The 57,671-nt window shown below is 44.1% G+C and carries 46 protein-coding genes and 1 pseudogene (2 of these 47 cut by a window edge); 37 read left to right on the forward strand and 10 right to left on the reverse strand.

The features are described from left to right. From J2X05_RS02945 to J2X05_RS02975, 7 genes are all read left to right on the forward strand, one after another. On the forward strand, window positions 1-224 hold the 3' end of the coding sequence (locus J2X05_RS02945; RefSeq protein ID WP_310068431.1) for a hypothetical protein. Its footprint begins 307 nt before the window's first position; only the last 224 of its 531 coding nucleotides appear in the window; its start codon lies beyond the left edge, outside the window; the stop codon is at window positions 222-224. A gap of 89 nt (window positions 225-313) precedes the next feature. Then, window positions 314-880 carry a hypothetical protein gene (locus tag J2X05_RS02950; RefSeq protein ID WP_310068432.1) on the forward strand — a complete coding sequence of 189 codons (567 nt, stop codon included), beginning with the start codon at window positions 314-316 and terminating at the stop codon, window positions 878-880. Between the two features lie 112 nt (window positions 881-992). After that, entirely contained in the window at window positions 993-2,342 is a 1,350-nt protein-coding gene (locus J2X05_RS02955; RefSeq protein ID WP_310068433.1) for an AlbA family DNA-binding domain-containing protein, read from the forward strand. Window positions 2,343-2,640: 298 nt separating this feature from the next. Continuing rightward, complete coding sequence (locus tag J2X05_RS02960; protein ID WP_310068436.1) at window positions 2,641-3,630, forward strand: restriction endonuclease; 990 nt, start codon at window positions 2,641-2,643, stop codon at window positions 3,628-3,630. 197 nt (window positions 3,631-3,827) lie between these two features. Continuing rightward, a complete protein-coding gene (locus tag J2X05_RS02965) occupies window positions 3,828-4,949 on the forward strand; it encodes a DUF4238 domain-containing protein (RefSeq protein WP_310068439.1) in 1,122 nt (373 codons plus the stop codon). Window positions 4,950-5,030: 81 nt separating this feature from the next. Continuing rightward, entirely contained in the window at window positions 5,031-6,359 is a 1,329-nt protein-coding gene (locus tag J2X05_RS02970) for a hypothetical protein (protein WP_310068442.1), read from the forward strand. A gap of 236 nt (window positions 6,360-6,595) precedes the next feature. Beyond that, window positions 6,596-7,402 carry a hypothetical protein gene (locus J2X05_RS02975; RefSeq protein ID WP_310068445.1) on the forward strand — a complete coding sequence of 269 codons (807 nt, stop codon included), beginning with the start codon at window positions 6,596-6,598 and terminating at the stop codon, window positions 7,400-7,402. 505 nt (window positions 7,403-7,907) lie between these two features. Here the strand turns inward: J2X05_RS02975 and J2X05_RS21140 are convergent. Both J2X05_RS21140 and J2X05_RS02980 read right to left on the reverse strand, forming a co-directional pair. Then, window positions 7,908-8,138, reverse strand: coding sequence for a serine hydrolase (locus J2X05_RS21140; protein WP_374725243.1), 231 nt, complete (start codon window positions 8,136-8,138; stop codon window positions 7,908-7,910). 186 nt (window positions 8,139-8,324) lie between these two features. After that, complete coding sequence (locus J2X05_RS02980; RefSeq protein ID WP_310068447.1) at window positions 8,325-10,154, reverse strand: hypothetical protein; 1,830 nt, start codon at window positions 10,152-10,154, stop codon at window positions 8,325-8,327. A gap of 473 nt (window positions 10,155-10,627) precedes the next feature. On the opposite strand from J2X05_RS02980, the gene J2X05_RS02985 reads away from it, so the two are divergent. The 10 genes from J2X05_RS02985 to J2X05_RS03030 all read left to right on the forward strand — a co-directional run bounded on the left by J2X05_RS02985 (window position 10,628) and on the right by J2X05_RS03030 (window position 20,039). Beyond that, entirely contained in the window at window positions 10,628-11,461 is an 834-nt protein-coding gene (locus tag J2X05_RS02985; RefSeq protein ID WP_310068450.1) for a hypothetical protein, read from the forward strand. Between the two features lie 230 nt (window positions 11,462-11,691). Then, window positions 11,692-13,029 (forward strand): ApeA N-terminal domain 1-containing protein, encoded by a 1,338-nt coding sequence (locus tag J2X05_RS02990; RefSeq protein WP_310068453.1) that lies wholly within the window; start codon window positions 11,692-11,694, stop codon window positions 13,027-13,029. Between the two features lie 314 nt (window positions 13,030-13,343). Further along, the gene (locus J2X05_RS02995) at window positions 13,344-13,763 is read left to right on the forward strand and encodes a hypothetical protein (protein WP_310068455.1); all 420 of its coding nucleotides are present in this window, start codon (window positions 13,344-13,346) and stop codon (window positions 13,761-13,763) included. A 141-nt stretch (window positions 13,764-13,904) separates the two neighbouring features. Further along, complete coding sequence (locus tag J2X05_RS03000) at window positions 13,905-14,672, forward strand: hypothetical protein (RefSeq protein ID WP_310068457.1); 768 nt, start codon at window positions 13,905-13,907, stop codon at window positions 14,670-14,672. Window positions 14,673-14,823: 151 nt separating this feature from the next. Continuing rightward, the gene (locus J2X05_RS03005; protein WP_310068459.1) at window positions 14,824-15,612 is read left to right on the forward strand and encodes a hypothetical protein; all 789 of its coding nucleotides are present in this window, start codon (window positions 14,824-14,826) and stop codon (window positions 15,610-15,612) included. Between the two features lie 325 nt (window positions 15,613-15,937). Next, the gene (locus J2X05_RS03010) at window positions 15,938-16,468 is read left to right on the forward strand and encodes a hypothetical protein (protein WP_310068462.1); all 531 of its coding nucleotides are present in this window, start codon (window positions 15,938-15,940) and stop codon (window positions 16,466-16,468) included. A gap of 79 nt (window positions 16,469-16,547) precedes the next feature. After that, window positions 16,548-17,405 (forward strand): hypothetical protein, encoded by an 858-nt coding sequence (locus J2X05_RS03015; protein WP_310068464.1) that lies wholly within the window; start codon window positions 16,548-16,550, stop codon window positions 17,403-17,405. A gap of 113 nt (window positions 17,406-17,518) precedes the next feature. Then, window positions 17,519-18,064: a hypothetical protein gene (locus J2X05_RS03020; protein WP_310068467.1), complete on the forward strand. Its 546-nt coding sequence runs from the start codon at window positions 17,519-17,521 to the stop codon at window positions 18,062-18,064. Between the two features lie 248 nt (window positions 18,065-18,312). After that, on the forward strand, window positions 18,313-19,182 hold the full coding sequence (bla, locus tag J2X05_RS03025) for a class A beta-lactamase (RefSeq protein WP_374725250.1): 870 nt from the start codon (window positions 18,313-18,315) through the stop codon (window positions 19,180-19,182). 191 nt (window positions 19,183-19,373) lie between these two features. Further along, window positions 19,374-20,039, forward strand: a complete 666-nt coding sequence (locus tag J2X05_RS03030) for a hypothetical protein (RefSeq protein ID WP_310068469.1) — start codon at window positions 19,374-19,376, stop codon at window positions 20,037-20,039. 141 nt (window positions 20,040-20,180) lie between these two features. On the opposite strand, the gene J2X05_RS03035 is transcribed toward J2X05_RS03030, so the two are convergent. From J2X05_RS03035 to J2X05_RS03050, 4 genes are read right to left on the reverse strand one after another with little or no spacing between them, the layout of a single operon-like run. Next, on the reverse strand, window positions 20,181-21,326 hold the full coding sequence (locus tag J2X05_RS03035; protein ID WP_310068472.1) for a cysteine desulfurase family protein: 1,146 nt from the start codon (window positions 21,324-21,326) through the stop codon (window positions 20,181-20,183). 21 nt (window positions 21,327-21,347) lie between these two features. Next, complete coding sequence (locus tag J2X05_RS03040) at window positions 21,348-22,592, reverse strand: hypothetical protein (RefSeq protein WP_310068474.1); 1,245 nt, start codon at window positions 22,590-22,592, stop codon at window positions 21,348-21,350. Then, window positions 22,589-23,392: an outer membrane lipoprotein-sorting protein gene (locus J2X05_RS03045; RefSeq protein WP_310068477.1), complete on the reverse strand. Its 804-nt coding sequence runs from the start codon at window positions 23,390-23,392 to the stop codon at window positions 22,589-22,591. The genes J2X05_RS03040 and J2X05_RS03045 overlap by 4 nt, the downstream gene beginning before the upstream one ends. Next, window positions 23,389-25,749 (reverse strand): efflux RND transporter permease subunit, encoded by a 2,361-nt coding sequence (locus J2X05_RS03050; protein ID WP_310068480.1) that lies wholly within the window; start codon window positions 25,747-25,749, stop codon window positions 23,389-23,391. Before J2X05_RS03050 ends, J2X05_RS03045 begins: the two co-directional genes overlap by 4 nt. A 289-nt stretch (window positions 25,750-26,038) precedes the next feature. Here J2X05_RS03050 and J2X05_RS03055 point away from each other — a divergent pair, with 289 nt between their 5' ends. The 8 genes from J2X05_RS03055 to J2X05_RS03090 all read left to right on the forward strand — a co-directional run bounded on the left by J2X05_RS03055 (window position 26,039) and on the right by J2X05_RS03090 (window position 33,824). Next, entirely contained in the window at window positions 26,039-26,713 is a 675-nt protein-coding gene (locus tag J2X05_RS03055) for an ArsR/SmtB family transcription factor (protein WP_310068482.1), read from the forward strand. A gap of 80 nt (window positions 26,714-26,793) precedes the next feature. Then, window positions 26,794-27,147, forward strand: a complete 354-nt coding sequence (locus J2X05_RS03060; protein WP_062057814.1) for a DsrE/DsrF/TusD sulfur relay family protein — start codon at window positions 26,794-26,796, stop codon at window positions 27,145-27,147. Window positions 27,148-27,363: 216 nt separating this feature from the next. Then, on the forward strand, window positions 27,364-28,182 hold the full coding sequence (locus J2X05_RS03065; protein WP_310068485.1) for a phosphonate ABC transporter ATP-binding protein: 819 nt from the start codon (window positions 27,364-27,366) through the stop codon (window positions 28,180-28,182). Beyond that, window positions 28,169-30,283 (forward strand): PhnE/PtxC family ABC transporter permease, encoded by a 2,115-nt coding sequence (locus J2X05_RS03070; RefSeq protein WP_310068488.1) that lies wholly within the window; start codon window positions 28,169-28,171, stop codon window positions 30,281-30,283. The genes J2X05_RS03065 and J2X05_RS03070 overlap by 14 nt, the downstream gene beginning before the upstream one ends. A gap of 49 nt (window positions 30,284-30,332) precedes the next feature. Then, the gene (locus J2X05_RS03075; protein WP_310068491.1) at window positions 30,333-31,220 is read left to right on the forward strand and encodes a putative selenate ABC transporter substrate-binding protein; all 888 of its coding nucleotides are present in this window, start codon (window positions 30,333-30,335) and stop codon (window positions 31,218-31,220) included. A gap of 80 nt (window positions 31,221-31,300) precedes the next feature. Then, on the forward strand, window positions 31,301-32,221 hold the full coding sequence (locus J2X05_RS03080; protein WP_310068494.1) for a transglutaminase-like domain-containing protein: 921 nt from the start codon (window positions 31,301-31,303) through the stop codon (window positions 32,219-32,221). Window positions 32,222-32,254: 33 nt separating this feature from the next. Then, window positions 32,255-33,409, forward strand: coding sequence for an NAD(P)/FAD-dependent oxidoreductase (locus J2X05_RS03085; protein WP_310068496.1), 1,155 nt, complete (start codon window positions 32,255-32,257; stop codon window positions 33,407-33,409). A gap of 49 nt (window positions 33,410-33,458) precedes the next feature. Beyond that, a complete protein-coding gene (locus J2X05_RS03090; RefSeq protein ID WP_310068499.1) occupies window positions 33,459-33,824 on the forward strand; it encodes a rhodanese-like domain-containing protein in 366 nt (121 codons plus the stop codon). A gap of 513 nt (window positions 33,825-34,337) precedes the next feature. Here the strand turns inward: J2X05_RS03090 and J2X05_RS03095 are convergent. Beyond that, window positions 34,338-34,517, reverse strand: a complete 180-nt coding sequence (locus J2X05_RS03095; RefSeq protein ID WP_310068502.1) for a hypothetical protein — start codon at window positions 34,515-34,517, stop codon at window positions 34,338-34,340. Between the two features lie 469 nt (window positions 34,518-34,986). Between J2X05_RS03095 and J2X05_RS03100 the strand changes: the two genes are divergently transcribed. Further along, window positions 34,987-35,238: a hypothetical protein gene (locus J2X05_RS03100; protein WP_310068504.1), complete on the forward strand. Its 252-nt coding sequence runs from the start codon at window positions 34,987-34,989 to the stop codon at window positions 35,236-35,238. 7 nt (window positions 35,239-35,245) lie between these two features. Here the strand turns inward: J2X05_RS03100 and J2X05_RS03105 are convergent, their stop codons facing one another. Next, window positions 35,246-35,944: an SOS response-associated peptidase family protein gene (locus tag J2X05_RS03105; RefSeq protein WP_310068506.1), complete on the reverse strand. Its 699-nt coding sequence runs from the start codon at window positions 35,942-35,944 to the stop codon at window positions 35,246-35,248. Between the two features lie 105 nt (window positions 35,945-36,049). Between J2X05_RS03105 and J2X05_RS03110 the strand changes: the two genes are divergently transcribed. From J2X05_RS03110 to J2X05_RS03145, 8 genes are all read left to right on the forward strand, one after another. Further along, window positions 36,050-36,808 (forward strand): ImuA family protein, encoded by a 759-nt coding sequence (locus J2X05_RS03110; RefSeq protein WP_310068508.1) that lies wholly within the window; start codon window positions 36,050-36,052, stop codon window positions 36,806-36,808. An 89-nt stretch (window positions 36,809-36,897) separates the two neighbouring features. Continuing rightward, on the forward strand, window positions 36,898-38,322 hold the full coding sequence (locus J2X05_RS03115) for a Y-family DNA polymerase (protein ID WP_310068510.1): 1,425 nt from the start codon (window positions 36,898-36,900) through the stop codon (window positions 38,320-38,322). Next, window positions 38,322-41,411 (forward strand): error-prone DNA polymerase, encoded by a 3,090-nt coding sequence (locus J2X05_RS03120; RefSeq protein WP_310068513.1) that lies wholly within the window; start codon window positions 38,322-38,324, stop codon window positions 41,409-41,411. The genes J2X05_RS03115 and J2X05_RS03120 overlap by 1 nt, the downstream gene beginning before the upstream one ends. Window positions 41,412-41,821: 410 nt before the next feature. Next, window positions 41,822-44,512 carry a carboxypeptidase regulatory-like domain-containing protein gene (locus J2X05_RS03125; protein WP_310068516.1) on the forward strand — a complete coding sequence of 897 codons (2,691 nt, stop codon included), beginning with the start codon at window positions 41,822-41,824 and terminating at the stop codon, window positions 44,510-44,512. 281 nt (window positions 44,513-44,793) lie between these two features. Then, window positions 44,794-48,888, forward strand: a complete 4,095-nt coding sequence (locus J2X05_RS03130; protein WP_310069437.1) for a choice-of-anchor A family protein — start codon at window positions 44,794-44,796, stop codon at window positions 48,886-48,888. Between the two features lie 74 nt (window positions 48,889-48,962). After that, window positions 48,963-52,202 carry a transglutaminase-like domain-containing protein gene (locus J2X05_RS03135; protein WP_310068518.1) on the forward strand — a complete coding sequence of 1,080 codons (3,240 nt, stop codon included), beginning with the start codon at window positions 48,963-48,965 and terminating at the stop codon, window positions 52,200-52,202. A 1-nt stretch (window position 52,203) separates the two neighbouring features. Then, window positions 52,204-52,497, forward strand: a complete 294-nt coding sequence (locus J2X05_RS03140; protein ID WP_310068520.1) for a hypothetical protein — start codon at window positions 52,204-52,206, stop codon at window positions 52,495-52,497. Further along, window positions 52,481-52,624 (forward strand): hypothetical protein, encoded by a 144-nt coding sequence (locus J2X05_RS03145; RefSeq protein WP_310068523.1) that lies wholly within the window; start codon window positions 52,481-52,483, stop codon window positions 52,622-52,624. The genes J2X05_RS03140 and J2X05_RS03145 overlap by 17 nt, the downstream gene beginning before the upstream one ends. Before the next feature lie 10 nt (window positions 52,625-52,634). On the opposite strand, the pseudogene J2X05_RS03150 reads toward J2X05_RS03145, so the two are convergent. Then, window positions 52,635-53,745, reverse strand: a pseudogene (locus J2X05_RS03150) (IS3 family transposase). A 67-nt stretch (window positions 53,746-53,812) separates the two neighbouring features. On the opposite strand from J2X05_RS03150, the gene J2X05_RS03155 reads away from it, so the two are divergent. Then, window positions 53,813-54,346, forward strand: a complete 534-nt coding sequence (locus tag J2X05_RS03155; RefSeq protein WP_310068526.1) for a hypothetical protein — start codon at window positions 53,813-53,815, stop codon at window positions 54,344-54,346. Window positions 54,347-54,538: 192 nt separating this feature from the next. Then, window positions 54,539-54,895 carry a magnesium chelatase subunit ChlI family protein gene (locus J2X05_RS03160; protein ID WP_310068529.1) on the forward strand — a complete coding sequence of 119 codons (357 nt, stop codon included), beginning with the start codon at window positions 54,539-54,541 and terminating at the stop codon, window positions 54,893-54,895. 3 nt (window positions 54,896-54,898) lie between these two features. Here the strand turns inward: J2X05_RS03160 and J2X05_RS03165 are convergent, their stop codons facing one another. Further along, entirely contained in the window at window positions 54,899-56,614 is a 1,716-nt protein-coding gene (locus J2X05_RS03165; protein ID WP_310068531.1) for a putative bifunctional diguanylate cyclase/phosphodiesterase, read from the reverse strand. 232 nt (window positions 56,615-56,846) lie between these two features. Between J2X05_RS03165 and rep the strand changes: the two genes are divergently transcribed. Further along, window positions 56,847-57,671: the start of a DNA helicase Rep gene (gene rep / locus J2X05_RS03170; RefSeq protein WP_310069439.1), read on the forward strand. Its footprint extends 1,194 nt past the window's final position; the window shows 825 of its 2,019 coding nt (coding positions 1-825); the start codon lies at window positions 56,847-56,849; its stop codon lies off the right edge, out of view.

Here is a 57,671-nt window from a genome sequence, read left to right on the forward strand (position 1 = left end):
ATGCTCTTGCAAATTACTTCAAGCACCATGACGAATGGCCACAGTGGCCTAACAACGAAACAGTAAAAATTTTGAGAAGATTTGATATAACTGAGAAAACTGAGTTTCCATTAAAGGTCGGCTCTGAAAAGCTCATAGGCTATTATCCTGATCTTCGCGGCCTATGTCAGGTTTTAGAAACTTGGCGTATGCAGGTATTTCAGAAGTGGTGTGAAAATGCCTAACAAGCGACTGTGGTAAAAAGTGATTTCGCCAATGTTTGCTTGATGGCCGATAGCTGTATTAGGTTTGAGCAATGCTAGGAATTTCCAGTATGTTTAGAATTCTAGAATATTTTGATAACGTACTTTCTTGGCTTGGCCAAGAAAAAATTCCATCGATTGACGAACTGATAGTTGCTTGGTCTCGCAATCCTGATGGCCATTTTTTTGGCTATTATCAACAGCAATTAGTCTGGCACACGGTTTATGGGCTGGCACCAATGGAAGGATTATCTGATAGCCATGGTTATAGTATGCTTCCAAATATCCGGTGCTCCTATTCTGACGGCAAATACGGCATGAATATTGGTTGGATCGAAGATATTTCAATGCACTCGGGTGGCATGGTAAGAATTAGACATTTTGCTTTGGCTGTAAAATTTACTCGTTACGGTATTGGGAAAATATTCCTTAATGCAATGATGAATTTTTTTAAAAGCATCAATGCCGTGTCTATTGAATTTCACGAGACTCACGCATCCAAGATAGATCACTACCGGCGCTTTTTTGAAAAAAATGAAGTTAAAGAAGTTAGATGCGGCGTTTGGATGATTGATCTATATGAAAATAATGACACACCCAGCCATGTACTGGAATTTCAATCTAAATTGAAGAGGTAGTGTAGTCATGAAGCATGATTATTCATACTCCTGAAATTGCGCACCTAATTTTCTGAAACTTTTTGATCGTCTTTGACAAAAATAATTTTGAGTCCGTAAAGAGGAAATATCCATGATTGCCTCCAGCGATCGTCTTGAAGATCTGTTACTTGAACCACGGGAAGATCTCAATTGCGAAATAAAAAATTGGCTAAACCTACGTGAGTCAAATGAGGATAAAGCAACATTGGCAAAAGCAATTCTTGCTATCGCCAATCATGGAGGCGGATTTGTCATTCTAGGGCTTGTGGAAGTCGATTTAGGCATCATCGAAGCGGACGGGAGACCAGCATCTTTTAACGACTATAGCCAAGATTTGATTAACGGTATTGTGCAAAACTATTCTGATCCCCCATTTCACTGCGCTGTGCACTTCGTAGCAAACCCTGCCGGAGCATTGTTCCCGATTATACGAATCCCAGGGTCTCATCGAGTGCCGATTCGAGCACGTAGATCTGGCCCTAATGGAAATACAATTCAGAACCACGCAATCTACATTCGTAAACCTGGACCGCGTAGTGAATCACCACAAAGCGCGCAGGAGTGGGATGAGTTATTGGCAAGATGCCTCTTAAATAGACGTGACGAAATGTTAGCTCAAATCAGGGATTTGCTTAGTGGAGCTGTTCCCCAAGTCGAAACGCCCGAATCTCCTGATGCATTCACTAAGTGGATTGCAACCAATTTTGATCGATGGAAAGCTTTAGTTGAAACTCTTCCAGCAGATGTTGGACCTCGCATGAACCACGGATATTATTCTATTGCCTACGAAATAATTGGCGAGCGTAAACTTATTTCTCCCGCACAATTCCCAGGGCTACTTCAAGCTAGTGTTGTTAGGCAAACTGGATGGCCGCCATTCTTGTTTCCCACACGTGATGGTATTAAGCCATACCAAATTGATGGAGCGGTAGAATGCTGGTTGGGTGGTGATTCACAGACGCCCCCGCAAGATCGTGACGCCGCACATTCTGATTTCTGGCGTATACATCCAGACGGATTTGGGTTCCTGATTCGTGGGTTTCAAGAGGATGACATGGAAAGAGAACAGATAAAGCCAGCTACTGTTTTCGATGTAACCCTTCCTGTTTGGAGGATCGGGGAAACCTTAATGCAAGCTCGTCATTTGGCTTGCAATCTTTTTAACGGCCCAACATCAATTAGATTTTCTGTCACGTACGAAGGACTTGCTGGTAGGTCATTGGTGAGTATTAATAAAAACCGTAGTATTTGGGAGGGTAGAGTCGCTCGGCAAAACGCTATTGTGTTACCGACGCACATTGATACTCAGGCAATTGATTCAAACTTACCCGAGATAATTCACCCGCTTTTGTCACCCCTTTACCTTCTTTTTGATTTTTTTGAGCTGCCCATGCAATTAGTGGCAACTGAACTATCTAAAATGAAGGCGGGAAAATTTTGATTTAAAAGTAACATGTGGTGCATACGAAAGGAATTGCGATCCGAAATTTATCAATTTTGTATATTTTATAGTGCCCGCTTTTCGCCGTTATGCGATGTAATTGACCTGAAGTGATTTTCAATATATCCAGACCGACTCAGTTGTGCCCATGAGATTACAAAAATGATGAGGGTTATGCTAGAGGAGGAACGCTTGGCAAGATCATTCGTTAATTCGATTACGAATCAAAATCGAACTTAACTGTTAATTTAATCTTTACTCGCCCCTACGCTTAAGGTCAGGGCGGAAGGAGTAGGTATTGAGCTTTGAAATAGAAAAATTGTCCAGTGAATTCTTTGAATTGCTTTGCGCGAAACTACTTCAGGCAGAAGGTTACATAGTGCAAGAGTTGGAGCATCGTGGTCGGGATATTGGTATTGATCTTGAGTTGCGAGACCAAAACAATCAGAAAATAGCAGTAGAAGTAAAAATCTTTAGGCGTCCTAGAACGTCTACTCGCTATTTAAAAGATGTTGCTAGCCAATTAAAACGTGGGGCTGACCTTATCAAGGCAGACAGGATGCTCCTTATAATATCAATGGTTTTACCTGGTCATATATTGAAGGATATTCAATCTTTGGGCGTAGAAGTTAAGGATTCAAGATGGATTCGTAATGCTCTCGCTAATTCGCCAGATATTGAAAATGAGTTTGAAAACCTTGTTATGGCTCAAGAGTCTATTAAGTCATCCTTAAATCAGAGCGTTCAAGTTGACCAGAGGGCGAGAGAACTAATAGAAAGCCTGAAAAAATTGGATTGCGGAAGAGCTAAATGGAATGATTATGAGAACATTTGCATCGATATTTTGAATTACCTATTTTTTCCTTCATTCAAAGTTCCCAAGGTACAGAGTCGTTCTGAAGATGGGCTTGATAGAAGAGACGCCGTTTATCCGATTGGCAATGGCCATGCATTTTGGGATGAACTAAAAAGAGATTCACATTCCAGATTTGCCGTGGCGGAATTTAAAAACCTATGCGAAGCGCCTACGCAAAAAGAGGTGGAGTCCATTCAACAGTATTTGTTTGTGAAAGCAAAGCGAATGTTTGGAATTCTTTGCTGTAGGCATTCCCCAAGTCAATCTGCTTTAAAAGCTAAAAGAAGAGCTTGGATAGAGTTTGATAAGTTAATCGTGATTTTGTCGGACGATGACATGATTGACATGCTAAATATGAAGGGGGGCGGGGAAGACCCAGCGGAAGTAATAGATAGTCAACTGGAAGAGTTTTGGCTTGAGCTGACACCATAAATATTATTAAATCTCTGTGATAAAGAAGATTTTCCTGATGCTTCAGCATTTGGATGATCGCTCTGTAGCTGCCTAAGTCGGCATTCGCTTTTGGTCGGCATCGGACTGTCAGATTATATCGACGCCTGTCATCAAACATTTAAGATCAAGCTTCTATCTTATGATATATAGAAAAATTAACTGTAAGAGTGTTGCTAATGCCAGAAAAAAAGAAACAGCACTTGGTTCCGGCTTGCTATTTAAAGAATTTTATAGCAAATACAACAGAACAGCTAAAGGAAAATCCGAATTATGAAAGCGGAATATATGTAAATAACAATACTTTAACGTCCGGGTGGAAACTCAGATCAATTAGGCATGTGTCGCTCACAAAGCCCTATTTTTATAACCTTCCGGAAGATAATCCGGAACAGCCCATGGTGGAGAACTTTTTATCAAAGGTTGAAGGGGATTTTTCTAAATATTTCAAAGAAGTCAACGAGGGAACCATAACAAACGAAAATATGTCGTTTTTTTCTTACTTCGTCACATTGCAATACATGCGCGTTGATACATTCATAAATATGTTTCAAGGTGCTTGGGATAAAATAGCAGGGTTTATGGATAACTTCGAAGGAGGAGATAAATATAAAACTGCACTGAAAGATATTACAAAAAGACAATTGCCTATCATAGACTTAGGGTACTTATTACACCCGCATTCTACCATCATATACAATTCAACCCCTTTTAAATTCTTGACTTCCGATAATCCTGTGGTTCGACGTCAAATAAATATTTCTGATGCTGTCGAAATAATTCCAAGTCGAAGCCTAGTTGAGTTTGAAAACGAAAGTATTGAGTTCGTATTTTTCTTTTTCCCCTTAAGTCCTAGGGTGGCTTACGTTTCATGCGAACTTATAAGACCAGGTTGCAATGCAGTAATTTTTTCAAAAGATGACTTATCAAATATATTCTTTCTAAATTATTATTCAATTGTAAACTCTCACGAGAAGGTTTTTTCATCTGTTATCGAGCCAATGAAAGCTGAGAGCCAGTTGTCTCAGCTTTTAATGCAGGAAAACAAAACGACTATTAAGATATATACTCAAACAAAACGACTGATTTCTCCCGGCTCGATTGAAGGCAATGCCAAGTCTATCGTCTCGTTGAAGATTGAAGATATTGAGCAAGTCGGATTCATAAACAAGGAAGATGAGATCACTCTAGTAGAGGTCATAGAAAATGGAAGGAGCATAAGAGGGATGAGAAACTGTAAAGTCACTTTCATTGACTACGTTAACGGGATTGTTACAATCGAGTCAAATTTCCAGCCTTAGTTAAAGCCAGCCAAACTAGCTATATTCAAAAATCAAAGATCATGTTGTCAAGAGTAAAAATAAATAATTTGAGGTGTAGCTTTGAGTAAACTTGCCATAGATTTGCTTCTTGATGCAGGACTTATAACGAGTTCTGGAAGAGCTATAGATATCGCTAAGCATTCAAACCGGGAAATTTCGGAAAAATTATCGCAATATAATTCTGCGAGAATCAGTACATTTGAGTCGGAGATATCTGATTACGCAATAACTAAAAAATTGAACGCATTATTTAGTACGGGTTCAACAAGCAATACAAAATCGACTATTCTGTCTTCGACTCTGGTATACGACTCTATAATCTTGGATGACCCGTTAGTAACATCATCAACTGAAATTAGCCTTGATCAAGTATTGAAGGGTCTAAAATTCTTCGAATGGGCCTTTGAGCTCATAAACGCGGGATTTTTAATGGTATTACCGCTCTCGTTTTATAATAGGCCAAGCGATAAAATCCCTTTACTTTTATCCGAAGACGCATTTCGCTCTTGCATTCCAGATGAGATTCACGATTTCATTCATGAAAACTCCATTATAAAATCGGTTTCGAGATCCGACAAAGGAGAGATGCTCATTCTCAGTGAGAGTGCATTTCAAAAAAGAAGAACGGCACTACATGTAGAATTTAGAAACGACTATTGGAAGTCTGGTGTCAGCCTGTATTTATATCAATCATTGGAGGATTGCGAAAAAAATGAAGCCGGTGAATTAATCTGTAAACAGACCTGGGATTCAAATGGAACTCTTGAAGAGGAGCAATTTAAGTATTGGGCGTATCAGTCGGTGAATCAAGCAATGCGAAGTCGATTGAGTAATATTTATAACGAAACATATCTAGCTGATCGGCTTGGTCATACCTATATCACGGAATCTGAGTTCGAGGCAAAGTTTTTGGCGATGTCAGGCATTAAAGAATCAGGGAAAAAACATCCATCCGCTCGGTTTTTAGAGGCGAACAAAGGATTCATTTCGATTGAAAGCCCAGAAAAGATTATTGATCTTAGGAACCGTCACTATCACGCATTTGAAAGATTCAATTACTCACTACTCCATGTGGCGGAATGCCTGTCAGATGTTTCTCCGGAAGAATTTGAAAAAAAGGCGAAGAAACTTTTTCATTCGGAAATAATGCCGCAAATCGACGAAATTCGTATCAACGTTGGCTCCTTATATAAGGCGGGAGTTAAAGGCGGGCTTGTGACTCTGAGTGGTCTTGCCGCAGCTATTGCAACGGGGTCTGCGGTGCCTTTGATTCCCGCGCTAATGCTGACCTCAGTTGGTGCGTTGACGGAGGTTTATCCGATGATTGACGGCGCCCGTCAGCTCAAAAAGAAGCCAGCATTTATTTGGCATAAGTTAATAAAATCTTAGGCGCATTAAATAATTTGGCACTGGATGATTTCACGCTAAGTGTTCGCAATTGGCCGACAAAGGTAACACCTATTCGTATGTTCCTACTAGATCCAGCAGGAACATAAACTTGGATTTTATTTGTAAGCAACGATAGGGTATGTAACCTGTAGCCTGTGTTTGGCGTGTCGATTGTTCAGTCTTAATTCAGGTGAAGGAAGTTATCCATTATGCATTGACGGACATGAGATCTTAGGATGAAAAAATTTGATTTGAGAAAAAAGCGCACGTTGGTGCTTGAACTGGACCCACGCAACTACTATGAGCTTGATGGGGTGTTGTTCAATCTAAATACTCAAACTATTCATGGAGTTCGAAACGGTAACATTCATCCGTTGGTCGGTAAGACCAAACTTCTGTATCAGCGAGAGCGAGAAAAGGGAATTCCAAAAGCACTTCATCGAAGTACTAGTTCTACTAACGATACTTTTATTGACTCCAACCACCAATTATTTTCTTACGATCATTTAATAGCTATCGACACGAATACACACCGCTTAAACGGATCGGACGTCTCAATAACAGTCGCGTTTCATTTGAAACCAGAAAGTCGGGGATCGAACAATATTTCGTGTAGTGCAGCAATACTTGCTGTGCTTGAGATGTGGAACGTAAAAGAAAAACCGGAAAATTTAGGCTGGTGGCAGTTACTTAAATCATTGGAGTATCGTCCAGATTTTTTCGGTACGATTGGGTTGGTTGTTGATTCTGACCTCGGGAACCACGATTTATTCAATAGTCGTCAAAAACCCATTTATGACAATTGTTATCTTCCCGAGAATGTAACTCTCATCTATGCAAGCGACAAAGGTGGTCCTGAACACCTATCTACGCGATTGATAAAATATTGCCACGATTTAGCTTCGGACTTCTATATCCCACATAAGTTAATTATGCATGCAAAAGGGATTTTTCCAGGAATACCAGGCTCGTTCTCACACTTTAGGCAATGGCAAATTGAAAATGAAGAGGTCAGGCAATTTGTGGATTCTCATTGTTTTTAAGGGTACCCGTTTAGAGTTTCGTGGAATAGCTTGTGAACCAGCCGTCGTTTTATATAGGGCTTAGTTCAACGTCCGTTCTTGGGCGTCTGTGATGCAACTAAGCTGATACAGTTTTCAGTGTATCCAGACAACTCAGTTGTACCCGAAGAGTACAATCAGTTTTTACAGGAAATTGCAAATCAAACGAAACATTTACTATCGAGAAATATCAATGGCCTTATTCAGTAAAAGTATTGAAATGGAGTATGGTGCCATATCGCTAGATACAAGTGTGTATGAGCAAGGAAGTTTCAAGTTTGAAAGTGGAATTCTCCAGCAGCTGACTCAGTTTAAAAAAGGTCCAGTTAAGTTTCTTCAGACCGAAATCGTGCATAGAGAATCAATCGCTCATATTGCTAGATGTTGATTTGTGTTTAGAATTGATCCACTTTTGCGTTGAATTTTGACCCACAGGAAATAACTTTAAAGCTATATGCGTGTTCAGTTGTCCTGTTTTTATTCTGGGTCAATTTTGGATGCGAATGTGGTTCAAAGAACGGTGCAAATCAACATTCTCTGTAATTGGCGAATAAGTAACTAGCTCGTCACTCTTAACCAATATAGTACGACTCAATATCGATTTATCACTGTCTGCGTCATGAAGCAATTTAGCACAGGCGATAGTTTTAAAAGTACTTGTCAAAGGAACTCGCTCATTCCCCTTATAATGCCAATGTTCCCCAGTTTTGGTTCCCATAAAGGCAAGCTAGCGCAATAGTTACTATAGGATGCTGAGCGCTGATAGTTAAGGACTTCGCCTCTAAAATTATCTCCTTGGCCTTGCCGAGCCTTTGCTTGGGAGATAGGGTGGCAGGATTCTAATCCATAGGGAGAGGCACGGGAAATACAGGGGATTACAAAGGCTAATGCTAACCCAGTCCTATTATCGGTGTTTGCCTCCTCGACCTTGGTTTCTACCCCCTCCCCTAGGGCGACCTCTACCACGCTTGAGGTTGGTAGCAATAGATTTCTCTTCCTCCATTGGGGCTTCATCTAGATCAATTAAAATCATTTCTTCTTGATTTGTTTCTTGAGAGGGAACCTCAGCTTCATCTCCTGAACTTTTATCGGAGCTAACCTCGAGCACTCGTTTTTTTGCTGTTCCAGTTTTTTTGGGCACTTTCGCGGGTATCAATTTCTCCTTCGATGAAGAGCGTTTTCTTTTGTTTTTCTTCTTGGGTTTGGTGGGCTCGTCTTCGCTCAAATCACCAGCGGTGATTTCTATTAAATGCTCCTTTGCAGACGCATTTATTGCTTTTGCCTTATTTAGCTTGGGTAGACTTGCAGTACCACTTCGAGTTTTGTGAGTAACCTCTCCCGCAGAAAGAGCATGAGTAAATTTGAACATATCCGAACCGGACGCCCCAGTATTTTGATTTGGCAATCCACCTGGTTTATCTGTAAATGATGGATTTGAGAATAAATTTTTGGCGTCTTGAGTGGAACCAACTTTCGAAAATAAAAACCCAGATACTAATTCTGAACTAATTTCTTCATGGGCATCACTGAACATGCCTATTGCACGTAGCTCCACACCCAACTTAAAAGCGCCAAGCACATTTTGATCATTTTTGTGCGCTTCTTTTTCATCATCACTTAATTCATTACCGGTCAATCCTCGAAGAAACCATTCTTCGTGCTGACTGCCTTCCAGCTTGGAAATAACTTTAGATATTCTATCTGTGGACATATCAGATCCACCGGCCTCCAGTCGAGGATGAATTGAATCTTCTGTATAGTCCTCTCTTATTTTAATAGGCACACCTTTATAAGTAGATGTTACTTCGTCGCCAACATAGAAATATTTCTTTACCTTCGCGTTTTTGGTTTTTGGCGTGACTCTTAACCGGCTTTCCTTGCTTTCTCCTGAACCTATTATTTCAGCAATATCTGTGGGTGTTTTCTTCTTTTTCTTCAAATCCATGGATATATCATAACCGTCATCCGACCTCTCGCCATCAAGATAATCGTCCGATGTAAGAAAATTCTTTCCCGCTTTTTTAGGGGCGGTAGAATATAGTTTTTGACCGTTTTCACTTAGATTAAATTTGTGGGTTTCACTTGGAGCTAACGACTTTAGAAAGCTTTTTGTTGAAATGCTGTCAAAAATAGAAGGTCGAGCGATAATTTCCTCGGCATCTGAATCATGATCTGAACTTGAACTTGAACTTGAACTTGAACTTGAACTTGAACTTGAACTTGAACTTGAACTTGAACTTGAACTTGAACTTGAACTTGAACTTGAACTGGACGGATTAATGTATTCCCCAGTCGCATCATCAAAACATTGTCCTTCATAATCCCCGGGTTTTTCCGGTATTTCATAACTCCCTCTATTTCCAGATCCTCTAATTCGACTCCACTTTTCTCCATCCCATTTATATTTTGCTAATTGTATAGTCGATTCTTTATTTTCAGATGTAACTATCTCGTTTACACCATAGCTATTTACTAGTTTACCTTCCTTTAAATCTAGCTTGTCATTATCCTGGAGCTGCATTGTCTTTTGTTGTACGACAGGAGAATTATGAATTATATTTTGCAGCATTCTTTGCGCAGTATTTTGATGACCATTTGCCATCATTCTTTGGACCGCAAGCTGAGAAGTTGTCGCACTTCGGTTATCAACAAATTCAGATGTGGCTTCAAGATTGGTTTTAGAGCTATTTTGCTCCTTACCACTTTCGACTTTGGGGACATGGGTATAAGACATGAGCAATCGTTCCGTGAATTCCTATTCGGTTGAAAGATAACAGAATTTGAATTTTTGCGTTCATTTTGAAGCAAAAAATGACATTTAAAATATTGCACCGTTTAAGCAGCTCTTCATATCCTTTCAAGTCCATTTTATTCAGATATTAAAGCTTTATTAAAGTCTAAGCGCTAGTACGAACTCCCGCGTATCAATTAATGCAACTCTTCGACCAGCTCATCTGCGAACAACGCGTGAGATGCCCATAGGCTATTCCAAGCTGTAAGATGGCGTAATTGACGCCGCTATCTGCTGCATGATAAGACTGCTATATGAGGTAGATTGGGACAAGTCGCTTAAACTGAGTCTGCGAGCCGCATCAGGTTGAAGGACAGCAGCGTGCCCAAAGCGGAACTTCATGCGAGAGCTGTTAATAGATATCTTAATAAATAAAGTAAGCCTTCGAAAAACATTACCTAAAAAAGAAGAAAAATATGGCCGGAGTAAAAGATAGCATGATTCAGTCCGCTGAATCTCTCGCTGACGCTTTGGGAATCACTCCCGAGGAGCTAGATATACTGCACTATGAGATAGATACTGAAGAGTCCTCCGATGGCCTTATATACTGCTATCGCTTGGAGTTTTCAGAAGAATGTCCACTACATATTTTGGATAAAATATTAGGACTAGAAGATGGGAGAGTTGTTCGAGTAAATCCAGCTGTATTTGACTATGAGCGCTACGACTATGAAGAACGATTCAATGCGGTAACTGACAACGATTCACCTATTGATCATTTTTCCAATGAGTTAGCCTGCCTTAAAAAGCTACTCGAACTTCCTGTCAGTCCTGATATTGAACCAATTCTCTACAGGCAAATATTTATTAGCACAATTGGGTTGATGGAGACATTTTTATCAGACACCTTTATTAACCAAACAATGGATGAAGACATCTATTTTAGAAACTTTATATCAACTCATCCCGAGTTTGGAAAAAGAAAATTTGAGCTGAGAGATATTTTCAAAGAATCTGAGAAGTTAAAGGATTCCGCAAAAATAGTGATGCTTGATATGATCTATCATAAATTGCCCGAGGTCCGTGAGATGTATCGCTCGACATTTGAAATGGACTTTCCGTCTATTAAAACGATGTTTGGATATGTAAGGGATCGACATGATTTGGTTCATCGAAGCGGTAAAAGAAAAGATGGTTCACTACTGGTAATCGAAAAATCATCTTTGTTAATAATGATCAGTGATACGGAGTCTTTTATCGATAGCGTCGCAAAAAACATGTCCGACTCCTACATTAACCTAATATTTTGATTTTTTGAATTGGCGATTCAATTTAACTGCTAGTTGAGCAACGATTACAAAAAAATCTATTGCCAACTTCTGCTCTTGGCCGCTATGCGATGTAATTGACTCAATAAACAATTTCACGTATCGAGACCGACTACATTGTGCCCAAAGCGGACGATTGCAAAGTAATTAATGAAAAATTAAGTATTGTATATGGAAAAAATTAATAGTGATGTACTCATGAGTGTCCCGAGATGAGCAAAGATGTTTATGGTGTATTTGATGCGCATGAATTTTTCGGCGAATTTTTTCATAATCAAGATGACTACGCTTCAAGGTTCTCCGCCAAAATAAAATATTCGCCCGAAACGGGTTTGATATTAGAGTACAGTATTGTTGACTCTGATGTCCCATCAGCGTGTGAAATTCTGTTTGGGATTTTGAATAATGGGAAAAGGTGTACTTTATTTGGCCCGTTTAATTTTAACCTCGGTGGCAGGCGATTCGGCGTTATAAATACAAAGTACGGCTCTCACGGTTTTCCATGTTTAGTAATGGGCGATTTTGTTAGTCCAGATAAGAAATTCGATCATTCAAGGTTTACATTTCACCACATGCAAGAATTTTTTTATCCACAAGGCCATTTGGATGGTGTTGCTTACAAAGATGGAACATTAGAAACAATTAAAGGTACTGACTGGATTATTGAAATTGAAAATAGAGCTACCTTTAATGATGTAACTGAAACGCTGATGAATCTGATAATAAATGAAAATGGCAAAGCGCTAAAACGGCTTTCGTCATCTTATGAAAAGATAAAAACAGCATTTCCTGATAATTCCTTTCTTCTCAGAAAATCCCTTGAATATTTGTTTAAGTATATTCCATGCACACCCAAAACGATTAAAGAAATGTACTTAGATATACTCAAAATTACATCTCTTTTTTCCATATTTATGGATAGGCCAACCTTTCCAGATGAAGTTAAAATTTTTCCAAATGCGGAAGCATCTAACTCTATAAGTCTCTTATCAAGTATTAATCTTGAATCCAGAACTGTTGGTTTGGCAAAAAGCAATCCATCGCATTTTTTGATGCCTATTAATAGAAATAAAATAGATCTATCAAAGACAATTTCTACTTGGTTTGAGCTACACGATAGTTATCGCGTCTTGTCAACTACGTTCCAATACGAAACAAATCATAGGACACTTCATTCTGCATATAGTGACGTAATATTATTCTCTACAAATATTGAATCAATAGCACATGACCTAGGAATGCCAACATCGGATAAGTATGAAGGACCAATAAACAGATACGGATCGGATGAATTAAAATCTGCCATAAGAAATATTTTTATCATTCATAACAATAATAGCTTAGGGAAAAATTTGAGTGATCTAAGAAATGAGCTGGCTCATGTAGGAAGACCCAAGAAATTGATCAAAATCCTTAACATTAGTGACTATGTTGATGTTGCTGAGATACTTAAATTGGTGGTTGTTTCGCACTTACTGGAACAGATCGGGGTTGCTCGTGATGTTATATATGGGTATCAAAAAAGACTTTTACCTAAGGCCCAAAGCTAACAAGTTCGTTAAGTGTTACCGCCTACCCTAGTTGGGTTCACTTCCGCTCTTGGTCGTTATGCCATGTAATTGACCTGAAACAATTTTCAATGTATCCAGATCGACTTAGTTGTGCCCAAGGCGGATGTTCGGCTCTTAAACTTAGTTGGCCATATATTTCCAAATATATTGAACCGTATATCTTCAGCTTAATTGAGATCTTTTGCTAAGGTGCTGTTGTACGGAGTTTTTTGAAGTTGGGTGGGATTCGTCTTCCAGTAAATATATGGCTTAGGCCGTTGAATAAACCGTTATGTGAAAAATAGGAATCGGAAATGGTCGATATAAATGCAATCTCTATTGGCTTGCAATCCATAAAGACAGCTTTAGATATCACTAAGGAGCTTAGGGGCGTCGACTCTCTGCTAAAAGATGCTGAGGTTAAATTAAAATTAGCCAATTTGGTCGAAGCGTTAAGTGATGCCAAAATTCATCTATCTGAAGCAAAAGTTGAAAATCAAGAGCTAAAAGAGAGAATCTTGGAGCTTGAATCTAAGTTGCAATCAAAACAAGAAGTTGAATTCAGAGAAGGTTTTTACTACGCAAAAAATGCAGAAACAGGTGCTGCTTCAGGTCCATTTTGCGCACTTTGTTATAGCGACTCAAATAAATTAATTTTAGTATCTGAGTTGCCTGTTGGAATGCGAGACTTTGGCAACTTTCGGTGCCCCAAATGTGGCACAGTGAAAAGCTAAACACATAACAAATCGCGCAAGGCTCGCAAACTTCGTTTGCTGGACGCATTGTAAGTCGTGCATTTAACGAATCGCTGCGCGAAGTTTATCGCACATGCGCAACTTACAACGCGCCCCTGCGCTCAACGTTAAGGAGAAGAAGTGCTGCCACATCACAAATGGGAAATCGGAATATCTGCCGGCAGTTATTATCCAGATTTAACACAAGAATTTTGGGGTAATGATATTGCACTTTCATATGAAAATGATCATATGGGAATGCAATTTTTTGGCTATTCGTATCATATTGACGAACTAACTGATGAGAAATTAATTGCTTCACGTTTATTTACTTTACAGCTGCTACTTAACGGCTGCCTCAGAATAGCCTGGAATAGCATGCATTCTTGTCCGGTAGAGTTTACGTGTTTTGCAGCTTGCAATGGAGGCGCAATTCATAGCATATCTACTTCGCATATCGAAAACTTTCCTTTTTCAGCCAATCCAAAAATTGACCTTGAAGAAAGTGAGTATCGTCCAGCAAAGGGAAAGTTTTCATCCCATTTATTACATCTTTGCAAGAAAGATGTCGCATTACGCTCTCTCATCCTTCAGGTTGGGTTAATTACGCTTTCGGGAGCCTTCCAAAAAATAATGACTTGGGGCACTCTTTATAAAATATATGACACCGTGAAGTATTACTCTAAAGAATACGGCTATCCTATTGAGAAATTTGCAGATCCAAAAAAAATAAAAGACTTTCATGCAGCATGCAATAATTCACTTTTACTTGGCCCTTATGCTAGGCATGGAGAATTGGGGTTTAAACAACCTAAATCAGCTATCACTGATTTAGATGAAGCTGTAGAGGTCATTATAAATTTTGCGGGCGGATTTTGTCGTCACTATATAAACGAAAAATATCCTTAATAAGCGCCTGTGGTAGGAAATACGAGAAGTTGACACCGAAATTGTCTTTTCTGCATGTGAGCTTTCAGTATCCTCAATGTCTGCTTTTGGCCGATAGCAGATAGATTTAATTTTGATTTTTTAAATTGAAGACCTTCCTCACCGAGAGTTTATGATGTTATCGAAGCTATTTGGAAGAAGAGAAGAAGTTGTTGGGTTTATCTATGTTGCAGATAGCAACCAAGGATATCTCAAAAATGCAAATGTCGGTCAAATAATCCAAACCGAAAAGAAAGGTGCGCCTTGGATAGTGGTAGATCATTGTTTAGAAAATATAGTCATTGCCAAATGGCCTGGAACACTTTGGCGGGCAGAGGTTAAAGATGAAGCAAAAAATACTGGTCTTCTTGAGTATGCTAAATATACAAGAGCTAATGCTGTAAAAATAATTGAGAGACTTCCACTTGCACTTCTTTTGGGGGATTTTGGGGCGAGCATTTTAAAAATTATTGAGTCCGCTGGGTCTATTGATACCGGGACAGCTAAAAAATTATCAAGTGTTTTTAATCCTGAGTCACTAGAGATATATTCCAAAGGTTGGAATATTTTCGGAGGAACTAAAAATGTCGATCCTCCTTTTTACGGGCGTAACCATCAAAATTCCATTGCAATGCCTGGTGATGAAGGTTGCTCGCCAATCAATAGTGCTTTCAAAATTATATATTCACAAGTATTTGACCGAGCTAAGGAGCTTACAGGTGGAAAGGCCCTGTTAACAGATGATGAAGGTTGTTTATTATTAGATGATGAGTGGTCAAAGGCTTGTAACAGTTACCTATGTGCAGCTATGGCTGTTGCCTATCAAGAAAAGTTTACAGAAAATGAAATTGCGGTCTTATCTAAAGGCTGGGTAATGACCTATGGAGAATTGCCAACAAACAGTAACAATCTAAAAGGCTAATGTCCGCAAATGGCCGTTATGCGATGTAATTGACCAGATTCAAAATTCAATGTATCCAGGCTGACTCAGTTGTGCCCCAAGCGGAAGTTGCCGCAGTAATGAGTTAAAGAGCTGATGTTTGCGCCTAATCAAATCCACCAAAAATTAAGCTAAGCTGGAAATTTTCCACCTTTTGCCCCTTAGTAGAAAATCATGGTGCGACTGAAAGCCAATGATAGCGCGTGATTGGAAGATGTGTTATTAAATAGCCTCTAAGACTTAGACAGAAAAATTCCGGCGCGAAAGGTGAAAACTTTCCATTTAATTACATTGTTAGGTTACCAAATTGGGACTATTCAGTATTTTCAAAAAGAAAAATCCAAAAGCCGATTCTGAATTTCAAAAGTATGCTGAGGAAATGATTGCTGAATTTCATGTGAATGACTTTCTAGGAAAAGCTGCTGAAGCAGGTCACAAAGCCAAGGCTGCTGTTCATGCTAAGCAACATGATGCAGCTTGGGAGCTCTATCATGAGCAAAAGAACTTTTATATGCAGCATGCAAATCGCTACGGCTTTACAGCGCATCAAGCATTAGCACTAGACTCGCAGGTTCATGAAGACCTAGCAAACATACTTCGAATTGAAGGCAAAAATTATGACGCTCTAGTTCATATACTCTACTGGGTTCTCGCAAACAACGACAAGCCGATTAAGCGCCATCAGCAGAAATTATCTGCATATTTTGGCCGCTGTAAGTTCAATAATACGTCTTTAAATGAAGCAATTTCATTTACTTCTATACATTCAACGGATCACCCACTTTTCTTTGCTCAATCAAAAGTAGCAGAGTGGAGAGCTAAAGAAAATGGCACCTAACAAGCGACTGTGGTAAAAAATCAATACCTACAACTTAAATTCTGCCGTTTGCCGCGTTGTTAGCTTTGAAGGAAATTTCATGGACAATTCTGAGAAAAAATCAACTTTTGTTAGAGTGCTGCTTATACTTTTATCTCTAATGCTCGTAGGAATGATAAGTTTTAATTTTTATTTTACAGAGCCTAAGGGTGAAATTGGTTCAGGTGTAATAACACTAATACTAATTTTAGCCGTATTAGTCCTCTCAGAATCTTTTGATAACTTTTCGGTTGGAAAGTTGGTGTCGATCTCTAGAGAGGCTAAAAAGAAAGAAGCAGAAGTTAAAGAGCTAGAACAAAAGAACTCTTCATTATTGAATCAGCTAATATCTATTTCAAACACACAAACCCAGCAACAGAATCACACGAATGTTTACGGTGACTATCATGAAAGCTCAAGCCAGCAAAAAGCAAATAGCCAGATAGCTACCACTAGTGCAAACAAAAATGATGTTGAGCAGCTTCTTAATCGAATTGGCGATAGCATTGGTATCAATGATTATGAAAAATTGATAATTAAAGATCTTAAGGAAAAAAATCTTGAATGTGAAAGTGATACGGCAAAAGTGCTCATCAAGCATCTTGCAGGAACACAAATTTCTTTATACTTTGAGATTATTAACCAAGACATATTCTCTAGCCAGATTGAACTGCTAAGAGCTTTGAATGATTCAATACCGGAAGGTAGGCCAGATGATTTTGTTGATGGTTACGTTTCAGAGGTAATCTCAAGGAACAAAGAGATACTTGGCGATTGGACTATTCCAGATTACTTAAAATTTCTTTATCAAAAAGAGTTGATCATTCAAAAGGATAAGCACATCGCTATTACAAACTATGGTGTTGAGTACTTAGTCTGGCTAGTAAAAAGTGGAAGAAGTCGAAAAAATAGCTTGTAGAGCAGCTACCAAGTTGTTTGTTTTAGTTTCAGCCACAAAAAACGTGGCTTCCACTGGACTGTCTACGCTACGACAGCCAATTAGCAAAGCGTTATAGTATAAGGAGGTAAATTATGGATAAAATAATGTCATTTTTGACCGCTGAATTTTTTCTAAATAGCCGACCCAATGGTGGAAAGGCTGTTCTTTTTAGAACTCTATTTATTACTGCTTATCTTTATCTGCTTGCAATTGGATTAAAGTCATATTCCTCTGAAGGAAGTACATTTTCATTCTCATGGAATGAATTTTTAGCTGAGGTTAATGACACCATTCCTTGGCTTGGAGCAATTTTTGGAGCTACTTACGCCGCACTATATACTCGCTTTTCATCGCAGTGGTCATACTTGGCAGGACTTTATAACCAGCAAATTCAAGCCGCTCTTACTCTCGATAAAGCAGCACTGAAAGGAGAAAATTTTGCAATTTGGCAAGCTGCCTTTATCGAGGATGCAGTTTGCATGCATTTGGCAACAAAGGTAGGTTTTAGTAATGCAATACTTTCAATGCTTAAAGAATATAAAACTAGAAGAATTCTTGAAGAAGACGAACACTTCGGAAAGCTTCGGGTTGCCGAAATTGAAAGAGCATTGGAGGCCGCTGTGCGAAAACAACTCTAACAAGCGACTGTAGAAAAAATCCTGGAGCTGACGCTGCAATCGCCTTTTCCGATTAAGATATTAAACTATTCTCAATTTCCGCTTTTGGCGGATATCCGATGTAATTGACTCGATCCATAATTTCAGGTTTCAAGACCGACTCAGTTGTGCCCAAAGCGGATACTGGACTTTTTTGCTGCAAGCCGATTAGCATCTAAAATGCTGTCGAACAATAATTTTATGGATTTATAAATGTGAAATTTTCAAATGTGTTCAATTTGCATGCTTTGTCATTGTTAGTTTTTACCTCTATCTCATCAGTTGCTATCAGCCATGATTTTACGCCCGTTAAAAAAGAAATTAAATTAATTGAAGACAATCTATCAGCCCACATTGGTGTTGCTGTGCTGAACACCAAAACAGGGGAGCATTGGCATTACAAAGGGAATGAACGAGTTCCTTTGACAAGTACCTTTAAAACTATCGCCTGCGCTAAATTGCTTCATGACGCTGACAGCGATAAATCACTGTTAAGTCGCACAGTATTAATTAAGAGTGACGAGCTAGTCACTTATTCGCCAATCACGGAGAAACATGTAGGCCAAGAGATAACGCTTAAAGATGCGTGTGCAGCTACAATGCATACGAGTGATAATACTGCCGCTAACATAATTATAAATGCGGTGGCTGGAACAGAAGGTATAACGGACTTCATCCGAAAAACTGGAGATGACGTCACTCGATTGGATCGTTTTGAGCCAGAACTAAATGAAGCACTACTTAATGACATTAGAGATACAACAACCCCAAACGCTATTACAAAAACGATCAATAGACTTTTATTTGGCTCGGTTCTTTCCAGGCCAAGTCAGCAACAACTCAAAGAATGGATGGTAAACAATCAAGTTACAGGCAACTTACTGCGTTCGGTATTACCTAAAGGCTGGGAAATTGCTGATCGTTCAGGGGCTGGTGGATTTGGAACGAGAAGCATTACAGCTGTTGTTTGGGGCGAAACTCAATCCCCTTTAATCATCAGCATATATATTGCACAAACAGAAGCATCTTTTTCTGAACGCAATGAAGCTATAATAAAGATAGGGCAATCTATTTTTAATTCTTATCATTCAAACAATTAGCTTTTAAGGCTAACAAGACACCGTGGTAAAAGCCTAGTTACCATATCGGCAGAGAGGTGAGTGATATCTAACTTCCGCTTTTGGCCGAATGTTGGCATACATCATTTAAATAGCTTGGCTTGGAAAGCTTTTAGATCTGCCTGACATATGCAATTTTTGGGGCTCTAGTAACTTCTGGGAAGTTCAAAATAATGAAAAAGTGGTCTTTAAATATCGAAGATAGTGAGTTGTCTACCCTCTATGATAATTACCTATCGAAGATCGATGACATATCTACATTGTACTCTGTCGTTCTATATGCGGATACGAAAATCAAAGCTGATGATTTTCTTAAAAAAGATGAAGAGATTTTTTTAAGCGATAACTTTTCTAGAGGTTTTACTACTGTTAAAAGTAATGAAGATATGAGTGCATGTAGTGTTTCTGGAAATCTCGAAAGGATAAACTCTTATCAAACAGTTATATCACTAGTTTCTAACTATGAAAATTTAACCGATTCATTAATTAAACATTTTAAAGTTTGTGGTTCTAAAATTGAAATGGCAAAACCAAACTCTAATGGAAGAACAATTGATAGCCCGATACTTAAAAAAAATCAAGCATTACATGATGTGTTAAATATTCATAGTAATGTAATAGGCTCGCATGAGCTGAGCTACTTATACAAAATAATTAGGATAAGAAATAGACTGGTTCACAATCAAGGTGCAATAAAGGAGAGTGACCTTCCTCTTCTCAAGACTTGGGTTAAAGACAATAAAATTGAGTTAGAAAAAAATCACATCGATGATTTTATTCACTTCTTTTTGATGCCGATAAGAAGTATGTTTCTTAGTCTGTCAGAAGCTGTGGTCTGATGAAATATATCAAAGTAACTGTATTAATCCGCACTACGCTTTGACTTATACATAAGCACATAAACTTCCGCTTCTGGCCGAGCGCGGTAACTGGCAGTACGCAGGTTAACGTTTAATCCAGTTAAACACCAAAACTTCTCATCACCTTATATGTTTACTCACCATTGTCTTCCAGCTGTTAGTTAAAATTTGGCTGGCTTGTTTAATTTCGTCTTCAGTTGTTGAGATCCCTACTGACAATCTTACTGAACCCCGCGCGCGGTCAGCAGATGCACCTATCGCTGCCAACACACCGCTGACTGCATCACCATGTGAATGGCAGGCTGAGCCTACTGATGCAGCGATCTGGCCTGCTGCGCTTTCAAGAAGTGCACGGCCACTGACATCTGGGAATGAAATATTTAATGTATTGGGAAGTCGGTGCTCTGGATGGCCATTCAAGATGATTCCGGGAATACCTGCTTGTAAGCGGCTGAGTAATTCGTCGCGTAATTGTTTTAAATAAGGTTCAGCCTCCGGTAGCCGTGCGGCAGCTAAACGAGCGGCTTCGCCCAGTGCTGCAACTGCAATAACATTTTCTGTTCCAGGTCGGAGGCTGCGCTCGTGACCCGCACCATACATGATTGGGTTAATGGGTGTGCCTTCACGCACATACAACGCTCCCACACCTTTTGGAGCATAAAATTTATGCCCTGCGATGGTTAACGCATCAACCCCCAATTCCTTCACATCGACTTTCACTTTGCCAATGGATTGAGCGGCATCAACATGCAGCAGTACGCCCCGCGCCCGCGCGATCAGCGCGATATCGGAAATGGGCTGGATGGTTCCAATTTCGTTATTGGAATGCATGATACTAATTAACGCGGTATCCGGGCGGATGTGGCTCGCGAGCACTTCAAGATTAATTAATCCATTGGCATCAACTGGTAATACTGTCAGATCCCAGCCTTCCCGTTGCAATTGCAAACAGGGTTGCATAACAGCTGGATGTTCAATTGCGCTGGTGATGATATGTTTTTTATTTACGCTGGCGCGTGCCATCCCGAGGATCGCAAGATTATTGGACTCGGTGGCACAGCCAGTGAAAATAATTTCTGCTGGAGTGGCAGTAATTAATTGCGCAACCTGCGCACGTGCCAACTGAACCAATTCATTGGCGCGGCGACCGTAGGCGTGACTGGACGACGGGTTTCCAAATTCAACCAAACACTGAGTGATCACACTGATCACCTCTGGCGCAATGGGTGTGGTCGCGTTGTAGTCGAGATAAATGGGTGTGGTCATAAAATAAAGCCCTATTGAAAATCAGTATGCAAGGCGCAGTGTTAAATAGAGGTTGTCGTTACGATCAAACGCACCGAACATACCTTGCGAATTTCCTGAAAAAATATTTGTTCCGATTTCACCCCAGAGATTATCGTTAAACGCATACCTGAGTGTGGATTGTAAAAATCGGTCGGATTCGCTCAGCCCCCAATAACTAAATATATTAACCGTTAACGTTTGGTGCATGAGGAATTGTGTAAATCGTAGCGTAGCAACCCTGTTCCACTCTGCTGACACTGCCGTAGCCGATGACGCGGCGGCTCGGTATGCCGAATAGTTTTCCATGTGCTCGATATAAAATTGCACACCCAGTGTGGAGTCTTTCCAAAGCTGTCGATTGTATCCGCTCAACAGGCGGGTCTGGCTATTTTGGATGAAGGGATTTGAACCAGATACATCATCACGTGAATCGTAGTAACCCGCTTCAAGATTAAATACCCCGTTTTTAATTTGCCCTGTAAGACTTGCACCATAGGTGTTCAGGCGCGGGTGGAAAACGTTGGTTCCTGGCGCTGCAATGGCCGGTTGATACGATGCTCTGCGCCAATAGCCTTTCGATGCATAACCGCTGACATCCCACCCTGAAAAGGAACGCGATAGCTTTCCAGCGTATTCCAAATCATCATCATTCGATTCCCTTGTAATCGGGGGCGCTAATAACAGGGATTGCATTTCAAAGCGTCGCATCTCCGGCAAATGATCTTCATCGAAGCGCGCTATTACCGTTTCAATCGTTGTGTTGCCCGGATAAAAGTCAAACTTGATCGCATCTGTTGGACGCTTGAGAAAGTCCATTGGCATTCCACCAAAAAAAGCATTCCAATCTTTGGCGAATACATCGTTGATAAACAGCATATCACCTGTGCCCCAAGTGATCATTTGCCGCCCGGTTCTTAACTGAATGGCATCTTTTGTCCAATCCCAATAGAGTTCACGCGCCCGTGCACTGGTTTCGTCAAAAACAAAATCCTGAACCAATTCCAGATTTGCAGTAAACGAATGTGCATTGTCATTAGTTGCATAGTCTGCTTTCAGTTGTGCGCGTAGTTCTGAAAATGGAATCTCACAATCACTACTGCCGCACGATTCGGTGTGAACCCTCGCGGTGGTGTGAGACTGTAAAATACCATTCACCTCGGCGCTGACTTCCGGGTTATTAAGTATCAAGAGACTCATTGCCAACATCGGTAACGATTTACTGTAAACAAAATCCATGCGCGTCATTTAACCCATTGCTGCGGTGGGTTACGCAGGTAGCGTTCGGTAAAGATATCTGCCTCAAGCCCGGAGTTATAATTGATGTCTTGATAAGTGACATCTGTGCGATATCCGGTTTGCAGGTTTTTCATTGTTCTGGCGGTGATCGTCCATATGTCAGCGATGCTCTCCACTTCAACGGCACTGAACACACGGGATGGACGGTTGCGCAAATCAAAATATTCTTCACTCAAGGGCAGCCAGCGCTCTTTGTCGATCAATGAAACCCGGCGACTGTAATCAATCGGTTTTACCGGTTTGCTTTCAATGCGATAGACCGGCCTGCCTTCAAATGTTTCTTCACCGATCAGCACATGCGTTTCATCGGCAACCTCTCTGCCAGAAACATCTTCGTAGGTAAAGTCTGATCCCACAAACGAAGAGCGTTTATCATCAGAAGCAATACGTTTCACTAATTTAATCGCGGGCACAAAGATCCAGCGATCATCTTCTTTTCCGGTAAATTTCTGCACGAGAAATGCAGTCCCTTTCACATCAGTGGGGCGATGGAAATAGGTGTAGTAACGTTGCTCACCGTCAACTCCATTTAAACGGAGCATAGTCATCTCACGTTCGCGTATGTCGCCTTTTGGATTCACTAACTGCATGGTAACTTTGGTACGCATATCGGCACCGGCATAGTAAGTTGCATCCAATGAACGCTGCACAATCTCAGTTGCATCCATCGCTAAACTCATTGAGGGCACAGCGGCCAGACCCACCAAAAAAAGTCCGGGATTGATTAGTTTTTTAATCAAGGAAATCATGCACCTTCTCCAATAGAAGTGACTGCGGATGCTGAAGAGCGGGTATCAGGCAGTGCTTTTTTGACGAATAGCCAACGTTGAAATAGTAGGATTAACGCCGGAAGATAAATTAATGTGGTTAGTGCACTCACTAACATCATGCTCAGAATAAATGCGCCTACCGTAATGTAGGGGGTCAGAGGTGCAAACATCATTACCGAAAATGCAGCGGCGAATAAAATGGCATTGCGCATGATGCCTTTGCCGGGGCGCACAGCTGTCCAGAGTAAATTATCGGCAAGGGTTTCGCCGGTTGTTGCTGTCTCTTCCATTCGCTGGCGCAAACGGCTAATGAAATGAATGGAAAAATCGACCGCCATGCCGAGTGATAGACATGAGAGTACGGAGATGGGCATATCAAAATCTTTGCCCGTAAATCCGATCACGGCATAAATCATCATGATGGTAAACAATAGTGGGATGTACCCAATCAGTGCCCACCGGATGGAGCGGAAATTAAAGGCGAGTAATATAAAAACAACGAGCAGTGCCAGAATAAATCCTTTGAGCATGTCCCAGAGAACTTCGTCATTCCACACTACGTTGAAATACGCTGTGCCTGCTGGCTTGAATTCCAGATCGATGGGGTTTTGCTGTTGGTAGTTCTCAACAGCTCGAATAACAGTTCGCATCGCCTCCGCATCCCAGGTCTTCAATTGCAACCAAATGTTGGCTTGCTGGAATGGGTAGTCAACCACGTTATCGAGGTCGGACTGTTTAGCAGACATACCGAACAAAAACAGATATTGGGCAATCGTATCGGCATCGGTTGGAATCACATAAAAATCGGCGTCGTCTTCGTGCAATACACGATTGATGCGTTTGACATAATCGACAATCGAAAAGGTTTTACCGACCTCTGGTAGAGACTCCAAATGGCGCTGCAAACCATCGAGATATTGCATAGCTTCTGGTGTTTTTATCCCTTCGGCTTGCGGTGCAATGGCAACAATGTAGCCTGATGCTGTACCACTGAGAGATTGGTTGATTTTTTCATCTGCAATTCGCACTTCACTGTTTTTGGTGAACCATTCAACCAAATTGTTATTAATAGTTATTTGGGTGATACCGACGACCGAAATCCCCATCATCACAGCGCCTACTGCGATTATTTTTTTCGGGTGATTGACGCCGATACCGGCAAGTTTTATTAGCCAATGTGTAGAGGCTTGCTGTTTGCTGTTTTCACGAGCGACGGCGGCGAGAATTTTTTTCTCATCCATCATCATCAATAACGCGGGGATTAAGGTAAAGCTCAACAGGCGCAGCAACAAGGTACCGAAAACAATCACACCGCCGAAGACTTGTACGGGAATGATTTCCATAAATAACAGCACGGCAAATCCGGCTGCTGTGGCGAAGGCCGTATAGCGCACCGGGCGACTTACGGCATCCAGGGTTTCATGAATGGCCTGTTGTTTGTTGCCACCACTGCGATAGCGATGATAAAACTCATTGAAAATATGGATACTGTCAGTTGCAATCGCCATCAGGAAGACGGGTGCCATGGAACTCATAATATGCACTGGAAAACCCAATCCAATTAATAATCCCATGCTGCATAAAATACTGACCATGGCTACGGCCATCATGGACATGGCCAGAGGCAAACTGCTGAACATCCAGAGGATGGCGATAAACATGATCATCCCGGCAATGGGTGCAAACAGCCCCATCATGGTGAACATATCCGCACCAAAGGTATCCCTGACAACCGGATCACCGGCAACATAAAAATCATCGCCACTCTCTTGCGCAGCGATAATGGCGCGGATGTTATCGGCTACCTGTTTGCCGTTAGCACCTTCTTCCAAGGGCACATAGAGAGCGGCCATGGTTTCGTCTTCGGAGATAATCCGGTCGGTGAAGAGCGGATTTCCAATTAGTTTGGCCCGAAGGGTCTCAAGTGCCGCAGTAGTCGTTGGTGCTTCTGACATCAGCGGAGCGACATCAAGTCCCTCACTGTCGGCGCTGATATGGTCAATCGTGTTGAAGCTGACCAGGTCGCGGGCTGCGACACCTTCTATCGCCAATATCTGTTCAGTAACCTGATGTATTTTGCCCAACGTCTTGAGATTGAGGACACCTTCATCGTTGTGCACAGCCACAACAATGGTGTCTTCATATAGCCGGAAGGTTTGTTCGATCTCATCATTCCATACCCGTACTGCCGAGTCAGGTGGCAGCATATTTTTCGGATTGGTATCCAGAGTGATGCGCGGGAACTGGGTGCAAAATAACGCGGTAATGATGAGTGTTATGGCTGCAACCCAGCGGGGATGATGGGTCGCGAATTCCACTAATGTGTGTTTGCGCATAGGGTTAAGGAATCCTTTTAGCTACGGGTGCTTATATCAATACCTGACACCTGAAGCGTCATTATCTTATATTCAATTATTTAATTGAATGCTTGACTAGAATATCTGCTTCAAATAGATTGTCAAGGCAATGAGGATTCAGGGGTTGATCAGCAGCGGTCACCAATGAGAGTTTTTTGCAGGCAATACCGTTTTATTCAGTGCATTAGAGTCTGGGGAGCACATAGCTGTTTGATGAATGGCGTTTGGAATCTATAATTCAAGCAATCAATTGAAAAATGGAAAATCCATGACCTCCTCAAATAGACAGTTCAAAGATTCACTCTACGAGCAATTGGCGCGTATCGGAAAAGCCTTGGCGAGTCCCATTCGATTAGAGCTGCTTGATGTATTGAGCCAAGGGCCGCGCACCGTTGAATCGATTGCCAATGAAGTAAACCAGAGTGTGGCGAATACGTCGCAGCACTTGCAGATTCTTCGATCTGCGCGGGTTATTGAGTCCGAACGCAATGGCGTCAACATTATTTACCGGCTCGCTGATCAGGAAGTGCTTGGATTGTGCGGGGTGCTTCGTCGCGTGGGTGAAGCGCGATTGTTGGAAGTTCGCCAGGTGACCGAAGCATTCTTACGCGAACGCGGCGCGCTTGAGCGAACCGACAATGAAACGTTGCTTGAGCGGGTAAGGCGCGGAGAAGTCACCGTATTGGATGTGCGTCCATCGGATGAATTTTTAGCAGGCCATATTCCGGGCGCAATCTCTGTTCCCCTGTCTGAGCTGGAACAGAAAATGGCTGATCTACCGCCGGATCGCGAAATTGTTGCCTACTGTCGCGGACCATTGTGCGTCATGTCGATTGAGGCCGTGAACCGGTTAAACGAAAAAGGCTACCAGGCAACACGTTGGGAAGAAGGCGTGGCGGATTGGGTAGCACGAGGATTTGCAATACAAACGGGTACTGTTTGACGGGAGATTAGTAGGAAGTTACGAACGTCCCTCTTGATCCAGTGCCTACCAACACCACAGGAAATCAAGAGGAAACAGACGTGAGCAATATTTTATTCATATTGAATGATGGACCATACGGAACCGAACGTAGCTACAACGGTGTACGCCTTGCAGGCGCTATCGCCAAGCGCGCGTCTGACGATGTGCGCATATTTTTGATGGGAGACGCCGCTGTTTGCGCCAAGCGCGGCCAGAAAGTTCCTCAAGGTTATTACAACCTTGAACTGATGTTTGGGCCGGTTATTCGTCGTGAAGGCAAGATTGGTGTTTGCGGCACTTGTATGGACGCGCGCGGTATGACGGAAGAAGAGTTAGCAGAGGGTACCCATCGGGGTACGCTGGAAGAACTCACTGATTGGACACTATGGGCTGACAAAGTCCTGGTTTTCTAAGTAGTACTGAGAATGTGATACGCCTACTGGCGTTTTTTAATAATAAATAGTCAAGCAATCAATTAAATAATTGATTGCTTGGCAAAACCACTGACTCAGATGCATTACTTCAACACTACCCAGCGTCCAGGATGCCGCTGTCGTGAGTGTTGTAGACGTTTATGAGCAGCCAGTAAACCCCGTGAAACCTGACACTCGGGGGAAAGGAGTCAAGTTATGAATCCACATATTTTGCCAAGCTCACAACCTGTGAGTGGCCAAGCTCCCGTCCTCGAACTCAAAGCGGTATCGCGGTATTGGGGTAAACGGGCAGCCATCAACAATCTCAATCTGACCATTAAACCTGGCGAAACGGTCGCCCTTATTGGGCCCAGCGGTGGCGGAAAATCCACGCTTATCCGCCTGTTGGCAGGTGTACTTAAGCCCACCCAAGGGCGAGTGCTGGTTGCCGGAAAAGACCTGGCCAAAATGTCAGCCGCCGAGCTGCGTTATCACCGCGCCCATTCGCGCATTATTGAACAAACCCATTTGCTGGTACCGCAATTGTCGGTCCACCAGAATGTGGTCGCGGGGAAATTGCCGTTGTGGCCATGGCACAAGGTCATGGCCTCAGCGCTTTGGCCGGTAGAAAAGAAACCGGTGCATGCCCTATTGGAATCCCTTTCTATTGGTGAGCACCAATGGCGCCCGGCAAGCGACCTTAGTGGTGGTCAAATGCAGCGTGTCGCCATTGCGCGGGCACTTATTTCTGCGCCCACCACATTGCTGGCCGATGAGCCAACAGCGTCGCTTGATCCAGCCACCGCCCGCGCGGTAACCGAAATTATCCTCAATCAAGCTAAAGAGCGTGGCGTCACCTTGGTTTTTTGCACCCATTGGCTCGACGCAATTATGCACCGTTGCGACCGCATCATCGGATTGCGTGAAGGCACATTAGTACTGGACGCCAAACCCTCAGAAGTTACCCAGGATGCACTCAACTTGCTTTATCAAGGGAGTGAAGAACTGCATGAGGGAAACAATGAGCGAATTTAACCGTAAGCAGGAGCTTAAGCGTTACCTGGTTTGGTTCGTCGTTGGACTCACCTTTGTTCTGGCGATGGAAGGAACCCGTGTTAATCCGGGTGCACTTTTTGATCGCGATGGGATACGCAACGCCGGTGAATTGCTAAGTGGCTTGCTCAGCCCAAATCTCTCGCCGGATTTTCTCCAGCGTATTTTCCTGCTGTCTTTCGAGAGCTTGTTTGTCGGGATTCTTGGGACAGTGTTTGCCGTTGTTATCGGGATTGGTTTGGCGATGTTTGCCATCCGCATACCTGAATTACCCGATCCTCCAGGGCGTCAGGGGCGTCGTCAATCCTTCGTGGTTGCCACCGCCAGAACAGTCTCCCGTTTTACGCTGGGCTTTTTCCGGTCAATTCCGGAGATAGTGTGGGCGTACTTATTTGTGCAGATCCTCGGTCTCGGGCCAGGCGCGGCGGTACTGGCTATTGGCTTAACCGTGGGTGGTTCTATCGGAAAGCTCTACGCTGAACTCGCTGAGGCAGTAGATCGACAAATTATCGGTGGCCTGCGCGCCGCTGGTGTGGGGCGCTGGGGCATTTTAATGCATGGCATTTTGCCGCAGGTGAAACGCCAATGGGTCGCTTATGCGCTCTTCCGGATGGAGTGCAACATTCGCACGGGCACAATTCTGGGTGTGGTCGGCGCCGGTGGTTTGGGCAGTGAAATTGCCCTGAGTATTCGCTATCTCGAATTCGATAAATTGGCGACTACGCTCATCGCCGTGCTGATGTTTGTAATCGCACTCGAATGGGTAAGCGCCTATTTACGGCGTCACCCTGTTAAATGGGCATTGCTGTTTGCCGCTGTTGGCGGGATAGCCAGTTTTGCGTATCTCGATATTCCCTGGATGGATTTGCTAACAGGAAATTGGAGCAATTTGCCGGGCACTACCGAGTTCGATCTCAGTGCCGAATTTCTCGGTAAAACCGCCACGCTGGTATGGCAAACCTTATTGATGGCATGGATTGCTACGCTGCTCGCCGCCGTCTTCGCATTCTTCCTTGCTCCGCTCTCCACTAGATCGTTAGTAACGGGCAGCTACCTGAGTCAAACCTACGGTAAACGTGGGCTTTCGCTGTGGATGTCGCGTTTGCTGCAAAGCGGTTCGCAATTTTTCTTGCAAGTTACGCGCGCAATGCCGGAGCTGACACTGGCGCTGGTTTTTGTTGTCTGGGTTGGGCCGGGTGCCTTGGCCGGGATTCTTGCGATTGCGGTACACAATATTGGCGTATTGGGTCGCCTCTACACCGATGTTTATGAGGAGGTAGAACCCGGCCCCGCCAAGGCGATGCAAGCGAGCGGTGCCAGTGGTTTATCGACCTGGTTGTACGCCGTACTACCTCAGGTTAGTCCGCGTGTACTGGCGTTTACGCTTTACCGGTTTGAGGTCAATGTGAGGGCAACAGCGACGGTCGGGTTCGTGGGCGCGGGTGGTATTGGTGACTCGCTCTACACCTCGATCAGCTTATTTCACATCAGTGATCTTGTGGTCCTGCTAGTGGTGATGGTGGCGGTTGTCACGCTAGTGGATCAGGTAGGCGACCGCATGCGCAAACGTATCCTCAATGGACCTTCATGCGAGCCGCCTTTAGCGCAGCGGTTGGCGAACTTGTTTTCACGCACGAGCGGCGCGCCGCTGACATCACCCATGACAAGCGATATTCCAAAATTGGAAGTGGCCCAGCTTTGTTGTCGTTGTGGTGCTGCTCCTGCATTCAGTGTTATTCGCCCGGTATCACTCTCATCACAGGGGCTAACATTTATTTCCGACAAGTTTCTGCCTACTGGATTAATGGTGCAACTTGTCGTGGTGTATCCCGATGGAAAATTATCGTCTGTGATAAGTGCCAGAGCATGTCCCTCCGTCTCACCGGCCCACAGCATTGACAGTAAAACTATAAAAAATTATCTCAGCTTTATTGAACCAGCACCGGATTTTCTATCGGCGATGATTGTTATTGCGCAGCGAGATGCAGCGTATTTTATTGACGATAGTGAGTGCTCTACTCACGAAAAAAATGCACGCGGTAATGCATCTATCTCTAGCCAACTGGATAGCACTATCGCATGAAAGGATTAACCCCAACCCTCAACCCTAACCCTTAACAAAAGGAATCTTTATGAAAACTTTTTCTTCAATGTGTAAACCTTGGCAGCGTTTGATCGCGGCGTTGGTTGTTGGCGGTAGCCTGCTGACATCCGCCGTTTCCCATGCATCTGATGATGTTATTCGCGTGACAGGTATACCGGATGAAAACCCAACCGAGCTTGCACGCAAGAATCAGCCAATGGTCGATTACCTTGAAAAGAAACTCGGTAAAAAAGTGACTTATGTTGCCGTCACCGATTATGGCGCAGCTGTTTCCGCTCTATCAGCAGGCAAAATTGATTTTGCCTGGCTAGGTGGATTTACATTTGTTCAAGCACGTCATCTGGCAGGAGCCGAACCACTAGCCATGCGCGACATTGATCGTAAATTCAAAAGTGTGTTCATCGCTAATACAACTTCCGGTATTGAAAAGCCTGAAGATTTTAAAGGCAAAACCTTTGCCTTCGGTTCAAAAAGCTCAACCTCGGGCCATTTGATGCCACGTCATTATTTGCTCAGCCTCTTGGCGATAAATCCTGAAAAAGATTTTGCAGGTTTGCCTGTTTACAGCGGCGCTCATGATGCAACCGTAAAGTTGGTTGAATCCGGCAAGATCCAGGGCGGTGCGCTCAATATTGAAGTGTGGGACAGAATGTTGGCGGAGAAAAAATTCGACGCTAAAAAAGTCAAACTGGTATGGACTTCACCCGAGTACGTGGATTACGTCTGGGCGGCCCGTAAAGGTTTATCGCCGGAATTAGTTGCCAAATTTAAAGATGCATTTTTGAATCTTGACCCAAGTGTTCCCGAGCAAAAAGCAGTGCTTGATTTGCAAGGTGCAAAAGTATTTGTTGCCGCGAATCAAAGTGATTTTGATTCGATTGAAAAAGTCGCACGCGATACAGGTCTGTTGAAATAAATAGCAGCAACGTTTAGCAGAATACAACCTGAGGCGAATGCTTCACTGTTCGCTTCAGGTTGATTTAACGGAGAAAGTCCATGAATAGAAGTCGCCGGTTTCAAACCACCTATGATGTCAAAGTGCCCGATTTTTCAAAGTCGGCGAAAGAAATTAATGTGTGGATTCCTTTTCCCCGTCCAACCATTGATCAGGAAATACATGCAATCGATATCCAATCCAATATCGATTATAAAATCGAGTACGAATCTACTTATGGTAATGCCGTGTTGTGCGCAACACTGGATACCAGCAAAACCAGCTTGATCGATCTGATTATTATCACCACGGCAACTCGCCATGAACGCACTACGGATTTCCAGCATCTTGCTGAGGTTCCCAATTCCAGTTGGCAATTGCACCATCAACCGCAATTGCTACCCAATCGCCTGATTCAATTCACCGCCGATATTTTGGGTATCGCCAGAAACATCAAAGAACAACATGTGACCGCAATTGATATCGCCAAGGCGGCTTATGATCATGTGCTCGAACACATGCAATATGATAAATCCGGTGATGGTTGGGGCAGCGGCGATGCTGATTTTGCCTGCTCAATCGGTAAAGGTAACTGCACTGATTTTCACTCACTATTTCTCGCCATTATTCGCGCGTGCGGAGTACCCGGTCAGTTTGAAATTGGCATGGCATTTCCAACAGGCATGTCCGGAGGTGATATCACGGCATTTAAATGCGGTTACCACTGTTGGACAAGCTTTTACGCACATGGCATTGGTTGGGTACCAGTCGATTGTTCTGAAGCGGCACAAAAAACAGATCTTCGTGACTACTACTTTGGAGCCATCGATGAAAATCGCTTTTTATTAAGTTATGGCCGCGACTTGTTGTTGCCGGGAAGAAAAATTGATGATCCCGTAAATTTCTTCACTGACCCGATTATAGAAACAGAATCAGGCCGGGCGGTGTATTACGAAAAGAAATTAAGTTTTACCGACGTTTAACCCCATCACCAACTCAGTGTAAAAGGTAAGTATATGACTTCAGGAAAAACCATTCTGATACTCGGCGGTGGAATCGGTGGCATTGTCGCCGCTACTGAATTACGAAAAAAATTATCCAGCCAACATCGCATCGTGGTAATCGAACGACTCGCCGACCATGTATTTCCACCATCATTATTATGGGTAGCATCGGGGGCTAGAGACGCAAAACAAATATCAAAACCCCTTAGTAGTCTTGCACGGAAAGGTATCGAGGTTATCCAGGGCACAATTGAAAAAATTGATGCTGAAAAGAAAGCGGTAATGGTTAACGGTCAGCAACTCCATGGTGACTATCTCATCATTGCCACAGGTGCAGAGCTTGCACCCGAAACCGTACCCGGATTAATGGCAGCGGGACATAATCTCTATTCACTGGAGGGCGCACAAGCCATTAGGAATGCGAGTTTAAAACTCAACAAAGGCAAGGTAGTGGTTCTCGTATGCTCGATGCCTTTTAAATGTCCCGCTGCACCCTATGAAGCGGCCATGTTGCTTGAATCCGATTTCCGCAAAAGGGGCTTGGCTAAAAATGTGAGCGTTGAGATCTATTCACCCGAACCTGGCCCAATGCCGGTTACCGGGCCGGAGGTCTCACAACAAGTTCGCACTATGGTTGAGAGCAAAGGGGTGGCTTACTTTCCACAACACGCAGTAAAGGAAATTGATCCGGTAGCGCGCGAAATCCATTTTGCTACCGGTGACAAAAAGCCATTCGATTTATTGGTTTACATTCCTCCGCATCGCGCGACCACCGTTGTTCGTGAGGCAGGCCTTCTAGGTGAGAATGGTTGGATTCCTGTTGATCGCTTTAATCTGGCAACAAAATATCAAGATGTGTACGCTATTGGTGATGTTGCAGGTATTCCGCTCAAAAATGGAAAGCCTTTACCTAAAGCGGGCGTATTAGCTCACGGCCAAGCCGAAGTGGTTGCCAATAATATTGCAGTCGCTATAAACGGCTCAGGGGATACAGAATCTTTCAACGGCCATGGTGAATGCTTTCTGGAAATCGGTGATGGTATGGCAGGCATGGGGAAAGGTAATTTCTATGCTGAACCTAATCCCGATATCAAGATGAAACCGCCTGGTCGATTGTTACATTTTGGAAAGATATTATTTGAGAAATACTGGCTGTATAAGATTTGAATAAAAGGGTTCTAAACAGCATCAAAGATTTCAAATTGGATTATAGTTTATGGCTACCACACACCAAACACTTTGTATTCAGCCCCTAGAGCTTGAACGTTTAATTGCGCAAGATAAAAGATTAATGATCATTGACCTGCGCTCGATGGGGGAATATATGCACAACCATATTTCAAATGCTACTAACATGCCCTCGACTACGCGCCTCGTAACGCATCTTGAAGATGTGGATCGTAGTCTAAATGTCGTAATAGTTTGCAGATTCGGAGATCAATCGGCTCTCTTGGTAAGCAAATTTTTAGCTTTGGGCTTTGAAAATGTATTTTTTCTTTTTGGTGGAATGTCGGCTTGGGAAGAATTGCACGTGACCTCTCGCATCATTCCTAGTGCTTCGAATAGTTACCATTTGCATTAATGGTCTCCGGCTCTTATAGCCACAGCCAAATCTAATATGCCAGTTATACCGGCATTACACATATAAGTGGTTTTATATAGAGGTACTAAGTAACCTAAAGAATTCACTCCCGACGGGGTGTGAATTCCCGCCGGGCGTGATAAAAGCACAATTGTATGAAGTGGTTGAATGCACTCAAATCAAATCCACGCGAACGTCAAAACCCGACCGCTTAAAATCAATGCTCATCACATTTACAAACAATTCAACCAAAGGATAAGCGCTGACTTCAGCACTCCAGCTCCAATCAGTTGCTTCAGCCTATAACAATCCATGCTATGCCATTATCAGTAACGAACTTCCGCTTTTGGCCGACATTAGACATTTAATATTTTGCCAAGAGAATCAAGTTTAAATGACGCATTGGCATTATTTATTACCTTTTTATTTAGGGAGTTTTCAACTAGCCAGCCGGGTGCGAGCTAGATCACTGATCGGCTCGAAAGTGTAAATGCGTTAAGATATCGTTATTTTTTAAATTGATGTCGATGAATTTGAATCAGGCTGAGTATCAGGGCGTTCGAAATTATCTGGAGAATATGTGGCTGATAGATCGTAAGGGTCGGCTGAGAACAAAAGGTCCCCTGCTCTGCGCGTCTCATGAGAGCGGATGCGTATTAGCAGCGCATCGAGTTCGTCTTTTATATCAGACATGACTCCCACCTCTAGAGATTAGAATGTGACTCAGTCGTGGCAGACAGTAAAAATGCAATTGCCATGCTGGAGCATTATCATACTTCGCCATTCAACTCGCTGCAAATATCATTTTACTCCCTGAATTTCTTTATTTTTATCAAGCATTTATGCATTTCATCTATCACGGTGGATAGATTACTGCGATTTCGCAGGTTACCAAGCTTCTTGGGCATGATGGATATGATTTGTCTTAGTTGCCTTAGGGGCGTTGTGGTTAGAGCGACTTCTATAATATTTTTGCCGCCTAAATTTCAATTATGCGTACCGCGTTAGATATTTTAATGCATCCTGCCGACCGATAATGAGGCGCGGCTAATCCATCAGTTGTGGTTAATGTCCTACAAAAATTTGCGTGTTTTCCTACATACTCGCATCTGATCAATCACTAGAATTTCGGACATAGAATCTATTTTAAAAGGACTTTTAATTGAACATTAGCATTGTCAGCTCTTCCGCTACACATGAAATCAGATTCTTTGAATTCATTGCCCCCGCCGGATGGACTATTACCTCTTTCTTTCAGGTTGTCGAGAAGCCCGATACAGGGATTGGTTGCGTGGATTCTTTTGACGAGGCTCTTAAGCTTGTTGGGTACCCCACCGGTAATGAAAAAGCCTATATTCATGCAGCCTACTTGCAGGCAATCGGTGCTGCTGAAATCGACTACGCTGATAGCTAACGTGGGACTAATCAGCTTTCAGATATTCCGTTGAACCCGTCGCAACCCCACCCTTGAATGTTTTGACGGGTGTAATACTCAGATCAGAAAAAATTCTTGTGTTTGCTAGTAGTTGAACAATTTGTGGATGATCATCACTCGCGTCACTTAACCACAGCTTCAAAAAGTCCAGGTTGGGGGGAAGGAATAAGGGAAACGCCTTGTCATGATAAGGCTCGAAGCGAGGATGTGTGTCTCGTGTGATAATGGCGCAGCTGTAATGTTCGCCCGAAAACTCCCGGTAGACCGCACCAAGAAACATCAACCGCTCTGCGGTCACTAGATAGTGCTTGTCCTTTCCGTCTATCGTTTTACCTTCGCCAATACCAGTAGCGATTACAATCCCTCTACGGCGGTGAATGGCATCTTTCCAGTAAGTCGAGGCAAGATTGCGGGCGTTAAACGTAGTTCTCGGGCCAACCTCCAGCTCACCATTTACCTCTTGGCAGTCATACCACCAGGTGGCGTCTACCAACTTTAACTCGCCATCCTGTTGTATGAGTAATCCCTCGATACGTCTGTTGGCATTCCCACCAAAAGCGGGATAAAAATGCTTGAGCTCGGGCTCATCGTCCTGAATGTCTTCGTAATAACCTGTCATCCCGAGCAAGCTTAAAAACTCTTTCAGTGTGCGTGGGCCTACATGACGTCTGACATAACCACACATCGCATATCTCCCAGACCGGCAGGTCAGAAATATTATAACGGGGTGAGTTGACCATCCAGTGGTCGGCGAGACTATACTGTATATACCTACAGTATAGTGATAGCCATGAATGATACGCCTGTTGAATCCCCAGTCCCAATCACCCTTGAGCAATTATTGCTTAGGGATGATATGTGGATGGGCCACTCAAATCGCTTCACAGCCCGCGCAGCAGTTGCCACGGGTCACGATGAGCTCAATACCGCTTTGCTCAACAGAGGGTGGCCACTCGCCAGTTTAGTTGAAGTCTGCCAGCAGGGAATGCAATGCGAATGGCAGCTTTTTATCCCAGCGTTGCTGGAAATGCCAGGGTTGGTGGTTTTACTCAATCCTCCTGCGACGCCCTTCAGTCAGGCCTTTATGCAGGCAGGTATTGATCTGGATCGCCTCATTATCGTGAACGCGACTGAAAAGGCGCATTTTCTTGCCTGTTTTATTGAGCTTACACGCGCTAGCCTCGGGGTGGTTATGGCGTGGCAGCCCAATGCTTCGCTGACGTACACAGAGCTTCGCAAATGCCAGCTGGCAGCCTCGGAGGGTTCAGGCCTATCAATAATTTTTCGTCCATCGGCAGCCCAGCAGCAGAGCTCTCCCGCTACCTTGCGGTTATATACGCGGATTGTCCCAACCGGATTGGAAGTGACTGTGTTTAAGCAAAAAGGCCATCTGCAAATGCAGCAGGCCAGACCGATTGTGTTGGACTTGCCGGAGCGCTGGAATCCCGCCTTGCCATTTCACGCCCTCAATCAAAAATCCGCAGGCAGCCAACCTGTGAGCAAGCCAAAGCGCTTGGCGAGCGTCACCCCTTTGCGAGGTAAGCCGTGAGTGGGCGATGCTCACGACTCTGGCTAGCCATTCGATTTCCTGACCTTCCGCTAACGTCGCTGAAATTCGATGGCTCCGCTGAAAAGCCTGTGGTCGTCATCCAAAAGAAGCGCGTGGTTTTCGCAAACGCTCTTGCTGAAGAGGCGGGAGCGCAAATCCACATGGATACAACCACCGCGCAATTATTAAGTGGTTGTGAGCCGGTTGAACGTGATGGACAGCGCGAGCAATTAGCCCTGCATCAACTATCAGAACAGCTTTATCAGTTCTCCCCTTATATTGAACGGTATTGCAGTGATGAACTGGCACAGTCTGGATTGCTGTTGGAAATTTCCAGTTGTTTGAAATTGTTTAACGGGGCCCGGTCACTAGCTGAAAAAGTTGCAGTGTACCTCTCCCAAACTTCATACGGTTTTGAATTAGGACTAGCGCATTCGGCTAAGGCAGCTTGGTGTCTTTCGTTTGCCAAATACGACATTACAGGTGATGAAACAAAAGCCACATTTATCGAGAGACTGAATCGTCTTCCTATCGACTTGCTGTTTGATTATCCAAAAGCAGTAGAAGCTCTCTCTAAAACTGGTTTTAAAACATTGGGTGACCTCGCCAAACAAATAGAAGGCGAATCGATCAGCAGTTTTAGAAAGCGACTCGGATCAACCTTCACAGAGGCACTGTGTGAAATTTACGATATTGATCAGAACTTCCTGCAAGGCGCGCTGTTCGAGAAGCCTCGCGATATCTATCGCCCAGATGAATGGTTTGAAAACGAAATTCAGTTCGAGTACCCGGTTACCGTTGTTGAACAACTCAAGCCAGCAATAGAAAGTTTATTGGTGAAGCTCAGTGAATATCTGCGTAAGCGTCAGCAGCAATGCCAATATATCGAATGGTGTATTTCCGATATTTATCGAAAAAAGGAATTTGTTAAGGTCAACAGTGATGCACCTCAAAGCCATTGGGCGCTTCTTTATGACCTAAGCCTTATTCAGTTTGATAACCGGGAATTGCCGTTCGAGGTAGATACCGTGAAACTGACCTGCCGCCATACGATGCCCATTCAGCATCGCAGTCAGGTACTGGATTTTGATCAAGATAAACGTAAGAAAAAATCGGTTGGTGATTTCGCAGTCACGATTGCCAAACTGAAAGCCCGCTTAGGTGACGCTGCGGTTTATAAAATCAGTTACCACGACAGTTGCGTTCCTGAGTTAACGAATGTTGTTGTTTCGCTTGCCGATCAGTGTGCGCAGAAATTGCCGTGCATTCACGCTAATGCGCTGCGCCCGACCTGGCTGCTAACGAAGCCCGAGTTGATTGAGCTGCGCGGTAACAGCCATTATTGGCATGGGTACATTTCAATTCTGGTTGGCCCTGAACGAATTATTGGCAATTGGTGGGAAGAGCCAGTCGCTCGGGACTATTATCTCGCCAGGCGCCACGACAATTTGCCCGTCTGGATTTTTCACAATCTCTATGACAAGCAATGGTATGTGCATGGAGTGTTTGCCTAATGCGTTACGCTCATTTGCATACCACCAGTGACTTTACATTTCTCACTGGAGCATCGCATCCTGCTGAGTACGTTTATCGCGCCCACGAGCTCGGCTATGACGCCCTTGTTATAACGGATGAGTGTTCATTAGCCGGTGTTGTAAAGGCCTTTGTTGCAGCAGAAGAGCTTAATTTTAAATTGATCATTGGCAGTCGCTTCCGTCTCTCCAACGGCATGGATTTAATCGCTATAGCACCTTCGCGAATTGCTTACGCCGAACTCTCGGGTTTTATTACACTCGCGCGGCGGCGTGCAGAGAAGGGATCTTACGAGGCCCATTTTGAAGACCTTCGTTTTCGTTTGCGCAGCTGCCTGATTATCTGGATTGCCAAACTCAACGAAGCGATTTCTGAAGAAGTTGCCACGGAATTGAACAATGCGTTTAAAGGCAGGCTGTGGATTGGTATCAACCATCAACTTCATGGTGGTGAGCAATACGATTTTGAGCGTTGGCAATCACTGGGAGCTGCCCAACAGATTCCGCTCGTTGCATGCGGTGAGGCATTAATGCACAGTAATGATCGTAAGCCTCTTCAAGACATCCTTTCCTCCATCCGCAATAACACGCCCGTACAACATATGGGGACTCAGTTACAGCTTAATGGTGAGGCTTATTTGAAATCGCTTCATCAGTTGGCAACGCTTTATCCGCAGGAGTTGTTGGATGAGACCTGCGTAATTGCAGATCAGTGCCATTTTTCCATGATGGAACTGCGTTACCAGTACCCACGCGAACTGGTTCCGGGTGGCCTAACGCCAATCCAGCATCTGCGCAATCTTGTTGCGCAAGGCAAACAACAGCTTTGGCCAGAAGGAGTCTCGCAATCCACAGAAGATCTGCTTGAGAAAGAGCTGGCTTTAATTGAGGAGCTTGAATACGAATACTATTTTTTAACAGTGCATGACATTGTTCGCTTTGCTCGTGAACAGAATATCCTCTGCCAGGGGCGGGGCTCGGCAGCGAATAGCGTTGTTTGCTATTGCTTGTTTGTCACCGAGATTGCTCCAGGTCAAATCAGCGTGTTGTTCGAACGGTTTATATCGCGTGAGCGTGATGAACCGCCGGATATCGATGTCGATTTCGAGCATCAACGGCGCGAAGAAGTCATTCAATATATTTACGCGAAATACGGGCGTGAACGAGCTGCCATTACCGCAGTGGTCATTACCTATCGCAGTAAAAGCGCAGTGCGGGACGTTGGCAAAGCACTAGGGCTGGATGAAACTTTACTGGATCATCTGACGAAAAACATTGCCTGGTGGGACCGTAGTTCTGAGCTGCAAAAAAATATCGAATCGCTCGGTGTCAAAATCAATAACAAATTGCTTACGCATTTTTTCAATCTCGTTCAGCAGATTCATGGATTCCCCCGGCATTTAAGCCAGCACACCGGGGGATTTGTCATTTCTGAATCGAGAATTAGTGATCTCGTTCCGTTAGAAAATGCGAGCATGCCAGACCGCACTATCATCCAGTGGGATAAGGATGATCTTGAGGCAATGCGATTATTAAAAGTGGATGTCCTCGCATTGGGTATGTTGTCAGCTTTGCGTCGTGCACTTGAATCCATATCAACCTACGAACCCTCCATTCGGTCGATGCAAGATGTTCCGCGAGAAGACCCCGAAACTTACGAAATGCTATGCCGTGGGGATAGCGTCGGCGTATTTCAAATTGAGTCCAGAGCGCAAATGGCAATGCTACCGCGATTGCAACCCAGGTGTTTCTACGACCTCATTATTGAGATTGCCATTGTTCGGCCGGGTCCAATACAAGGCGACATGGTGCATCCTTACCTTCGTCGCCGGGCAGGTGAGGAGGCTATTACGTTCCCAAGTGAAGCCATTAAAGACGTACTGGCACCCACCTTGGGTGTACCTATCTTTCAAGAGCAGGTGATGCGGCTTTCGATGGTGGCTGCTGGGTTTACTGGCGGTGAGGCCGATGAGTTGCGGCGTGCAATTACCAACTGGGGAAAAAATTCCAAACTACTATTGTTTGAAGATAAGTTTAAAAATGGATTGCTCTCGAACGGTTATACCAAACAATTTGCCGACAATCTGTTTGAGCAAGTCAAAGGATTTGGCGGTTATGGATTTCCCGAAAGCCACTCCGCCAGTTTTGCCATTCTGTGTTATGTCTCCAGCTGGATAAAATGCCATCATCCAGCAGCATTCTATTGTTCGTTATTGAATTCCCAACCAATGGGCTTTTATAGCCCCTCACAGTTGATTCAGGATGCTCGTCGTCATGGCATCACGGTAAAGCCAGTCAATGTTAACCAGAGCGTATATGAGAATTCGTTAGAGCTGGATGAGAATGGAAATCGCGGAATTCGCCTTGGATTTATATCTGTACGCTCACTAAACGCTGCTGAAGCAAAATCGATTGAAGTAATACGACAAGAAGGTCCCTTTATCTCGCTACCGGATTTCGCCAAGCGTACTCATCTTCAAAGTTCTGCGATTGAGCACCTCGCATCTGCTGATGCTTTTCGGGAACTTAGCGGTGATCGATACCGGGCGCGCTGGCAAGCGTCCGCAGTAGTGCCTTTTTCCAATCTGCTGGATGAGGGTGAGACCAAGACTGATGATTTGCTGATGAACGGTCCAACTTTGGAAGAGAACGTGATGGAAGATTACGCATCCATCGGGCTAACACTTCGCAAGCACCCAATGGAAATACTTAGGACTGAATTTCCTTTTAATAAATGCAAACGATTTGCTGATCTTCCTCATCTGACTCATAAAGGGTTTGTACGAATTGCGGGAATTGTAACTGGCAAGCAACGTCCCGGCACGGCAAGTGGTGTTTTGTTCATGTCGTTAGAGGATGAGACGGGCACCAGTAACGTTGTGATATGGAACTCTACCCAGCAACGCTTCAGAACACAGATACTCACAGGCAAGCTTCTGATTATCAAAGGCACAGTTGAGATTCTCACGGAAGGTGTGAGCGTGCCGGTCATCCATGTGATCGCGGGGCACATTGAAAACTTGACCCCGCGCCTCCGTACTCTCGCAACGAAATCACGTGATTTTCACTGACGAAAACTTTAACCACCAAAATTCGCAAGAACTAACCTGCAAATACAAGTTGTCATAAGCTGTAATTGACAGAATCACAAAGATTAAATCTACTAAACCTACACACCGCTATCCAATAGTGTGAAAGACACTTACGTGCCCAAAGCGATCCTTCGTGCGGTAAGGGTAGAGAATTACACCGATGCGTTACTTCCCCCCTAAGTTATTTTAGCCGTCTGCCCCTTTGTGTTGAGTTGCTTCATAAGATGTAAGGGGGCAGTAGTGTAAAAGAGTCAGCGGTTTTATCACCCAGTATGTATGTTTCGTCGCCTAAATCACTTGCAGAGTGATTTTTTTATGTTATTTTTGCCGCCACACAATTATTGATCATTTTTAATTTTCACTCTTGGATCTTTCGAAAGGGATACAACATGGGATCGTTATTCGTTTTCAGGAAAATGCTGCCTGCATTTTTCTTCCTCATTATCGTCCAAATTTCGTCTTTGGCTGTTGCATCGGTAGACTCAGGAGTTGCATGGCTCAAGTCTCAGCAACGTGCAGATGGCGGTTTCGATGGCATCGCATCCCAAGCAACTGAGAATCAAGGAACGGTAGAGGCGTTGTTAGCCATACACCAATTCTCGAACTTGGATAATGCTGTAGCACATTCAGGCAGTGAATATTTACGTTCTGTATCATCCAGCCATTTGGAGGACGTTGCTAGCTTTCAACGATTGGCAAAAATTAATCCACTTCATTTCCCCGCGCCAACTCTCCAATTGACAGCCTATGAAGCTTCGTCCGGCGGCTATGGGGACTATCCTGGTTATGAAGGCGCGGTTTCTACATCAGCAATTCTTGCTCATGCTTTGACAGCACCCGATGCCCAGCCATCGGTCAATAGAAATGAATTAATTGCCTATCTTCTAGCCAAGCAAAAAGCAGATAAGGGCTGGGCAGAAGAATCCAATCGATCTTCGGTTTATGTGACGGCATTAGTAAGTCGAGCACTGCAAACCCATCGATTCACATTTAACTTGAGTGCGTCCATTGCGTCGGCCACGGAATATCTTCTTGCTAATCAACAGGCCGGTGGTGGCTGGTCTGGAAATCTCGAAACAGTAGTTGCGCTTCTGGCAGTAGTTCCCGCTGTTACAGATCCATCTCGTTATAAAATTGCCTTGGATAAATTAACGGATGCACAGTTATCAAATGGCTCCTGGAACAATGATGTGTATACAACTGCATTAGCGCTCCAGGTTCTTCACTTAGTAAAAAATCCACCGGTTTTTGATGAACCTACTTCGGGATCAGTCAGTGGCAGTGTAATAAGCGCGTCAAGTAATTTACCTCTCGCTTCAGCACAAATTATTCTTGATGGCCCTACAAGCCAGACCTTGATAACGGATGGGATGGGCCGTTTTAATGCTTCTAATGTGACATCTGGGACCTATGTGCTGAAATATAAATCCCTTGGCTTTCAAGATGCCACCCAAACGGTTCAGATTAACGTTGGTGATCGCATTGAGCTTGGTACTATCAAACTGAATTTATCGCCGACCAGTGCACTGATACGGGGTCATGTAACGGATTCTGAAACGGGGCTTTCATTAAATGGAGTGGCTATCCAGTTCACCGGCAGCGAGAACTCGCAGGTAGTTACGGATCAAGCGGGAAATTATTCCTTTGCATTGGCACCAGGCGAAGTCAGTATTTCAATATCACAAAGCGGTTATCACCCTATTAGTGGAACCCTGAATGCTGTTGCGGGCGTGCACCTTGATTTTTCACCAGCGCTGCAAACACTGGACAGCACGCCGAATGCCGGCATTGCGTTACGGGGATTGGTAGTAGATGCTCAATCCAATGCACCGCTATCAGGTGCCAGTATCCGCATTACATCAACGGCTATCAGTGGGATGTCGAGCAGTGATGGTTCCTTTTCACTATCAGGTTTAACCGAGGGCGCTATTAATGTTGAAATCTCTCTTGGTGGCTATCAAAAAGTATCGTTCACAGGTACAGCCCTCACTAATAGTATTTTTGATCTTGGAACCGTTCACCTGACGCCAGAAGCGCTTGATCATTCAATGTTGTACGGACGTATCGTAGATGCTGATACGGGTACCCCAATTGCGAATGCAACGGTGACCGCTGATAGCCAGACAACCAATAGTAGTATTGATGGTGCCTACGAGTTAAAAAATATCCAAGCTAGCGTGTTTGCTCTTTCTGCGTCGGCTGAAGGTTACCAACTTGCTAATGCCCAAATTCGAATCACAGGCTATGGCATGGTTTTACTCGATATACCTTTGCAGAAAATCAAAGTGAGTAATGTCGCGCTGAAACAACTTTCATTGGATAAACCAACGTATGGCGCTTATGAAACAGTGAAGTTAACTGGTGCTATCCATAATCGAGGGGTGGAGGCCGAAGAGGTCGTCATACAAGCGCAAGTAATTAATCCATTGGGCATCACTATTGAAGAGTTTGTTCTTTCCCACGATGCAACGGCTGGGCTACAGGTATTGCCATTAGCGCCGGATGAGGAGACTGGATTTACATCGTCTTGGGCTACCCAGTCCTATTCTCCTGGGCAGTACAAAATATTATTAACGGCATATAACAATTCGACACGTCAGTTGCTGGATCAGCAGCAATTAATTTTGGGTATTCAACCAACCGCCAGCATCGCTTCATTCAAATTAGGTGCAACACTGGATAACCTTAACCAAGGTTCCACCCACGATGTAGGGTTTACTGCCTCGGTACGAAACCAATCTAATATTCCGATAAGTTTGCAGGTTATGTATGACCTATCTGATCCTGCGGGAAATGTGATTTTCTCAACGGATGCTGATATCGAAGTTGCTCCGACTCAACTTTTTGCAACTTTTGATATCGGGGCACTTAATCAACTATTCGGCAATGGTGGGGCTTATAAACTTCGTGTTTTAAATATCGATTCCTTACAGCCAGCATTGATTGAAACAGGGGCAATCAACGTCATCCCGGATATCAACATCAACATAGAGCAAGCCATTACCCCATCTGTTGTGGTACCTGGTGCAAGTGAGCGCGTTCGCGTAAAAATTCGCTTAGAAGGAACTGAGGTGAACTAATGAAAAATTTACTTACAAAAATATCAACACTTTTTCTTACGGTGTTGTTAGTTGCCTGTGCGACAAATGTCAGCGCGCAGATACGTGATGTGCGCACTTCAAATGGTACTGAATTTATATTTTCTTTCATGCCAAATCTGAATTTTAAAACGGTCACCTTAACCCTTTTTGTATCTTCAGATCACGCAGCATCAGGTACCGTTGAGCTGCCAAGATTAGGGTCAACTATCGCTTTTACAGTGCAGCCCAATGTGGTTACGTCCATTAGTATCCCAGAGTCTATGCATAGGCTTCCTTATGGGGTGAAGTCTGATTTTGGTATTCGAGTGACTTCTGATTATCCAATTAGCCTGTATGGGGTAAATCAGCGAGAGAATTCGACAGATGCTTTTCTCGTTCTGCCTGTACAGTCTCTTGGTCGGGATTACATGCCTGTTAGCTATAATGATAGCTCTTCTTTCATTGCAATAGTTGGAACCAAAGATAATACTCAAATACTAATTAAATCGCCGGTTGATACGACAAAAACCCGTGCAGGCGTTCCGCATAAAATTATCCTAAACAAACTGGAAACGTATTTAGTTGTTGGAAAAAATTTTTCCGATTTAACTGGAACAGAAATACAAGCTGAAGCTCCGATCGCGGTAGTGGGTGGTGCTATGTGTGCTTACGTTCCAGTGAATGTCCCTGCTTGTGATCATCTTGTTGAAATGATGCCGTCAGTTGAGTCTTGGGGCAATTTGTTCCTTACATACCCCCTTGCGTTGCGCACAAAAGGTGACCTGATCCGTATTCTGTCGTCAGTAGATAATACGGAAGTAAAAATAAATGGTTCTTTGGTTGCTATTTTAAAAAGAGGGGGTTTTTACGATGTAATTCTCGGCACTTCCAGCTTGATAGAAACATCTAGACCAGCATTAGTTTCTCAATATTCTTTGGGCCAAAATTATGACGGCGTTGTTTCCGATCCATTTATGATGTTAGTGACTCCAATAGAACAGTTTCGAGATAAATATACTTTTGCGGCCCCATTGTCTGGCTTTAGTTCGCACTTTGCGAACGTAGTGATTCGAACAACTTCTCTTTCATCTATTCGTGTGGATGGTGTTGCACCTAATTTGTCAATCTTTAAGCCAATAGGTGATGGAAGTTTCAGTGGCGGCCAGATTCCTATCGCTCCCGGATCACACTCGATTGCTGCGGAAAGTCCATTTGGACTGAATGTATATGGCTTTGGCGACTATGAATCCTATGGTTACCCCGGCGGTATGGCTGCAGAAATCATCAATCCGATTTATGGTGACTACAAAAATGTTCGGGTTACCAGTCAATTGGTTACCGGCAACGTAGATCTAGATTTCAGTTCATTTGTTGTCGCACCAGAAAAAATTGAACACAGCGATGGTACAACAGTCATTGAATGGTTTTTCCCGGCGTTTTCCATTGGTCAGATTAAAAATTTGGATTATGAAGTAGTTGCTAAAAACCTGCTTCCAGGTGAAAAGCGTGTAATTACCAACAGCCTTGATTTGAGCTATCAGGATTTAAATGGCGTAGAACATAATCGTCATTTAGGGCAGCAGGAGCTTACTGTGCTCTCATCTGGATTTACGATAGGCGTTTCAACGGACAAGCAGGGGTATAGCGCTAACCAAGAAGTAAATATTTCTACGCAAGTAGCAAATGCCGGTTCAGTAAATGGCCTTGTTTCAGTGACACTTGAAGTTCGAGATGCCCAAGGCAACTATGTGGCTGGCCTAAATTCGCCACCGGCTTTTGTGCTGGGTGCACGGAATTCGATTGCGCTTAGTCCGCAGATTTTTTCAACAGGAACTACTTACAGTGGTAACTACCAGATCCATGCCATATTGAAAAATCAGGATGGTGCAGTAGTAGCCGAGGACAGCGCACTCTTTTCTATAGTCGATGCCGATGTCGAGCAAATGTCAGCCCAAGTGACAACTGACAAGCTTGTCTACAACCGCAGGGATGTGTTGGCTATCGAAGATAAGCTAACTAGCTTATCGCAAAACCAGTTGATTCAGGATGTCACCGTGATCACACGTGTTCTGCATGAAGATGGTGAGGTGTTTTGGCATGCGTCCAACGATTTAGCGCAATTAACACCACAGGAATTTGAATCGTTTGCTCATGCCGTGCCGCTGACGAATGCCAAACTCGGAAACTATACTGTGCAGCTAAAGGCTTTGAATACCGACGGTTTGACTTTGGCTTCCGACGAGGCCAGCTTCCAAATACAGGATAATCCACTGTTTGCATTACGTGGCGGTGTCACCGTTGATAAAGATGAACTGCCTTTAGGCGAAAGCCAATCATGTACTTACACGATTAATAACACTGGTATTCAACCAATTAATGGGCAATTAATAAAACTGAATCTGGTACGGGTTGATGAAGAATCAAACTTGTTCTCAACAGAGCAAAGCGTAGACTTAGTTTCCCAAGGTGAAAAGTCCTTCGCTCCCGATCTGCCAATACCAGCAGCACAAGGAAATTTTGCGTGTGTGTTAGAGGCTGTCGTATCGGGTCAAGCAACTGTTTTGGCAACAGCCCTGTTCACAGTTAAGGAATCACCAATCAAACTCGCTGGCGATTTTACTCTCGGTGAAAAAGCCCGCTTATTGGTATTGATAGATTCATCCACCGCCGAGCGCACTTATCTTGAAAATCTGTTAACCAATACAGGATGGTTCTACACCATCGTCGATAATGCTGCTGCGTTTAAAACGGAATTGACCCAAGGTGGTTACGGTGTCTACGCACTACTTAGTGAAAAAGTAACTTTGGATCAAACAACTCAAAACTTACTTAATGCCAAAGTTGCAGCAGGTGATGGATTGTTTGTTGCCGGTGCAACAGACCGTCGCCATCAAACTCTTGAGCAAGCGTTGGGAATTAAAGCACGCGCAAATGAGGCCTATGCCAAAGGTGTCGCTGTACAAGAAAGCGCTTTGGGTTATGCGTGGGAACGTGCATTTAATAAATCGTCGCGAGTTCTGAATTTCAGTGCGAATGGTGCAAACGTTATTGGTGAGTACCGCAAGAACTTAGCGGGTACCGATACGCAAACCGTTCTCGGTGCATTAGGGGCTGCTGGTCGCTACGGTAATTTTGTCTGGGATAACTTCACCTCGCTGTCATCAACGGTAGAAGGCCGTATTGCTGTCGGTGGCAACCTAAGCCTGCAAAACTTCAGTGTGGGTGACAAGCTCGATCCAAACAAACTCCACGATGTAGTTACCGTTGGCGGAAATGTCACTTTCCCATCTGGCCGAATCTATTACGGTAATTTGATTGCGGGTGGCAGCGTGTCTGGTGTGGGTGATCCGGTGCGTTTTGGTATGGCACAGGGCGCCGTTATTCGCGGCAGTAGCGCGCTGGATGTTAACTTCACCGGCGAGCGCGAATACCTGCAAGAGCTTTCCACCAAGCTTGCAACATTACCTGCGAATGGCACAGTAAAAATGCAGTGGGGCGGTATGGAGCTCAAAGGTGATTGCACAAGCACTTCACAAGTCTTCAACGTTAATGGAGTTGATCTTGGTGTTGCCCATACCTTTGCAGTGAGCTGTATTCCTGCTGGCGCAACGGTGGTATTCAACGTATCAGGCACTAACGTCACTATCAAAAGCATGGGTATGCAATCGCTTACAACACTGCGCGATAACGTGTTGTTCAACTTCCCGCAAGCGACATCGTTGAAGATGACCTCTGTAGGGATTGAAGGCAGCATCCTCGCTCCATTTGCCCAAGTCGATCAACCTGCTGGTCGTATTGATGGACAAGTGATTGTGAAGTCCTGGTATTCAACTACCACCGGCTATATGTCGATTCACAATCGCTTCTTCAGTGGCGATCTGTCGGCAGCAGTGAGCCCAGCTAGCAAAAACGCATTAGCCACTTACCAGTACCAAAAAGGTAAATCGGTATTCGCTGGTTTTGATGTATTGGCACAAGCCGTTGCGTTGGGTGTGAGCAGTGATAACCCCTTTGCACAATTACTTCTCTCTGCACTGGAGCAGGTGAATCCTGCACCTATTACCGCAAGGGCTGGCAAAGTGGTTCCTGTGGTGCTGACCTATGAAAATACCGGGGCACAAACCGCGACCGGTCAGGTCAGGTTAGCGCTTACCGGCAATATCGCGCTGCTTAACTCCGCTGCCTTCACTCAAGTTGCTAACAGCAGCGATTGGGTGTTGCCACTGAGTCTGGATGCCGGTGCTAGTAACAGCCAAACCATTTACGTGCAGTTGCCTGTGTCAGGTGCATCCAGCATCACGCTGCAATTACAAACCGGAGTCACTCCCGATTGGGAAACCCGGTTTGAAAAAGCACTGAATCTCAACGTCCAGTAATACATTTCTCACCCGACCCTGTTGATCAGGGTTGGGTATAAAACCATTTCAGTTTTAATGAATTATTTAACGGTATGGCCAAAGGTAAAAATATGACTCAAGGATTTTCTACAACATCGGGAACCGGCGCGCTCACTCTTGATAGCTTTCGCGGTGGTGTTTTTGCGAAAGCCATTGCATGCATCACATTGTTTTTTTTCACCTTTGTGTTTTACGCAAACCCTGCAGCAGCGGCGGTTGCCAACGAAATTAATCAAAATGACCAGCGCGAAGCTGCGCTGGAAGCTGCAATAGAGACCACGCCCGAGAAAAAACTCAGTAATCGCCTGACAAAACTGCGTGATAAAATCGTATTGGAATTTCCGCAAGCAATTGAGCAGCGCGCTGCCGAGCAAAACTGGTTTGAGAGTGCCTTCGCCAGTATATTTAGCGATGGTCCCATCACTGCTGATGAACTTGCTGAACTGCAAACATTAAGTGCAAGTATCGATACTGCCTATCAAGAAGCTATCACCAGTTTTGAAACGGAAGCTGCTGAATTTGAACAAGAGGCAGCCGCAACCGGTAATGAATTAAGTGCAGACGTAAAACAACTGATCCAATCGCGCCACGCCGAAGCATTGGAACATATCAAAAGTCGCTACGCACAAACCCAGTCGCAATTAACGGCATTAATCAACGCTCAATCAGCCAGCGGGCAAGAACAAGCTCTGGAACAATTAAATCAATCACTCGAACAAGAACAATTTAAACCAACGCATACACCCGCAACACCGGAAAACTTGCCGTGGAGTGCACCGGATGAAAACGTGCGTGAACCGGTTGATAACCCGCAAGATTTACAAGCTGCATTAGGTTTAAACCCCTACGCCAAATACGCACAGATAGCACAAGCTGGTGACACTGATCCCGGCCTGATTGCACAAGCCATGGCGAATGCTGCCAACACTGAATTACAAGCTGCTCTTGCTGAATCAGTAGAAGTACAACTCACTCCAGAAATAAAAGCGTTAGCCACCACCCTGAATAACAACAGCATCGAGATTTACACCTGGGTACATAACAACATCCGTTTTATTCCCAGCTATGGCTCTATTCAAGGCGCGCAACACACACTGGAAACCAAACAAGGTAATGCGATTGATACCGCGAGCTTATTAATTTCATTGCTGCGCGCTGCCAATATTCCTGCACGTTACGCTTACGGCACCGTAGAAATTCCCGCTGAAAAAGTGATGAACTGGGTTGGCGGTGCACAAACTCCAGAAGCTGCACAAGCCATTCTCGGCATGGGTGGCGTACCTACCATTGGCCGAATAGAGGGCGGCAAGATCAGCGCGTTCAGGTTGGAACATGTGTGGGTAGAGGCCTATGTAGATTACTTCCCCAGCCGTGGCATGAAAGAAAAAGTGGGTGATAGCTGGATTCCAATGGATGCCAGTTTTAAACAATATGAATTCATCGAAGGCCGGGATCTTAATAGCGAAGTTTCATTTGATGCTGAAAGTTTGATTTCAAACATCCAAGCAAAAGCAACAGTTAGTGAAACTGAAGGTTGGGTCAGTGATATTCCTCGATCAGATATACAAGAACAATTGGCACTGTACCAAGATCGTCTCTCTACCTATATCAAGAATCAAAATCCTGATGCAACTGTAGGTGACGTACTCGGGTTACAGCAAGTCAAGATTCTGCCCGTTCGACCATTAGCTGCAGGGCTTCCTTATAATAGAATTTTAACCAGCCAGACGTTTAGTGAGGTTCCGAATAATCTTCGGCATAAATTTAAATACACTCTGGCTGCCAAAAATTATGGATATTCAGATGCCGCATTCATCACAATTGAAGAGCCAACAGCGAGACTTGCTGGAAAATCTTTAGCCATGAGTTTTAGGCCGTCAACCGCAGCCGATGAAGCAATTATTAAAGCGCGTATTCCTAATGTTGATCTTGATGGTGGTATCGATCCCAATAAGCTGCCTAAAAGTTTGCCTGGGTATTTAATTAATCTTAAAGCAGAATTCACAATTGATGGTGTTGTCTTTAAAGATGGATTGGCAGGTTCAATGGGCGGTGAGCTATACGAAGTCATGGGCCTGTGGAGCCCCAAAGATAAATGGGAAACGAGTGTAAACTATCCCACAGCTGGAGTTTATAGAGCGATAGGGCTAGATTTACAAGGAATCAGTACCAAGCAACTTGGAAAAATATCTCAGAAAATGGATGACATAAATCAATTTATTGATGATTCAAATTCTGAACAGTTAAACCAGTTGGGTAAACATGAACTCACGGGAAGTTTTTTGCAAACGACTATTTTAAGCTATTTTGCATTAAATGATATTCAGGATGAAATGGCTGCGCAGTCCACCGGAATACTAAGTTACCGTTTGCCAAGTTATGGAACTTTTAGTACGAACATCACAACTCAATACTGGTATGGGATGCCTAGGAATGTTGAGCTTGGTGGGATGAGCATGGATGTGGATCACATGAAGCAGCATAGGATATCAAAAATCAACGATAAAAGTGCTGAAATAGAATTTAGTAAAAGTGTAGGGATAAGGTTGAGTGCAATGGAGCACCTGGTTCCAGAACAGGTGTTCACTACTGAAACTGCAGTACCTGAAGGTATAAGTGCAGTTAAAGCACTGGCGATTGCGTTGGCGCAGGGGCAAAAAATTTGGACAGTTGATAAGAGTAACGTTGAAAATGCGTTGCTGAAAGTAAATTTAACAGCTGATACAGAGTGGGATATAAGAAATGCGGTTAATGCGGGAAAAATGGTAACTGCGCATGAATCGAAACTTAATTTTAATGGATGGGTTGGTGAGGGGTATATCATTGCTGATCCAAAAACAGGAGCAGCAGCATACATGATTGCTGGCGGCAGCAACGGCGGCATTCTGGATCAAATCGATTCAGCTCTGGAGTCTGTCATCGGCTGGGTAACAACACTTGAAGAAAAGCTTGGTGACGCCAAATATTTCAAAGTTTTGAAACCATTGAAATTTCTTGTCGGACAGGTAAAAAGATTTTTGGAAAATACTCGTGCCATTGTGCAAATTATGAAAGATTGCAATGCTGGTGCAGCTTTATTGGGTATTATTCTTTATGTAGGTCTCATTTTAATTATGGCGAAAGTCATGTCAGTTGCTGTAGGGTTGCTGGCTGGTGCTTGCGGTGGAAATCCGTTTTGTATACTTGCAGGCAGCTCAATTGTTCTTTCTGCGGTCTTGGAAATGGCAAATGGTATGTTGAGTAATACAAAAGATTACATCCTTAATAGCGGATTATGCAAAATAGGTACTTAATATGTATTTTCAAATTAATTCTTTTCCTGAGTTGGCGAAGTTAACTAAAGCTGAGCGCAAAAGGAAAATCAAAGAGATTACTCAAGGATTATCTTTGGGGTCAAAATATACAGTTTTAATTGTTGTTTCAGTCATCCTGTGTGTTATCGGCTCTGGAATTGCTGCAAATGCTGATCTAAATGGCGATGTTGTTGGTGGTATTGGTTACAGTGTTTTATTTAGTAGTTGGTTTTTGGGACATTTAATAATAGTTAATTGGATTGTCTACCCTAAGCTTAATGAGTTTATTCGTTAGGTTTGCGAATTTAAGAGGCTCACAAGCCATTCACGGTGTGGATGGCGTACCGACCATTGGCCGCGTAGAAGGCGGCAAGATCAGTATTTTTAAACTGGAACACGTGTGGGTTGAAGCCTATGTGTAAACACCCGTTGTTAGTGGCAGTCTAAATTAGAGGTTTCCAGCGTTTGATATTTGGCCAAATACTCCCAAGGCGTGAGGTCGCCCAGTGAATCATGTGGCCGCTCTTAGTTGTATTCCAGCATCCATTTTTCAGTGATCTCCCGAACCTCAGACAAATTTCTAAATACATACATATTCAAAATCTCCTCTCGGTAGGTTCGGTTAAAGCGCTCAACAAATGAATTTTGTGTCGGTGTGCCAAGTTCAATAAAATCCAGTTTAATGCTGTGGTGTTCTGCCCAGTCCGACAATGCCGCCGAGATAAACTCGGGGCCGTTATCATGCGTAGTTTTGCCGGATAGCCTCACCACGCAATAGCGCGCTCCAATACGCGAACAACCCTTGCGGCGGGCAGGCAGAAATCAATTTCGATGGCTAATACTTCGCGATTAAAATCATCCAGTAAATTGAATGTCCTGAATCGCCGACCACACATCAACGCATCATTCATAAAGTCCATTGACCAGCAATGGTTTGCCGTCGTTGGAACGGTCAATGGCTCCGGGTTTCGAGTAGGCAAGCGCTTTTTCCCACGCCGCCGCCTGTTTAAATTCAGCTCGCAATAAATGCGGTGTACCCGCTTATGATTCCAGTAGTGACCGCGCCGACGCAGTATTTTTAACAGCTTGCTAAAACCGTACGCCGGATATTGTTCGCTCGCCGTTTGCAGCGCCGCAATCACTGGATCGTCACGATGCACGTCAGGTCGGTAACGGTACACCGAATCACTGATTCCAAAGAGATGGCACGCGCGGCGCAAACTAACATCATGCTGATCTTTGGCGTAATCAACCAGCTCTCGTCGTACTGCCGCAGCTACAGCTTTTTTTCGATCACATCCTTCAGGATTTTGTGATCCAGACTGAGCTCGGCATACATTTGCTTAAGGCGGCGATTTTCTTCTTCCAGGTCTTTCAGGCGCTTAACATCCGACGCTTCCATGCCGCCGTATTTGCTTTTCCAGTTGTAGTAGGTTGCATCAGAGATGCCATTTTCCCGGCACACTTCTTTCACTACCCTGCCGCTTTCTATCTCTTTAAGGATTTTTACAATTTGTGTTTCAGTAAAACGTGACTTTTTCATAGGGGGCTCTCCGTTTGTGACAGTGTATGCCGGAGAACTCTAATTATGACTGACCCTAGTTTAGGGGATGGTTACATATGTGGATTACTTCCCCAGCCGTGGCATGAAAGAAAGCGTGGGCGATAGCTGGATTCCAAAGGGTGCCAGTTTTAAACAATACGATTTCACCGAAGGCATGAATTTAAAAGACCAAGTTCCGTTTGATGCAGAAGCATTAGCCAATACGATACAAACCAAATCCATCGTGAATGAAACGGAAGGCTGGGTGCAAAATGTGCCGCAAGCAGATATCGAAGCCCAGCTTGAAAATTTCCAAACACAACTAAAAACTTATATTGAAAACCAAAATCCAGATGCGACTGTTGGCGAAGTGCTCGGCTTGCAAGAAATCAAAATCCTGCCACCACGCCCACTCGCGGCAGGCGTGCCTTACAACCGTATCATCACCAGCCAAACGTTTAGCGAAGTTCCGAATAACCTTCGCCATAAGTTTAAATACTCCTTGGCAACAGAAAGCATGGGTTACACGATATTTTTGGTTGTGGAAACCTTTACGCAAGCTGTCAATAGTCGTCGAGACGCAATATGCTTGATTTGCTAACAATCCACGAACCAACCGCCCGCTTACTCGCTCGTGAAAGTGCTACACCCAGCCGCTCAGGCCTATTCAAAAAATGTGGGGGCTATTTTGTTGGGGAAGAAATGCTTTAGAAGACTCTGTTTTTGGGTAGATTTCGATAATACCCCAACGAAAAACGGATATTCCATATTCGTATAAATTAGTGACATGCACGTGCCAGTCCGCAGCCTTCGTCAGGGAGAACTACAAAACAAAACCCAGGGCGATAACAGCAGTGTGATTCGGGCGCGGGTGGAACAGGCGCGCGCGCGGCAAATCGCGCGGCAGGGTAAAGCCAATCACCAATTGAGTGCACCGGAACTGGAGCACCACTGCGTTTTAACTGAGGGCGATAAGGCATTGTTGGAGCAGGCGATTAATAAACTGGGGTTATCGACCCGCGCCTATCACCGAGTGCTGAAACTGGCGCGCACGCTGGCCGATATGGCTGCGCGCGATAATGTGAACACCGTCGATATCAGTGAAGCACTGAGTTACCGCACCCTTGATCGCCAAAGCAGCAATCAATAAAAATTAATTGAGCAGCAGATGTTGATGTGATGCCGACATCTGCAGCCAGTTGATAATTTCAGCATAGGATTTGGGTGCAGAAAAATAATAGCCCTGCATTAAATCGCAGCCCATTTCCTTGAGCCATTCTTTTTGCTCTTTGGTTTCTACACCTTCAGCGACAACTAACTTCCCAAGATTGTGCGCAAGCGTAATCATGGCCGAGACCAAACGTTTGTCGGTGTGGCTGCGATTTAATTCCTGCAGGAAACCCAAATCGATTTTTACCGTGCTGATCGGCAAGCGCTGTAAATGCAACAGCGATGAATTGCCCGCACCAAAACTGTCGAGTAAAAAATTAATCCCAAAAAATGACAGCGGCCGCATGCATAACGAAACTAATTCAATATTGTCGGCGAAAACCGTTTCGGAAATTTCAAATTCGATATCGCCAGGCTGAATATCGTTGTCAGCAAAAATGCGTGCAACTTCGTGCACCAGATTGTCATCTTTAAATTGGCGCATGGATAAATTGATCGCCATCATCAAGGGCCCACCCCAAAATTCCTGCAACAATTTTAAATCGTTGCACGCCTGGCGAATGGCCCAATAACCCAATGCGTTGATGATGCCGGTCTCTTCAGCGGTAGCGATAAAATCACTCGCATTTAAAATTCCCATACCGGGTTTATCCCAGCGCAGCACGGCTTCCAGCACGATCACCTTGCCCGTACTTACATCCACGCGTGGTGTGTAATGCAGGACAAACTGCTGTTTTCTAAGCGCCGCGCGCAAATCGGACTCAAGCCGCAATTGACGGCGTACATCCTGGTTCATCATCTCGGTAAAAAAGCGATAGCTGCTGCCGTCTTCCTGTTTGGCTTTGTACATCGCCATATCGGCATGTTTAAGCAGGGTGTCGGCATCGCGCCCCGCTTGCGGATAAATCGCAATGCCAATACTGCAACCCACCACCACTTCATGACCATTAATTTCGGCGGGCTGCTCGATGGCGGCAATGACTTTTTCAGCGATGTGTGCAACATCGGTATTGACCGCAATTTTTTGCAACAACAACGTGAATTCGTCGCCACCCATGCGCGCGACTGAATCGCTGCGGCGCAAACACGCATTCAAACGCTCGGCACAGATGCGGATAATCGCATCGCCCGCATCGTGTCCAAAATTGTCGTTCACTTGTTTAAAGCCGTTGAGGTCGATAAACATCAGGGTAAAACTGGCGTTGTCGCGCTCGGCCAAATTAATCGCATGTTCGAGGCGGTCGCGGAATAAAATGCGATTGGGTACATCGGTGAGTGGATCGTAATGCGCAAGGCGTGTGAGGTGTTGCTCGGTTTGTTTACGCTCGATGGCATAGCGCAGGGTGCGCTCTAATAACAGGTGATCGATTTGGCCTTTAATTAAATAATCCGCCGCGCCTGCCCGGATAGCTTCGCGGTCAACTTCGGTTTCCATTTCATCCGTCATCACCACAATGGGTGTCTGGCAAGCTTGCACGCGCGCTGCATTGAGCAGATCGCGGGCGCTAGTATCGCCCCAGTAATAATCGAGCAACGCCACATCAAATTCTTGCGATAAAATTTTATTAAGTGCGATATCCAGTTGGTCGCACCAGACAAGTTCGTACTCCACTTGGCGAATATGCGACAAAACCTCAGCGATGAGCAGGTATTCGCCCTGTTCACGGTCGATAAATAAAATTTTTATCTTGTTCTCCATCGCTCTCGATCCCTTTTAACTCGCGTTTTTATCCGAGTTGTTTGGCACTAAATTTCGCACTCAAAGCACCACAATGGTAACAGTCGCCTCAGGCAAACAAAACGCTTTGCTATATAACAAATAACCGCTACAAACTTTCCATGCTTACCTTGTAGTTATAGCGCCCAAGATCGCCGTTGCAAGCGCAGGAGGGCTTGTTAGAATGCTCGCCCATCTGCTCAAGGCCGCCACTGTGACCCAACTCAACCCCCGCCAAAAAGAAGCCGTGCTCTATATCGATGGACCATGTCTGGTGTTGGCCGGTGCGGGCAGCGGCAAGACCAGCGTAATCACACGCAAGATCGCCTATCTGATTGAACAGTGCGATATGCCTGCGCGCCACATAGCCGCACTCACGTTTACCAATAAAGCCGCGCGCGAGATGAAAGAGCGCGCCAGCAAATTGGTCAAAGGCAGTGCCTCTAAAGGCCTGACGGTTTCTACCTTCCACAACCTCGGCTTGAACATTATCCGCCGCGAGCACAAAAGCCTCGGTTTCAAACCCGGCTTCTCCATTTTTGACTCTGAAGATGCACGTTCGCTACTCAAGGAACTGATGCTCAAAGAGGGCGATCTGGATAACGACCATATCGATCTGGTGCAGAACCAAATCTCCAACTGGAAAAATGACCTGGTCAATCCGGCACGCGCCTTGAGTATGGCGCAAAGCCCCGGCGAGCAGACCATCGCGATTATTTACCAGCGCTACAACCAGGCTCTGCGCGCCTATAACGCGGTGGACTTCGACGACCTGATCCTGATCCCAGTCGAGTTATTCCAAACCAATGCCGAGGTGCTTGCCCGTTGGCAGCGCAAAATCCGCTACCTGTTGGTGGATGAATACCAAGACACCAACTCCAGCCAGTACCTTTTGGTGCAGCTTATCGTCGGCAACCGCGGTGCACTCACCGTGGTGGGCGATGACGACCAATCCATCTACGCCTGGCGCGGCGCGCGGCCGGAAAATATGAGTCTGCTCAAACAGGATTATCCAAGTTTGCGGGTAATCAAACTGGAG

The organism is Cellvibrio fibrivorans (assembly GCF_031457055.1).
GTDB lineage: Bacteria > Pseudomonadota > Gammaproteobacteria > Pseudomonadales > Cellvibrionaceae > Cellvibrio > Cellvibrio fibrivorans.

Coding starts and splice junctions, on each gene's coding strand:
- J2X05_RS03120 (WP_310068513.1), top strand. CDS start 38,322: ATGCGTTACGCTCATTTGCATACCACCAGTGACTTTACATTTCTCACT.
- J2X05_RS03080 (WP_310068494.1), top strand. CDS start 31,301: ATGAATAGAAGTCGCCGGTTTCAAACCACCTATGATGTCAAAGTGCCC.
- J2X05_RS03075 (WP_310068491.1), top strand. CDS start 30,333: ATGAAAACTTTTTCTTCAATGTGTAAACCTTGGCAGCGTTTGATCGCG.
- J2X05_RS02985 (WP_310068450.1), top strand. CDS start 10,628: ATGGCCGGAGTAAAAGATAGCATGATTCAGTCCGCTGAATCTCTCGCT.
- J2X05_RS03020 (WP_310068467.1), top strand. CDS start 17,519: ATGGATAAAATAATGTCATTTTTGACCGCTGAATTTTTTCTAAATAGC.
- J2X05_RS02980 (WP_310068447.1), bottom strand. CDS start 10,154: ATGTCTTATACCCATGTCCCCAAAGTCGAAAGTGGTAAGGAGCAAAAT.
- J2X05_RS03165 (WP_310068531.1), bottom strand. CDS start 56,614: ATGGAGAACAAGATAAAAATTTTATTTATCGACCGTGAACAGGGCGAA.
- J2X05_RS03155 (WP_310068526.1), top strand. CDS start 53,813: ATGGTTACATATGTGGATTACTTCCCCAGCCGTGGCATGAAAGAAAGC.
- J2X05_RS02950 (WP_310068432.1), top strand. CDS start 314: ATGTTTAGAATTCTAGAATATTTTGATAACGTACTTTCTTGGCTTGGC.
- J2X05_RS03095 (WP_310068502.1), bottom strand. CDS start 34,517: ATGTCTGATATAAAAGACGAACTCGATGCGCTGCTAATACGCATCCGC.
- J2X05_RS03090 (WP_310068499.1), top strand. CDS start 33,459: ATGGCTACCACACACCAAACACTTTGTATTCAGCCCCTAGAGCTTGAA.
- J2X05_RS03045 (WP_310068477.1), bottom strand. CDS start 23,392: ATGATTTCCTTGATTAAAAAACTAATCAATCCCGGACTTTTTTTGGTG.
- J2X05_RS03125 (WP_310068516.1), top strand. CDS start 41,822: ATGGGATCGTTATTCGTTTTCAGGAAAATGCTGCCTGCATTTTTCTTC.
- J2X05_RS03040 (WP_310068474.1), bottom strand. CDS start 22,592: ATGACGCGCATGGATTTTGTTTACAGTAAATCGTTACCGATGTTGGCA.
- J2X05_RS03055 (WP_310068482.1), top strand. CDS start 26,039: ATGACCTCCTCAAATAGACAGTTCAAAGATTCACTCTACGAGCAATTG.
- J2X05_RS02955 (WP_310068433.1), top strand. CDS start 993: ATGATTGCCTCCAGCGATCGTCTTGAAGATCTGTTACTTGAACCACGG.
- J2X05_RS03110 (WP_310068508.1), top strand. CDS start 36,050: ATGAATGATACGCCTGTTGAATCCCCAGTCCCAATCACCCTTGAGCAA.
- J2X05_RS03050 (WP_310068480.1), bottom strand. CDS start 25,749: ATGCGCAAACACACATTAGTGGAATTCGCGACCCATCATCCCCGCTGG.
- J2X05_RS02990 (WP_310068453.1), top strand. CDS start 11,692: ATGAGCAAAGATGTTTATGGTGTATTTGATGCGCATGAATTTTTCGGC.
- J2X05_RS03135 (WP_310068518.1), top strand. CDS start 48,963: ATGGCCAAAGGTAAAAATATGACTCAAGGATTTTCTACAACATCGGGA.
- J2X05_RS03005 (WP_310068459.1), top strand. CDS start 14,824: ATGATGTTATCGAAGCTATTTGGAAGAAGAGAAGAAGTTGTTGGGTTT.
- J2X05_RS03105 (WP_310068506.1), bottom strand. CDS start 35,944: ATGTGTGGTTATGTCAGACGTCATGTAGGCCCACGCACACTGAAAGAG.
- J2X05_RS03145 (WP_310068523.1), top strand. CDS start 52,481: ATGAGTTTATTCGTTAGGTTTGCGAATTTAAGAGGCTCACAAGCCATT.
- J2X05_RS21140 (WP_374725243.1), bottom strand. CDS start 8,138: ATGGGAACCAAAACTGGGGAACATTGGCATTATAAGGGGAATGAGCGA.
- J2X05_RS03030 (WP_310068469.1), top strand. CDS start 19,374: ATGAAAAAGTGGTCTTTAAATATCGAAGATAGTGAGTTGTCTACCCTC.
- J2X05_RS03015 (WP_310068464.1), top strand. CDS start 16,548: ATGGACAATTCTGAGAAAAAATCAACTTTTGTTAGAGTGCTGCTTATA.
- J2X05_RS03065 (WP_310068485.1), top strand. CDS start 27,364: ATGAATCCACATATTTTGCCAAGCTCACAACCTGTGAGTGGCCAAGCT.
- J2X05_RS02975 (WP_310068445.1), top strand. CDS start 6,596: ATGAAAAAATTTGATTTGAGAAAAAAGCGCACGTTGGTGCTTGAACTG.
- J2X05_RS03085 (WP_310068496.1), top strand. CDS start 32,255: ATGACTTCAGGAAAAACCATTCTGATACTCGGCGGTGGAATCGGTGGC.
- J2X05_RS02965 (WP_310068439.1), top strand. CDS start 3,828: ATGCCAGAAAAAAAGAAACAGCACTTGGTTCCGGCTTGCTATTTAAAG.
- J2X05_RS03140 (WP_310068520.1), top strand. CDS start 52,204: ATGTATTTTCAAATTAATTCTTTTCCTGAGTTGGCGAAGTTAACTAAA.
- J2X05_RS02995 (WP_310068455.1), top strand. CDS start 13,344: ATGGTCGATATAAATGCAATCTCTATTGGCTTGCAATCCATAAAGACA.
- J2X05_RS03070 (WP_310068488.1), top strand. CDS start 28,169: ATGAGCGAATTTAACCGTAAGCAGGAGCTTAAGCGTTACCTGGTTTGG.
- J2X05_RS03130 (WP_310069437.1), top strand. CDS start 44,794: ATGCATAGGCTTCCTTATGGGGTGAAGTCTGATTTTGGTATTCGAGTG.
- J2X05_RS03035 (WP_310068472.1), bottom strand. CDS start 21,326: ATGACCACACCCATTTATCTCGACTACAACGCGACCACACCCATTGCG.